Origin of the sequence: Burkholderia sp. AU33423, from assembly GCF_002223135.1 — a bacterium.
GTDB lineage: Bacteria > Pseudomonadota > Gammaproteobacteria > Burkholderiales > Burkholderiaceae > Burkholderia > Burkholderia lata_D.
Genome location: NZ_NKFH01000007.1, coordinates 284,729 through 340,190, shown reverse-complemented (window position 1 = coordinate 340,190; position 55,462 = coordinate 284,729). Strand labels below are relative to the sequence as shown.

Here is a 55,462-nt window from a genome sequence, read left to right as displayed (position 1 = left end):
TAGGTTGAAGATTGCCCGGATCAGCGCGTTCGCGATAGGCGGTCGCAAAGCCGCACCGGAATCCGGCGGGCCGCGGCTCTCCGGATACTACGCATGGCCCAGGTTCGGCTTCGATGCGCCCATTCCGGATCGGCAAGGTGACGAGGCTGCGCTGTTCCAGTATTTCCCCGGATATCCGGTCGGATTGGCCGACCGGTCGCTCCGGTCGCTACGTGCACTCTACGCAACGCGATTCGGGCGGGACTTCTGGCGCGTCGCCGGGTCGCATCGCTGGATGACATTCGAGGTTGCCCCGCATGGCCATTCAGTGCTGACGCTGCAGCAATACCTGATCGAAAAAGGAATTTACGAATGACCCAAAAGCACCATCCAATCACGGGCTTCCGATTCGCGAAGCAAATAGCAAGGCGCAGCCGCATAACGAACGAGAATCGCCCCATTCGTCTCGCGGAAATCCGGCTGCTCATTGGCGAGCTCGTCGCGAGCGTACGCCCACACGGTCAAACGCAGGCTCCGCTGACGTCTACCGTCGAATACCACGCGCAACCGGCCGGCAAGCCGGTATCACCGCCGCAAAGAAAGGTCTTCGACGTGGGGCCGATCGATCACTCGAAGAGCACATTGCAGATCATATCGATGGCCGATGCCGAAGCCCGTTGTCGCCGGGAAACACTCATGCACTTCGGACAGGATCCGGACCTGTAACCCGCAGCAATGGAAAACAACCGCACGGTTCGTGCTCGACGACGATCAATCCAGTCTTCAAGCGTAACGATCTTTGACACTGCACCCAACCGGAAGCGCCACACGACCGACGCGGACTGATCCGATTGCTTCCACAGAAAGATCAGCCGCGTCTCAGCAACGAGGCCCCCTACCCCCGCCTCCCCGCCTGCTCCCGCAACCACGCAGCGAACGCGACCACCGGCTCGACCGCGACGCTCTCCGGCTCGACATCGAGCCAGTACCCGAACGGCCCGATCGGTTGCACCGGCGACAGCCGCACGAGGCTGCCCTCGCCGATCTCCTCCTCGATCATGTTCAGGTCGACCACCGCGAGCCCCGCACCCTTGCGCGCCGCGCGGATCGCCTGTTCGAGCGTCGAAAACTCGATGCCGTCGCCGATCCGCGCCGGCGGCACGCCCGCCTGCTCGCACCAGTCGGCCCACAGCGTCAGGCGCTTGCCTTCGTGCAGCACATGCAGCGACGGCAACCGGCCCAGCAGCACCTCCAGCGCATCGCCGCGATAGCGCGGCGCGCCGACGAGCGCATGCCGCTCCATCATCAGCAGCTCCGACTGCATCCCGGCGCGCGCCGCGCGCCCGAAGCGGATGTGGCAATGGCATTCGTCATCCGGCTCCGTGCGGATCGACAGCTCGACGTCGGGCAGCGCCTCCGCGAGCGTGCCGAGCCGCGGCGAAAACCACTGCGTCGCGAACGTCGGCGGCAGCGACACCGTCAGCCGCCGTTTCGCACCCGGTCGCGTGGCGGCGATTTCGCCGACGCCCCGTTCGATCGTGTCGAACGCCTGCCCGATGAACGGCAGCAGTCGCTGGCCGGCATCGGTCAGGCGCACGCCCTTGTGATCGCGCTCGAACAGCCGCGCGCCGAGCGCTTCCTCGAGCAGCCGGATCTGCCGGCTCACCGCACCCTGCGTCACGCACAGCGAAACCGCCGCGCGGTTGAAGCTCAGGTGACGCGCGGTCTCCTCGAAAAATCGCAGTGCGATCAACGATGGCAGGCGTCGCATGATGTGTGTCCCCTTCGTTTGTATCGTTTGTATCGTTTGTATCGTTTGTATCGTTTGTGTCGTTCGTGTCGTTGCCGGCCGGCACCGCCGGCCCTCCTGCCGGCGTGCCTTGTCACGACAAGGCACGCCAGCCGCCATCCCGTCAAACCCGCGCGCCCGCCGTCGCCGCCATTCATCGTCCCCGCGCCCGCGCCACCCGCCTACAATAAGCATCCCGCACCAAACACGACACCGCCCCGTGAGACGCAAGATGCCGGCGCTGAATGCGCTGAAAGCCTTCGAGATGGCCGGCCGCACCGGCAGCTTCACGCGCGCGGCCGAGCTGCTCAACGTGACGCAGAGCGCGGTGAGCCGCCAGGTTCGCCAGCTCGAAGGCCAGCTCGGCGAAACGCTGCTCGAGCGCCGCCATCACCAGCTCGAACTGACCGCGGCCGGCCGCGTGCTGCTGCGCGCGCTGCAGCAATCGTTCGACAAGATCGAGCTGACCGTGCGCAGCCTGCAGGAAAAAACCCACCTGAACCGCCTGCGCGCGAACGTGCCGCCCACCTTCGCCGCGCGCTGGCTGATGCCGCGCCTCGGCCGGCTGCGCGACGCGCATCCCGAATTCGAGCTGAGCCTCACGACCCGCATCCACGACAGCCTCGGCGAATCGCGCGTGCTCGACTGCGCGATCCGGTTCGGCGACGGCGAATGGGACGGCTTCGACAACGCACTGCTGATGCAGGAACAGCATATCGCCGTCTGCGCGCCCGCGCTGTATGCGCGGCTGCGACAGGACGGCGCGCCGATCGACCTGAACCGCTTCACGCTGCTGCACGTGCTCGCCACCGACGACCAGCGCTACCTGACCTGGCAGCACTGGCTGAAAGCAGCCGGCATCGCCGACGTCGACACGCGAGGCGGCTACGAATTCGACCTGCTCGACCATGCGATCCGCGCGGCGATCGACGGTCTGGGCATCACGATCGCCGACCGCCACATGGTCGCGCGCGAACTCGCGACCGGGCAACTGATGCAAGTGCTCAACGTGCACGTCGACGGCCACCAGTCGTACTGGTTCGTCACGCGGCCGGAGCAGACGAACCTGCCGCACATCGTCCAGTTCCGCGACTGGCTGCAGCAGGAAGTGTGGCTCGCGAAGCGCCATCTCGAACCGTCGTCGCCGCTGCCGCAGGTGCCGCTGGCCTAGCGCGCGACCCGCCCGGCCACGCTCGACAGCCGTCGACCACCCGCCGCGGGCGACACCTTACCGCCTCCCGCGTCAGTCCGCACTCGGACCAGTCGGAAAATGCGACACGGCCACCGTCCGCGCCCCGTCCCGCCCTCACCGCAGCAGCCTTGCCGGACGGGCGTCTCCCGCCGATTCGCCGAGTAACGTGCGTTTTTCTCATGCTCTACGCGTAAATAAGTCGTTTGTCGTGCGCTAAACGCATGAACAGAATGGCCTCCATCCCGTGCCGCGCGTGTCGCCACTCGAAGCGATCCGCCTGCATTCATCGGAGGAGTCACTTCATGCGCACCGAACGCAACTACGTGAACGGCCGTTTCGTCGCCCCGGAAAGCGACACGTTCATCGTCGTCCACAACCCCGCCACCGAAGCGCCGTTCGCGCGCGTGCCGGCCGCGACGCCGGCCGACGCGCTCGCCGCCGTCGACGCCGCGGCCGCCGCGCAGAAGGCGTGGCGCAAGCTGCCGAGCGCCGAACGCGCCGCATACCTGCACCGCTTCGCCGACGCATTGACCGCACGCGCGCCCGAGATCGGCGCGGCGCTCGCGCAGGAGTCCGGCAAGAGCGGCGAGGACGCATCGAACGAAGCCGTCTACGCGGGCCAGATCACGCGCTACCACGCCGAGTGGGCGCGCCGAATCGAGGGCGAGATCATCCCGAGCGACACGCCCGACGAGAACCTGTTCCTGCAGCGCGAGCCGATCGGCGTCGTCGCCTGCCTGATCCCGTTCAACTACCCGGTCTACACGCTGCTGCGCAAGGTCGCGCCCGCGCTGATCGCCGGCAACACCGTGGTCGTGCGGCCGAGCAACCACACGCCGGTGTCCGCGTTCGAAATCGCGAAAGCCGCCGACGATGCCGGCTTCCCGCCGGGCGTCGTCAACATCCTGACGATGGACCACGCGACGGCCGAAGCGCTGTGCACGCATCCGGCAGTCGGGATGATCACGCTGACCGGCAGCGTGAACGCGGGCCGCAAGGTGCTCGACTACTGCAAGGCGAACATCGCGAAGCCGTCGCTCGAACTCGGCGGCAAGACGCCCGCGATCATCGAGCCCGACGCCGACCTCGAACGCGCCGCCGCCGCACTCGTCGCGTCGAAGACGACCCATTGCGGCCAGCTCTGCACGGCGATCGAACGCGTATACGTGCACGACAGCGTGCACGACCGCTTCGTCGGGCTGCTGAAGGAGAAGATGGCGGCCGTGCGCATCGGCGACCGTGCGGAAGACGCGTCGCGGATGGGCCCGCTGGTCAGCGCATCGGCGCGCGCGCACATCCACGGGATGGTCGAACGCGCGATCGCAGCCGGCGCGACGCTCGAAACCGGCGGTGCGATTCCCGCCGGCCCCGGCTTTTTCTATCCGGCCACGCTGCTCACCGGCGTGCGGCAGGACATGGAGATCGTGCAGGAGGAAACCTTCGGCCCGATCATGCCCGTGCTGCGCTACACGACGATCGACGAAGCGATCGGGTTCGCGAACGACCATCAGTTCGGCCTGTCGTCGGTGCTCTACACCGAGCACTACCGCACCGCGATGACCGTCGCGAACGCGATCGAAGCCGGCGAGCTGTACGTGAACCGCACGCCGGCCGATCCGTACCAGGGCTTCCACGCCGGCTGGAAACGCTCGGGCCTCGGCGGCGACGACGGCAAGCACGGGATGCTCGAATTCACGCAGACGCGCCTCGTCGTCATGAAGTACTGACGCCGTCACGCCGACGCACCGTTTCCGGCGCGCGCACTCGAACACCACGCCGCGCGCGCCGCCCCTGACCCCACCAGCACATAAAAAATCTGCAGGCGTCCGCCTAAAGGACGCCTGATGGAGGAAGACATCATGCCGACCCAACCGTCGACACCCAACGCGTCGCTCGCGTTGCACGACAAGGCGCTCGACGCTCACGCGTCGCAGCATTCGCGCGCACAACGCTACCTGCAACTGCTGCTGCTCGTGATCGCCGCGGGCGCCATCTACCCGATGCTGTATCTGCGGCAGGTCTACCAGCCGACGATGCTGCAGTTCTTCCGTATCGACGACGTGCAGCTCGGCTACCTGTATTCGTCGCTCGGCACGATCTTCCTCGTCAGCTATTTGCCGAGCGGCTGGCTGGCCGACCGCCTGTCGCCGCGCTGGCTGATCTGCTTCTCGCTGCTCGCCACCGGCGCGCTCGGGCTCGTCTATGCGACCGGGCCGTCGTTCGACATGCTGGTGCTGATCTTCGGCGGCTGGGGGCTGACCACCGGCCTCACGTTCTGGGCCGCCGTGATCAAGCGCGTGAACATGATCGCGGGCCCAGACGAACAGGGTCGCTTCTTCGGTCTGCTCGACGGCGGCCGTGGCCTCGTCGAGGCGCTGCTCGCGACGATTGCCATCACGCTGTTCGCCTATGTGACGCAGGCGCGCGGCGGCACCGATGCAGCCGGCTTCAAGCTCGTCGTCCACCTGTACGCGTTTTTCTGCATCGCGCTCGGCGTGCTGCTCGCGCTCGTGAAGGACCCGTCGAACACGGGCGACCGCGCAGTGGCCGCAAAGCGCGCCAAGGGCAACGTGCTGACCGACCTGAAGACACTCGCGGCGATCCCCGAGCTGTGGCTCGTCGCCGCGATCGTGTTCTGCGGCTATCAGGTGTTCTGGGCGACCTACAGCTTCTCCGCGTACCTGCACGAAGGCAATTTCGGACTCAGCGCAACGGCGGCCGGCTTCATCACGACGCTCAAGCTGTGGATGCGCCCCGTCGGCGGCATCGGCGGCGGCTTCCTCGGCGACCGCGTATCGAAGGTGTCCGTCCTGTTCTGGGCGCTGGTGCTTGCCGCGCTGTCGCTCGTCGGGCTGATCGCCGCACCGGCACACAGCCCGCAGGCGATGCTCGTCGTGCTCGTGCTGTTCATCGGCATCCTCACCTACGCGATCCGCGGCCTGTACTGGTCGCTGCTCGACGACTGCAAGGTGCCGACGCATTGCGCGGGCCTCGCGATCGGCCTGATCTCGGTGCTCGGCTATTCGCCCGACGTGTTCGTGCCGCTGATCAACGGCTACGTGACGCAGACCTACCCGGGCGCGCACGGCTACCAGCTCTATTTCGGCTATATCGCGGCCATCGCGCTTTGCGGCGCGGGCGCGGCCGCGTTCCTCAAAACCCGCCTCAACCGCCTCCAGGAGTCCGCATGAAGATCGTTTCGCTCGAAACCCATATCGTCGCCGTGCCGCCGCCGCATGTCGGCGGGATGTACTGGATCTTCGTGAAGCTGAAGACCGACGACGGCATCGAAGGCGTCGGCGAGATCTATTCGGCGACGTTCGGCCCGAAGGCGATGGCCCCGATCATCGACGACGTGTTCGAACGCCACCTGCTGAACCGCGATCCGCACCACGTCGAGCGGCTGTTCCGTCAGGCGTATTCGAGCGGCTTCACGCAGCGCCCCGATCTCACGATGATGGGTGTCGTCAGCGGCCTCGAGATGGCGTGCTGGGACATCATCGGCAAGGCCGCCGGCAAGCCCGTATACGAGCTGCTCGGCGGCAAGATCCACGAGCGGCTGCGCTCGTACACGTACCTGTACCCGAAGAACGCGAAGGGCGAATACGACTACGACGACCCTGACCTCGCCGCCGAATGCGCGGCCGAGAACGTGAAGCTCGGCTTCACGGCCGTCAAGTTCGACCCGGCCGGCCCGTACACGGCTTACTCGGGCCACCAGTTGTCGCTGGAAGTGCTCGACCGTTGCGAGCTGTTCTGCCGACGCGTGCGCGAAGCCGTCGGCAGCAAGGCCGACCTGCTGTTCGGCACGCACGGGCAGATGGTGCCGTCGTCGGCGATCCGGCTCGCGAAGCGGCTCGAGAAATACGACCCGCTGTGGTTCGAGGAGCCGGTTCCCCCCGGCCAGGAAGAAGCGATCGCGCAAGTCGCGCAGCACACGTCGATTCCGATCGCGACCGGCGAGCGCCTGACGACCAAGTACGAATTCCACAAGCTGTTGCAAGCAGGCGGCGCATCGATCCTGCAGTTGAACGTCGCGCGCGTGGGCGGCCTGCTCGAAGCGAAGAAGATCGCGACGCTCGCCGAAGTGCACTACGCGCAGATCGCGCCGCACCTGTACAACGGGCCGGTGGGCGCCGCCGCGAGCATCCAGCTCGCGACCTGCACGCCGAACTTCCTGATCCAGGAAAGCATCATGACGTGGGGCGGTTTCCACGCGGAAGTCGTGAAGACGCCGATCCGCTGGGAAGACGGCTACATCATCCCGTCGAACGAACCGGGCCTCGGCATCGAGCTCGACATGGACGTCGTGCGCCGCCACACGCCGTACACCGGCGAACGGCTGCACCTGCAGATGGGCGAACACCCCGTCGACGTGAAGGATCTCGCCCCCGCGAAGGGCTGAGCGCAAAGGACATACATGAGCTACGACTACATCATCGTCGGCGCGGGCTCGGCCGGCTGCATCCTCGCGAACCGCCTGAGCGAATCGGGCCGGCACTCGGTGCTGCTGCTCGAAGCGGGCGAACGCGACGCGTCGTTCTGGTTCAAGGTGCCGGTCGGCTTCACGAAGACCTACTACAACCGCCGCTACAACTGGATGTACTACAGCGAGCCCGAGGCGCAGCTCGCCGACCGCAAGCTGTACTGCCCGCGCGGCAAGGTGGTCGGCGGATCGGGGTCGATCAACGCGATGGTCTACGTGCGCGGCCAGCGCAGCGACTACGACGACTGGGCGAACGCCGGCAATCCGGGCTGGGCGTACGACGACGTGCTGCCGTACTTCCGCAAGCTCGAAACCCACGCGGCCGGCACGACCGATCCGCAGCATCATGGCTCGACCGGGCCGATCCACATCACGTCGATGAAGGCCGACGTGCACCCGATCGTCCACGAATTCCTGAAGGGCTGCGGCCAACTGAACCTGCCGCGCACCGATGATTTCAACGGCGCGCAGTTCGAAGGCGCGGGCATCTACGACCTGAACACGAAAAACGGTGAACGCTGCTCCAGCAGCTTCGCGTACCTGCGCCCCGCGCTGGGCCGCGCGAACCTCACGCTGCGCTCGGGCGTGCTCGTGCGGCGCGTGACGTTCGACGGCACGCGTGCGACCGGCGTGGTCGTCGCGGGCGAACACGGCGACGAAACGCTCGTCGCCGCGCGCGAGGTGATCCTCGCGGCCGGCGCGGTCGATACACCGAAGCTGCTGCAACTGTCGGGCGTGGGCGATCCGTCGCTGCTCGCGCGCCAGCGCGTGCCGCTCGTGCATGCGCTGCCGGCCGTCGGCCGCAACCTGCAGGACCACCTGTGCGTGAGCTTCTACTTCAAGGCGAACCGGCCGACGCTGAACGACGAGATGGGCACGCTCATCGGCAAGATGAAGATCGGCTTGCGCTACCTGCTGACGAAGCGCGGCCCGCTCGCGATGAGCGTGAACCAGGCGGGCGGCTTCTTCCGCGGTACGGACGATACGCCGGAGCCGAACCTCCAGCTCTACTTCAACCCGCTGTCGTACCGGATTCCGAAGAGCGATCGCGCGAGCATCAAGCCCGAGCCGTATTCGGGCTTCCTGATCGCGTTCAACCCGTGCCGGCCGACGAGCCGCGGCACGATCGAGATCGCGTCGAACCGCGCGGAAGATGCCGCGAAGATCCACATCAACGCGCTGACCACGCAGAAGGATCTCGACGAAGCCGTGCAGGGCAGCAAGGTGATCCGTGCGCTGATGCGCGCGCCGGCGCTGAAGTCGATGACCGTCGAGGAGATCTCGCCGGGGCCGCAGGTCGATTCCGACGAAGCCATCCTGCAGTATTTCCGCGAGCAGTCGGGTTCGATCTATCACCTGTGCGGCTCGTGCGCGATGGGGCCGGACGCGGCGACGTCGGTGGTCGATGCGTCGCTGCGCGTGCACGGGCTGCAGGCGCTGCGGATCGTCGATGCGTCGGTGTTCCCGAACATCACGTCGGGCAACATCAATGCGCCGACGATGATGGTCGCGGAGAAAGGCGCGGACCTGATTCTGGCGGACGCGCAACGCACGGAAACCGCCGGCGCGCCGACGCATACCCGCGAAGCCGTCCCGCACTGACGCGCCGCCCCCTCTGCATCGTCCGATCGGGACAACGCCCGTCGGCACACGGGAAAACACTGCCATGAACACGCCGCGCGACCCGTGTGCACAGGCTCGAAACGTGCATTCGGTTTTGACGAAAGTCCCCGAGAAACGGGTGGCTCGCGTGCGATGTGACGCGCGTTCAGCAAACGCGTAGCGTGACGCGAAGCGATCCAGGGCAACGCACGCGCCGGCCTGCCGGCGGCGTGCCCCCGGGGGGGAACCGCAGGCCCGAGGGGGAGACGCGCCGTGAAACGCATGCCATTTCGCTGCATCCGTGCCATCACCTATGCAAGCGTGCTGCTCTTTCAGGCCCAAGCGCAGGCGCAGGCGCTGGACGCCCAGTCGACCCAGGAGAACATTTCCGCGCTGCGCCACGAAGTCGATCGTCATCTGCAGGAACTGAGCGCGCTCAAGCGCAAACTGGCCGACGAGGAAGCCCATCTCTCGCGCCTGAGCCGGGCGCTGGACGACCGGGGACTCGCGGCCCGGCGCGGTGCGGGCCCCGGTGATGCCGGCGGCTCCGGCGACGCGGCGCCGCCAGCCGATACCGGCGCCCCGGGCGGCGCACCCGGCACGGCAGGCAACGTGCAATCCGCGGCCGGGTCCGCCGCGCCACCGAGCCAGCCGATCGGCCAGGCGCCGGTGGCGGAAACCGCACCGCCGCCCGTCGCGCCGATCTTCGATCAGCCCGGCGTGCTGACGCCGAAGCACAAGTTCGTCGTCGAGCCGTCGTTCCAGTTCAACTATTCGTCGTCGAACCGCGTCGCACTCGTCGGCTACACGATCATCCCCGCGCTGCTGATCGGCCTGGTCGACGTGCGGGAAGTCAAGACGACCACGCTGACCGGCGCGGTCGCGGTACGCTACGGGATCACCAACCGGATGGAAGTCGAAGTCCGCGTCCCCTACGTGTACTCGACGAACGACACGATCAGCCGCGAGATCTTCACCGGTTCCGCCCAGGACAACGCGTTCAACAGCCACGGCAAAGGCCTCGGCGACGTCGAAATGACGCTGCGCTACCAGTTCAATACCGGCGGTCCCGACAAGTTCTATTACATCGGCTGGCTGCGCTTCAAGACCGCCACCGGCAAGAGCCCGTTCGACGTCGTCACCGACTGCGTCACGCGCTGCGTCGGCAATGCCACCGGCACCGGCCTGCCGCTCGAGCAGCCGACGGGCTCGGGCTTCTACGCGGTCCAGCCGGGTCTCACCTGGCTCTTTCCGTCCGACCCGGTGGTGTTCTTCGGCAACTTGAGCTATCTGCACAGCTTCAGCCGCGACAATCTCAGCCTCACGATTCGCGACGGGCAGAAAGACTTCATCGGGAAATTGCAACCCGGCGACATCTGGGGTTTCAACATCGGCATGGGCCTCGCGCTGAACGAGAAAGCGTCGGTGAGCCTCGGCTACGACCAAAGCATCGTGCTGCCCACGAAACAGAACGGCCAGACGATTCCCAGCTCGGTACGCGTGATCCTCGGTTCACTGCTCCTCGGTTACTCGTACCGGCTGTCACCGAAGACCACGCTGAATCTGTCGATCGGCGCCGGCCTCACGCGCGACACGCCGGACGTGGTCATGACGCTGCGCGTGCCGATTGCATTCTGATCGCCGACATGCGCCGACGGCGGGCCGCGCGACGCACGCCGGCACCCGCGTGCCATGACCCGCTCATCCGCCGATCATCGACCGCTCACCGAACCTCATCGCCCCGGCAACGCGCCGAGCAGCGCATTGTTCAGCGTCGACATCACGTTCAGGTTCTTGAACGTCGCCAGTGTGTTGACGGTCGTGTTGATCGTCGTCAGCGCCTGGATATGCTGGTTGTTCAACGTGTTCTGGATCACCGCGCCGGTCAGCGCCGGCAGCGCGGCGGGCTGCGCGGCGTTGCCGGCGCCGACCTGGATCAACGCGCCCGCGTTCGCGGCCGCCAGGGCCTGCGCCTGTTGCGCGGTGATATGACTGATGTCCGGGATGTTGAAGCTGGTCGTCGTGACCAGCGTGCCGTTCACGAACGCGACACGCGACACGCCGAACGAAATCTTCAGGCCGCTCGGCATATCGAAGCCGCCGCGCATCGCATCGAGGCGCGCGTCGCTGAGCGCGATCGCACCGGTTGCCGCCCAGTTTCGTGGTTGCGCGCCGCCCGACTCCGGTTCCGGGGCCGGCGGCCCGGCCGCGCACTCCGTCATCGCGAGCGGCCCGGCACGCACGATCGGCACGCCCCCGGCCCCCGACTCTGCAGGCGCCGTATCGACGCCCGCGCTCGTGGCGGCTGCCGGCACGACGGTGCTCGTCTGCGCGACAGGCTCGACAGTCGCGGTCGGCACGCCGTCCTGCATCGCCGCCGCACTCACGGACGTCGCCCCGCCGCATACCATCGCGGCGATGCCGGCGATCCTCCTGGTCTCGGATCTCATGACGATCCTCAAAAGTCGCTCGGGCCGTGCTTCGGCATCACGACGTTGTACAGGCCGTCGCGGGCAATGCCGGTGTAGAGCGGCGCGCTGGGCGCAACGCGCCAGTCCCGCGGATCGTTGAACACCGCGCGCTCGGGCCGGTTGTGGATCACGAAAATCACATGGTCTTCCCACTTCTGCTCGAAACTCGCCAGCGACATCGGCCGCGTGCCGGTGGCCGGATCGCCGACGAGCACACGCCCGTCACGCAGCCCCTTCACGACCACGAAATGGTGATAGCCGTGCTCGGTGATCAACACGATCGCCGGCGTGTGCGTCTTGGCAAGCGTCTGCAACGGCAACTCGAAGCCGTCCGCGACGAAGCCGTTCGCTTCGAGAAAACGCCGGATGTCGAGCAGCGAGAAGCCCTGCTGGCGGATCTTCTCCTGATTGCCGTTCTCCCACATCTGGGCGAAAGCGGTCTGCTCGGTCATCGGATAGTCATACTGATAAGTCAGCAGCGTCGCGACGGCAGCCGACCCGCAGCTGAAATCGAACTGCTGCTTGATGGTGCGCTTGAATCGCGCTTCCTTGAGACTCGTGACGTGCATCGCATAACCGGCGCCCGCCGGATCGACGACCGTCATCTCGTCCGCCGATGCAACCGGGCCGGATAGCGCGTACGCGAGCGCCACGATGCACGCGGCGGCAACCTGTCTCATCGCTCAATTCCCGAAGCGCACGTTGAGCACCGTCGCGTTCTGAATCAGCACGTTCGCGCCGGTATTCTGGATGACCGTCGGCAGACCGCTCGCATTGGCGAACGAGCCGTCGGTGATCGAATTCGAGCCGGTCGACACCCGGTTCGCGACGTTATCGGCCACCGTGCCGGTCAGATAGTTCTGGCCGATCAGCGCGTCGCCACCCCGATGCTCGTCGAGCTGGTCGGGCGTCATCGCGACGCCGAAGCGGGCCGCTTGCGCGGTCGCGGCGCCAGTCGCGGAGGGTGTCGCCGTCGCCGGGGCTGCAACGGCTGCGGCCGGATCGGCCTGATCCGCGCGTGCGGCGGTTGGGGAAGGGGCAGCGCCCGGCGCAACGCCGACTGCTGACTCCACCGCGACGGTTCGCACCTCGTCAGCCATGGCATGGACCGTCAGGCCCGGCAGCAGCGCTGCGGGCAATATCACCTGCGAAAGTGCCGTTCGGATTCGCATGGCTGTCTCCTTGGTCCCTGCGCGAGCCGGCACGAACCGGGCGCACGGGGAGCGGAATCCGCGTGACCGTCGATCGACGGAAATCGGCCCGGCCTGCGCCGACGAGAGCGAGACGGCCGTTCGGCCGTCCCGCCCTTGCCGGCACGTCAGTCCATCCGCGATCGAACGCGAGCCGCAGGATCACCTGCGCCCGCGTCGATGCATCCGGCTCGCCGGGACCTACCGGCCGTTCTAACGTCCTACCGACAGGTTCGCCTGCACGGTCACAGCCTGCTGAACGAGCGACGCCATGCCGCTGTTCTGGTTGGCGACCATGATGCCCGCCGCGGTCTGGCCAACGCTCGCCATTGCGTTGGACATGTTGAATGTCCCCGCATTGACCGTATTGGCTCCGCCTGCGCCACCCGCGCCGCCGACCGCGCCGTTACCGACGCCGCCGTTGCCGGTGCCACCTGCGCCGCCCGCGCCACCCATCGCGCCCACCGCGCCGCTACCCGCGGTAGCGCTGCCGTTGCTGGCCGTCGTCGTCGCGCCACCGTTCGTCGCGCCGCCGCCCGTGCCCGCGCCGCCGGCTCCGCCGTTGCCCGCCGCGGCCGTCGCCGCGCCGCCGGTGCCACCCGCGGCCGCACCGCTGCCGCCGGTACCCGAGCCCGATCCGCCCGAAGCCGTCGACGTACCCGCCGACCCTCCGCCGCCCGTGCCGCTACCCGAACCGCTGCCGGTGCCCGTGCCCGTACCGGTGCCGCTGCCGGCCGATGCCGACGCGCTTCCGCTGCCATGATTCTTGGCCCACGCGGAACCGGCACCGGCCGCGCCGGTGCCACCGCCCCAGCCTGTGCCGGTGCCCGTGCCGGAGCCGCCTACGCCGACCGAAGCCGCGATGGCGCCGCCGCCCTTGCCGGAGCCATAGCCGCCGCTCGCCGTGGCATTGCCGCCAGTCCCGCCGCTGGCGTCAGGTGAGCCGCCGGTTCCGCCGCCACCGCCGTTGCCGGTGCCGGCCGTCGCACTGCCGTTGCTGGCGTTGCCCGCCGTGGCGCTGCCGTTATGCGCGCTGCCGCCTTTCCCGCCGGCGCCGCCCGCGCCGCCGCCGCCGCCGTTACCGCCCACGCCGCCGTAGCCGTAGCCGTTGCCGCCCTTGCCACCGCTTCCGCCGGCCGCGCTGCCCGAATTGGTCGCGTTGTTGCCAATGCCCCAGACCTGGACATTGCTCACGTACCCGTCGAGTTTGCTGATCGCGACGATCTTGGTACTGTTGTAGGAATCCTGATAGACGCTCGCGCCAGGCGAGACCTCATTTGCATTGGACCCGGTGGAGCTGGTCTGGCTTGAGCTGACCGCGTTGCTGAGCGTGTTCGATCCGTCATCCGCTTTCTGGCTGCACGTCGAACTGGCATTGCTGCTGCATGGATTCGCTATCGCGTAGCCGCTGCATCCCAAGGCGAGAAGCGCAGCGGACGCCAATAAAGTCTTACGCATGAAATCCTCCTGAAGTAACGAGGAACGGCTTGGCCGACCGCACCAATCCGGGCGACATCACGCATCGGCGATGCCAATTCTCCAAGCGGCCCGAATACAAAGAGACCGTGGGATTTTTCACGCGACATGGCCTGCCCCGCGCGACGCCGCCACGCCACTCATGTTTCAACGCTGAAACGTGCCGATCGGCACGGTACCGTGGCATCCGTGAGGCGCAGAAGCCTTTCCCGTTTGCATTCAAGGGCTTGCCGATCAGGCCGGCGCGGGAACGGCACGTGCGCCATGTTTCATTTTTGAGATTGCCGTCGGGGCGCATTCGGGTATGCCTGTCGCGCCGGATATTCGATCTCGACCGCAAACGCACGCCTAGACAAGGACGTGCGGGAATTCATTCCGCCAAGGCGTTAAAAACCCGGATAAAGCGCCATTCGGAAATGTTTCGAATGTGATAGGGCGCCTTTTCTTCGGCGCCCGTCAGCGGCGAGCGCCGGCACGCGCGGATCGGGTGATCGACAGGTAGGAGGATTTCGGCCGGCAGACGCGAAGGAATGGCAACGTACGTCCCGCTGCGGTGCACCGCACGGAACCCATGGGCCGCCGGCAGTTCACTCGTGTACGAGTGCCCGCCGGCGGCCGCTCGAAAACGCACGCGGCGCCCCGCGCTTCGTTGCGTCGTCCTCGCGACGGCTCAATTCACGCTCGCGCTTCGCCACGAACCTTCTCACATACTCGTCCGCCGGACGAGACAGGATGTCGTCGCGAAGGAGAACGCCATGACCACTCATCTTCGGCAACTCGGCCTGCCGCGGGGCCTCGTCGGACGGATTGTCGGCCGCATCATGCGCCGGCACAACCGGCCGGACAACCTGTGGACGCTGTCGCTGCTCGCGATCGGCGACGGCGAGCAGGCACTCGAAGTCGGGTTCGGCCCCGGCGACGCGATCAGGCTCGCCGCTGAAGCCGCACCATCCTGCCGCATCGCCGGCGTCGATCATTCCGCGACCATGCTGGCCGCCGCAAAGCAGCTGAATCGCGCGTTCATCGAGCAAGGCCGCGTACGGCTCTCGCTCGGCTCCGTCGACGCGCTTCCGTTCGCGGACGACGCGTTCGACAAGGTGTTCTCGATCAACTGCATCTACTTCTGGCGCAACCCGGCGCTCGGCCTGGGTGAATTGCGCCGCGTCGTCAGAAGCGGTGGCATCGCCGCGATCACCGTACGCGACATCGAGCGCGCGCCGTACGATGCGTACCGGCCCGACACGCTGGCTCGCCTCATGACCGACGCCGGCTTCGCGTCGATCACCATCCATCGCAACGGGGTACCGTCGCATCCGCTCGCTTGCGTGCTCGGCACGAAGTAGCGGCCGCACGTCGAAACCGGCGACGCTCGCCGCACACCGGCAGACATGCGGCTTCGGCGCTTGCCGGGGAGCGGCGGGCGGAACGCGGCCACGGGTCGGCAAGCCGCTTCGCGTTTCGCAGGGGGATTCCGGCTCGCAAGCGGATGGGCGAGCGCATGCGCGTCCGGCCCCATCATCGCAGGCGCGGCGCGCAGCCGCCATGCAACCGTCTTCGGATATGAAGCGTCGCGGTCGGTGAACGGCAGGTCGATCCGCCCGCCTCCCGCGTTGCCCCCCGTTTCCCGCCCGTCGTCGATTGTTGCCGGTCGAACAACATGATGTGTGCACGCCCGGTGCTTCCGCCTTTCATCCCCCTGACTACAATCCTTCTCACGCCCGGTTGAAAGGCGAGCGCAGCGAAACGCGCGAAATTCGTGGTCGTGCTCGTGAACGGCACCCTGCAATGCGACTTACCCCACTTGATAAATAGGACTATTGATGATGAGCGAAACCACCCGCAATGTTCAGCCGGTTGTCTCCAACCTCGGCAAGGCAGGTTCAGGCGAACTCGTGCCGTCCCGCTACGCCGTCCGCGTGGGTGACGTCGACGTCGTGCTGATCAGCGACGGCATCCTGCCGCTGCCGACCTCCACCATGTCCACCAACGTGAGCGAAGCGGACCGCAATGCCTGGTTCGACGGCCGCTTCCTGCAACGCGACATGTTCGACTGGGCGCTGAACATCGCACTCGTGCGCAGCGGCGAACGCCTGATCCTGATCGACTCAGGCGTGGGCGACGGCTTCGAATACTTCACGCGCGCCGGGAAGACGGTGATGCGTCTGGAATCGGCCGGCATCGACTTGTCCGCGCTCACCGATATCGTGATCACCCATATGCACATGGATCACGTCGGCGGCCTGAATGTCGACGGCGTCAAGGCCAAGCTGCGCCCGGACGTGCGCATTCACGTGTCGGCCGCGGAAGTGGCGTTCTGGAAAAATCCCGACTTCAGCAAGACGGTGATGCCGGAAACGGTGCCCCCGGCACTCCGCAAGGCGGCCGAGAAGTTCGTGGCGCTCTACAGTGAAAACATCGTCCAGTTCGATCAGACCGTGGAAGTCGCCGCAGGCGTGTCGGCGCGCGTGACGGGCGGGCACACGCCCGGGCACTGCGTCGTGGACATCGCATCGAACGGCGAGAAGCTGACGTTCGCGGGCGATGCGATCTTCGAAGTCAATTTCGATCATCCCGAGTGGCAAAACGGCTTCGAGCACGATCCTGAAGCGGCTGTCGCCGTGCGTATCGCGCTGTTCAATGAAGCCGCCGAAACCGGCGCGCTGCTGGCCGCCGCGCATGTCGCGTTTCCGTCCATCGGTCATATCGCAAAGGACGGCGACGGATTCCGGTTCGTGCCAGTTCTGTGGGATTACTGATTACCGGTCACGGATCGGCGTTCGACGATCACGACGAGACCGCCGCACGTCCACGAGACGTGCGGCGGTTTTTCGTGGACGATCGCGTGCCGTCGCCGTGGTGCCGAAAAACGGCACGCCGCCTGTCGCGGCGTGCCGTGCTTCATGCTCCCGTCCCGGCTTCCCGCCCGGACGCCCTCGTCAATTCACACTCGTGCGCTTCTCCACGAACCGCCGGACATAATCATCAGCCGGCCTGGACAGAATATCGTCCGGCGTCCCGACCTGCACGAGCGTGCCGTCACGCAAAATCGCGATCCGGTCGCCAATGCGCAGCGCTTCGTCCAGATCGTGCGTGATGAACACGATCGTCTTCGACAGCGTCGCCTGCAGCTCGAGCAACTGATCCTGCATCTCGGTACGGATTAGCGGATCGAGCGCGGAAAACGCCTCGTCCATCAGCAGCACATCGGTATCGGCCGCCAGCGCGCGCGCGAGCCCGACGCGCTGCCGCATCCCGCCCGACAGCTCGTCCGGATAGTGATCGCCATAGCCGTCGAGCCCGACCTTCGTCAGCCAGTTGCGCGCGGCCTCGGCCGCATCGTGCCGCTTCTCGCCGCGGGTGCGCAGCGCATACGCGGCGTTGTCGAGCACGGTCTGGTGCGGCAGCAGCCCGAAGTTCTGGAACACCATGCTGACCTTGAAACGACGCAGCTCGCGCAGCCCGTGCGCGTCGAGCTTGATCACGTCGCTGCCGTCGATCACGATCTCGCCGGCCGTCGGCTCGATCAGCCGGTTGAAGTGCCGCACGAGCGTCGATTTCCCCGAGCCCGACAGTCCCATGATCACGAAGATCTCGCCCGACTCGATGCCGAGGCTCACGTCGTTGAGCCCGACGTTACAGCCCGTTTCGGCCAGCACCTCGGCCTTGCGCTTGCCCGAGCGCAGCAGGTCGAGCACGCGCGCATGCGCGGCCTGCGGCCCGAACAGCTTGTACACGTGTTTGACGTCGATGGTCGCCATGTCTGCCTCCGTTCCTATGCATGCGACGACTGCGTCGCCTGATTCGAATCGACGCCCGCCGACTGCGCCTTGCGCGGCAGCCGGTACGGCACGCGCGACGCGCCCTTCTGCCGGCGCTGCTGCGCGAGCCGCCGCCGTGCGCGGCGCTCCTGGCCGAAGCCCTGGCTGATCCGGTCGATCACGATCGCGAGAATCACGATCGCGAGGCCCGCCTGCGTGCCCTTGCCGACGTCGAGCGTCTGGATGCCCGCGAGCACGTCCTCGCCGAGCCCGCGCGAGCCGATCATCGACGCGATCACGACCATCGACAGCGCCATCATCGTCGTCTGGTTGATGCCGGCCATGATGCTCGGCCGTGCGAGCGGCAACTGCACGTTGACGAGCAATTGCCAGCGCGTCGTGCCGAATGCGCGCGCGGCTTCCGTCACGTCCGGATCGACCTGGCGGATGCCGAGATCGGTCAGGCGGATCAGCGGCGGCAGCGCATAGATGATCGTCGCGAGGATCGCGGGCACCTTGCCGAGCCCGAACAGCATCAGCACCGGGATCAGGTACACGAAGCTCGGCAGCGTCTGCATCACGTCGAGCACCGGCAGCAGCATCCGGCGCAGCCACGCGCTGCGCGATGCGAGGATGCCGACCGGCACGCCGATCGCGACCGACAGCACCGTCGCGACGAGCATCAGCGCGAGCGTCTGCATCAGCTTGTCCCACAGGCCGAAGCAGCCGATCACGTAAAGCAGCAGCATGAAGAGCGCGCCGAGGCCGATGCGGCGTGTCGCATTCCACGCGATCGCGCCGACGACCAGCAGCACGAGCCACGGCGGCGCCACGCGCAGTGCGCCTTCGAGCGGCACGAGCAGGTAGCGCAGCACCAGTACGCTGAAGTGATGGAAGCCGTCGCCGTATTGCGCGACGAAAGTCTCGAGCGCGCTGTTCACCCAGTCGGCGATCGACAGGTGCAGAAAGAAGCCGTTCATTTGATTCTCCGTCGCGCCGCGAAGGCGCGTGACGGCGGCGGGCGCGGGCCCGCCGCCGTGCGCAGGTTACGCGCCCTTCAGGCTGCCGGCGATCTTCTGCGCGACGTCGGCCGGCACCCACTGCTTCCACATGTCCTGGCGGGTCTTCAGGAACTGCGTGGCCATCGCCGCGCCGTCGATCTTCTTCGTGGTCATCTCGAGGATCGTCTGGTTCAGGAAGTCCATCGGGAATCGCACCTTGCCGAATACGCCGACGAGATCGGGGTTCGCATCGGCGAACGGCTTCGACACGCCGACCGTCAGCCGCGACACCATGTACGACGACGCGCACTGGTGCGTGCTGCTCTCGTCGCGCAACGTCTTCCAGCATGCTTCGTTATAGGCCGGCATCTTCAGCGCGGTGAACTTGTATTTCGCCATCAGCGCGGCCGGGCCCCAGTAATAGAACACGATCGGCGCGCCGCGCTGGTACGCGGACGCGATCGCCGCGTCGAGCGCCGCACCGGTGCCCGGATGGAAGTTCGTGTACGACTGGTCGAGCTTCAGCACGCGCAGCAGGCGCGTGTTCACGCGCTCGCAGTCCCAGCCCGTCGGGCAGTTCAGGAAGCGGCCCTTGTCCGGTTCCTCCTCGTCGGCGAACACCTGCTTGTACTTCGGCAGATCGTCGACCGACACGAGCCCCGGCGCGACCGGCTTGATGTTGCGTGCCGGATCGCCCTTCACCACGTAGTCGGGCACGAACCAGCCTTCCGTGGTGCCGCCCGGCAGCGTGTCGCCGATCAGCTTCACGGCGCCCGACGAGACGGCCTTCGCGGTGATCTCGCTGCGGCCCGTCCACTGCTCGGCCCAGATCTGCAGGTCGTTGCGCGCGAGCGCCGTTTCGGTGGCGGCCGTACTGCCCGGCACGACGTCCGTCTTGCAGCCGTAGCCCTTCTCCATGATCTGCCGCAGCACTTCGGTCGCGAACGACCCGCTTTCCCATGTGATGCCCGCGAAATGGACCGTCTTGCCGTCGGTGCACGCGCCGCCGGCCGCGTGGGCGGCAGGCGCGGACAGGATCGCCGCGGCGGCGAGAAGGACCGTTTTCAGTCGTCGAATCTGCATGGTGGGTCGTCTCCAAATCGAATCTGTTGTTTGTGCGTCGCGGCATGCGCGGCGACCGGCGAAGCGTGAACGCATCCACGTCCGGTCAGCCTGCATGTTTCAGCCGCCAATTTGTTTAGGGAAACGAGTAATTCCGATCATTGCAATCGGCAGCGTCAATCGATCCTCGGGCGTCCTGTCAGGCCCGCCGGACGGGCCTCGCGGCCGATTTTCCGAGCCCGTTCAAGGCGCCGCGCGGGCGGCGACGCGATCTCGCGCGGCGCTTGCCCGGCCGGCCTCGAACCGTCGGGCCGCGCCCCCGTTTCGACTGTCGAAACGGCCTGTCGCGACCCCATTGGCGAACCCGATCCCATCCATCGAAATTACTCGCTTTCGATTCCTGTTCGGCTTGGGAAGAATGCGCGGTGTCATCGGAGGAGACACGACCCGACGCTGCCGGTTGCCGCGCCGCCGCGCGCGCTGCATCGGGTCGCCCCGGATGACGGGGCGCGCCTCGCCGGACGCGCTCACGACAACCGATACCAGCTGGATATCCCGGAGATCTCAATGAAAAAGACCCTGACGGCGCTCGCCGTAACTGCAACCTTCGCGGCCCCCGTGTTCGCGCAAAGCAGCGTCACGCTGTACGGCGTGATCGACGAAGGCCTGAACTACACGAACAACGTCGGCACCGGCCACGTCTACGAAATGGCGAGCGGCTACGCGCAGGGCAGCCGCTGGGGCCTGAAGGGCAGCGAGGATCTCGGCGGCGGCATGAAGGCCATCTTCCAGCTCGAAAACGGCTTCGACGTGAACAGCGGCCGGCTCAACCAGGGCGGCCGCATGTTCGGCCGCCAGGCGTACGTCGGCCTGAGCCAGACGCAGTACGGCACGCTGACGTTCGGCCGCCAGTACGACTCCGTCGTCGACTATCTCGCGCCGACCACGGCCAACGGTAACTGGGGCGGCTACCTGCTCGCGCACCCGTTCGACAACGACAACACCGACAACTCGTTCCGCCTCGACAACACGGTGAAGTACGCGAGCCCGAACTTCGGCGGCTTCCAGTTCGGCGGCGCATACAGCTTCAGCAACAGCACGAACTTCTCGGACAACCGTGCGTACAGCTTCGGCGCGCAGTACCAGAACAACGGCCTGCTGATCGGCGCCGCGTACCTGCAGGCGAACCGCCCGGGCGACGGCTCGGCCGGCGCGATCACCACGAACGACGCGAGCTACATCGCCGAGCGCATGCGCGTGTTCGGCGCGGGCATCAACTACACGTTCGGCCAGGCGACGGTCGGCTTCGCGTACACGAACTCGAACTACAAGAACCCGACCGGCAACGGCTACCTCGGCACGCCGGGCGCGATCATCGCCCCGGGCGCGACGGTCAGCGCGATCAAGTACCAGAACTTCGAGGTGAGTGGCTCGTATCAGGTCACCCCGGCGTTCATGGTCGGCGCGCAATACGTGCTGTCGCTCGAGAAGTACGACGCATCGACCGGCAACGCGAAGCCGAAGATCCATTCGGCCGGGCTGATGGCCGACTACAACCTGTCGAAGCGCACCGACGTGTACGTGCAGGCCGCGTACCAGCACATCGCCGGCGACAAGACGAACTCGATCCTCGACAACGCGTTCATCCCCGGTACCGACGCGCCGTCGTCGACGTCGAACCAGGTGGCCGTGCGCGTCGCGCTGCGCCACAAGTTCTGATGTAACCCGGTTCTCCGTTCTTCACGCGACACCCGCGCGGGTCTGCCCGAGGTGTCTTTGCCCGCCCGCAAGCGCCAGCCTGCCGGCGGGCTTTTTCGTGGTTCCTCGCCGGATTCCGGTGTGCGTGCGCGACAGCCGCTACCGCGTCGAGCCGGACCCACGCGTTCGACGGCCTCACGAAAATCCACGACAATCGTTTCCAGCCTTTCATGTCCGTCGGGGCCTGTCTCGATCCCATGCCCGCGCCGATACGTTCGCAGGGCTTGCGCTGCCCATGTGGCAGCGCATCCCGTGCCGCGTTCGGGTCGATCGCAGACGCACCGCTTGCGGGATGAAGGACGTTCGCGCTTGCGCAGTGCTCACAATAGTTAGCAATTCCGCGTCAAGCCGGCCGATATCATCTGCCTGTCACCACCGGGGCGGTAGCGGCATCGGCAATCCGACGGCCTCGCGCCGCAAAGAGCCCAAACGGCTCGACTTACACAACACATCGGGGGCTACTGCAATGGACCGTAACGAAAACCAAAAATCGCACGGTGCCGCCGGTTTCTGGCGACGAACCGCCGCCTTTTCGATCGATTCAATCCTTCTCGGATTGATCGGGCTAGCGATCGCAATCCTGTTCTTCGATGCCCTTTCGACGATTGGCGAATGGGGAAGAATGATCGGCTTCCTGATCGGTTCCATTTACTTTGGCCTGCTCGAGGGCGGGAGTCGACACCAATCGCTCGGCAAGCGGGTGATGCAGATCCGTGTTGCCGACAGCACCGCCCCTGACGGACCCGGTCCCGGGTACCTCCGCGCGTGGGCACGGTACGCGCTGATCGCCGTTCCGCTGATACTCGGCGGCATCGCCTTTATCGACCTGCCCGCGCTTCACGAGCCGGGCACGGAATGGCTCGCCACCGCAAACGGCGCGGTCATGTTCTTCTGGGGCATGGCGTTGCTGTATCTGCTCGTGTTCAACCGGCCGAGCCGCCAGACCGTACAGGATCTGCTCACCGCCAGCAGGGTCGTGCGTGTCGCGACCTCCGTCGAGGAGGCCGCTCCGGTTGGCCGGAAGCACTGGGCGATCCTGGCTGCCCTTGGCCTGCTTCTGTTCGCCGGCAGTCGTTTTGCCGCAACGCGGCTGATCGATGACGATCGCATGGCCGATATCCGGCAGATCCAGCGGGCAGCATCCACCGTTCCGGGCGTGATCCAGAGCGGCGTCTGGATCGGCAACATGCGTGTGGTCGGCCCGGCGGACCAGACGCCAAAGGCGATCGCCACCATCACCGTGCTCTCGAACACGCCGACACTGCTGAACAAGGCCGGGGCGACCGCTGTTGCACACGCAGCGCTTTCCGCATCGGCCTGGCTGCGAAAACAGGATCTCGTCAACGTGGTCAGCGTCCGCGCGGTCAATCTTGGCATTGCGACGTGGCGAAACCAGTTTTTCATGGGTCGCTCGCCCGCAGACTGGGCCGCGACCGCCGCCACCGGGTCGACGTGAGGACGCATGCGTGACCGCATCTCACTCCGTTGCGCCATGCTAGTCCGCCGGACGAAAGCGAACGGGCGCACAGCGGATGCAACGATGCCGACGCCAGCGCACGCGGCCAGCGATTCCGGCGCGTGCAGGCCCATGCGGAACGCTTATCGGGCGTCGAGTCGTCAGATCGCGGCGCCACCTGAACACGATCGAACGCCCGTCCATACAGACAATGGAGCATCCTGAATGAGTGACATCAGCATCGACCTGCCGATCTGGGTCATCCCGGTCCTTTACGGCGCCATCTACTGGCCGGTGACGCTTTTTTTCGGATCCCTCAGCCTGTATGTCGGCCTGACTCGCCTGCACGGCATCCGTCGCATTGCCTTCATCCTCATCGCGCTCCCGCTCATCGCCGTTGCGTGCCTCGGGATCTATTACGCCGTTGCCGGATATTGATCAACGGCGCATTGCCCCGTGACTGCACGACGTCCCCGGATATCCGGGTTCGATCGTGTCATCCCGTGTCATGAACCGCCTGCCGCCCCGTCAACCGTGACAGGTCGACAGCCAGCCATCCGTCGATACACTGTGTGCCACCCCATCCGAAGGAGTGTCACTTGAAGCACTGGCGCCGCGCGCTGTTCACCTTCGCCGCCGGCCTTCTGGCCGCCGCGACTTCCCATGCCCGCCCGATCTGCACCGTCGTCGCCGATGCCGCCACCGGCCAGATGCTCGTACAGCAAGGCGACTGCGCGACCCGTGTGACGCCGGCGTCGACGTTCAAGGTCGCCATCAGCCTGATGGGCTTCGATGCGGGTGTGTTGAAAGACGAGCACACACCGACGCTCGACTTCCACGCCGGCTACCCCGACTGGGGTGGCGCCCCGTGGCGCGAGCCGACCGACCCCGCGCGCTGGATGAAGCTGTCGATCTTCTGGTACTCGCAGCAGGTCACGCAGGCGCTCGGGCAGGCGCGCTTCCAGCAGTACACGACCGCATTCGGCTACGGCAACGCGGACGCAACCAGTCCGACCGGCGAACTGAACGGCGTGATGGGGGCATGGGTCAACGCGTCGCTGCGCATCTCGCCGCTCGAACAGGTCGGCTTCATGCGCAAGATCGCGAACCGGACGCTGCCCGTCAGCGCGCACGCGTACGACATGACCGAGCGCATCACGCTGATCGACACGCAGCCCGACGGCTGGATCGTGCACGGCAAGACGGGCACCGGGTCGCCGGGGCGCAAGTACGACGCGTCGCACGCATACGGCTGGTTCGTCGGCTGGGCGGCCAAGGGGCCGCGCAAGGTCGCGTTCGCGTACCTGATCCAGGACGACGAGCGGCGGACGCCGAACGCCGGCCTGCGCGCACGCGATACGTTCCTGGCGACGGTTCCTGCCCTCGCCGAACCGGGCAAGCCGCAATGAGCACCGGCCCGCGCAACGCGCGGATCGACCTGCTGCGCGGCGTATCGATCGTGCTCGTGCTGCTGCACCACTTCAACATCCCCTACTCGCTGCGCGACACGTCGCTCGCACGCGCAATCGGCTGGGACACGGTGCATGCGATCGCGCGCAACGGCAACTACGGCGTGACGATGTTCTTCGTGATCTCCGGCTACCTGATCACGTCGAATGCGCGCCGCCGCTGGGGCAGCCTCGGCGCGGTCGACGTGCGTGCGTTCTACGTGTCGCGTATCGCGCGCATCGTCCCGTGCCTGCTCCTGCTGCTCGCGCTCGTCAACGGCCTCGCGGCGGCCGGCGTGCCGATCTTCCAGAACCATGCGCCGGAGGGCATCGCCGTGTCGTTCTGGCTCGTGAATCTCGCATCGCTGACGTTCTGGATGAACGTGCTGATCGGCGCGTACGGGTGGGTCAATTACGCGCTCGGCGTGCTGTGGTCGCTGTCGGTCGAAGAGGTGTTCTACCTGTCGTTTCCGCTGCTGTGCATCGCGTTGCGCCGCGATGCGCGGCTCGTCGCGTTCTGGGTGGTCGTCGCCGCGATCGGGCCCGTGTACCGCTTCACGCATGCCGGTGATGAAGGCGGGTTCCTCTATGCGTACTTCGCGTCGTTCGACGGGATCGCGATCGGCTGCTGCACCGCGCTGCTGGCCGAGCGCGCGAACGGGCAGCGGCTGGCCGCACCACTCGTGCAGTGGCTCGTCGCGGTAGCGATGGCCACGCTCTATCTGGCCTGGCCGATCGCGGAAAGCCATGTCGCCGGCGTCACCGCGATGGCGCTCGGCACGGCCGTGCTGCTGATCGGCGCGCACGTCAACGGCGAGCGCGTGCAGGGCCGCCTGCTTGCGCCGCTGGGCCGCGCCGGCAAGCTGAGCTACGAGCTGTACCTGTTCCACCTGATCGTGCTCGGCGGGCTGCGCACGTTCTGGCCGCCGTCGGCCACGCACGGCGACGTGAAGCTGCTGTTGCTGATTGCGTATCTGGTGTTATCGGCGGCGCTGAGCGCGGCGATCGCGCGCGGCTATGCGACACCGCTCGACCGCTTCATCAAGCGGGTCGCGTCGCGGCTCTCAACGCGCGTGCCGGACGGCGCGCGCTTCTAGCGCGTCATCGGCCGGCGCTGCCGGGTCGCCGGGAGAAGAAGAAAAAAATCGGCCAGGGCCCGGCCGTATCGCTTGACGACACCGGCCGGCCTGACCGCAAGCCCCGCGTACAGACGGTCGACATCGTCGATCAGTCGAGATAATCCGCGTATTCCTTGCGCGTATAGCTGGCGAGCGCCTGCCACGGCAACGTCTCGCGCCGCGCGGCCGGCGCCGGTGTCAGCGTCAGCTTGCGCACGACGCGGCCATCGGCGCTCCGGTATTCGACCGACAGCGGCGCCTGCAGCGTCTCGCTCCACAGGATCCGGTTCACGCCGCGCGCGCCGGGCGTGTCGACCGCCTGCTCGTACCAGCGGGTGCCGGGCACGTCGCCGCGCTTCGCCACCGCGAGCCGTTTCAACTGCGACGGCGGCGTGACGTAATACGCGTTGTCCCACGAGCCGTCGAAGCCCGTGGTTTCATACTCGGCCGGCGGCACGCTGACGACCGTCCGGCTCGCCGTGTCCACGTACTCGATGCGCGCCGTCTTGCCATCGTACGTCACGTGCCGCGCCGCCGCCTGGAAGTTGAAATGCTTGTGGCCCGCATGGGCGGCATGGGCAGAGGCCGGCTGCACGCCGGCACGTTGCGGCGTCTCGCGCGAACCACCCGCGTCGTGGTCATGATCATGGTCGTGATCACTACCGTGACCGCCCGCCGCCGCGACGGGCAGCACGCGCTCGACCCACACGTGCCCGTCGCGCCGCACCATCCGTTCGCGATACATCGTCGTGCGCGTCACGCCATCGGCCGACACCGCGCGGCTCTCGTGCACCAGCACCGCGTCGAGATCGGCCGCTGCAAGGGCCGGCAGCGTAATCCACCCGCAAGCGAGCGCGCAGAGAAGCTGACGTTTCATCGGGCGCTCCCGTTCCTCATGCAGTCAACGGATTCAGAAACCGAACGCCGAGCGCACGAGACCGAACACCTTCGTATTGTCGATCGTGCCCTTGAACGCCTTCGCGTCCGCGCCGTCGGCGAACAGCATCACGTCGCCGCCGCCGTGCGTCTCCGAGCCCGCGCTGCCCATCCGCACGCCCACTTCCTGCAGATACGCCTCGTTCGTCGCGGTGGCCGAATCGACCGACGCGCGCACGTTCGGCCGGTTCGCGCCGTTGCCGAACACCAGCGTCGTGTAGGTGTTGCCGTCGGCGTCCTTGCTCGGCTGGCCGTCGCGATAGTTGCGGCTGATGTCGAGAATCGGGTTGCCGCGCTTCGAATACCCGTTGATCGTCATCGTGTGGTCGTGGTCGGCCGTCACGACGATCAGCGTGTTCGACAGGTCGACCTTCGACAGCGCGACGCGGATCGCTTCGTCGAACGCCGCCGTGTCTTCCAGCGCGCGCTTCGCGTTGGTGCCGTGCAGCGCGTGATCGATCCGGCCGCCTTCGACCATCAGGAAGTAGCCGTTCGAATTTTTCGACAGCACGTCGATCGCCTTCGACGTCATCTCGGCGAGGCTCGGCTGCGTCGGCCCTTCGCCCTTGCCCGCGACGCGGTCGAGTTCGTACTCGAGGTGGCTCGTCGAACTGAAGAGACCGACCAGCTTGCCGTTGCCGGCCTGCGCGAGCTGATCCCGGGTCGCGACGACCGTGTAGCCCTTCGCCTTCATCTCGTTGAGCAGGTTGCGCCCGTCCGCGCGGCCGCGCTTGTTGGCCACCGGATCGAACGGCGTCCAGTGGTTGCGGCCGCCGCCCATCAGCACGTCGACGCCGTCGCCGAGCGCCGCGTTGTAGCCCGCGCCGCCCGGCGCCGCCTGCGCGGCGATGTCGTACTGTGCATCGCGATGGCAGATGTGCGAATAGGTCGCGGCGGGCGTCGCGTGCGTGAGTTCGGTCGTCGTGATCGCACCCACCGCCTTGCCGCGCGCCTTCGCGAGTTCCAGCAGCGTCGCGACCGGCTGGCCGTTGCCCGGCGCGCAGTTGTTGACGGTCTTGTTGCCGTTCGCGTCATTGCCCGGCGCGACCGCGCGCGTGTCGGACGACATCGACAGCACTTCGTTGTTCATCTTCACGCCGGTCATGTACGCGGCCATCGACGGTGCGCTGTCGGTCGTCTGCGCGTCGTTCGAGAAGGTCTTGACGCGCGCGGTGCGGGCCAGCTTCTCCATCGTCAGTTGTCCCGACTCACCGACCTTGTAGATCCGGCTCGCCGTCACCGTCGTCGGCCCCATGCCGTCGCCGAGAAAGAAAATCACGTTCTTCGCCTGGCCGGCGGCCTGCGCCGCGCCGCACGCGAAACCCGCGACGGCCAGCGCCGCCGCGATGCACTTGATGGTCGACATCCTGTATTCCCCTGTACCCGTATGGTCGGCGCTCACAGCTGCACCGCGTTGCGCACCAGCTCGAAGACCTTGTTGTTCTCGATCACGCCGTGGAACGCATCCGCGCCGCGGCCGATCGCACCTAGGAACACATCGGTGCCGCCATGCGTCTCGCTGCCCTTGTCCATGCGCACGACCGCCTCCTGGCGATAGTCGTCGGCGCCCGTCACCGCGTCGGTGAGCGCCGTGCCCGCGCGGCTGCCCTGCACGCGGTTCTCGCCGTTGCCGAAGCCGATGATCGTGTACGGCGCGCCGTCCGCGTCCTTCGCGACCGAGCCGGTCTGGTAGCTGCGTAGCACGCCGAGCACGCCGGGCTTGCCCGCCTCGGTCTTGCCGGTGCGCGCCGCATAGCCGTTCAGCACCAGCGTGTGGTCGTGGTCGGCCGTCACCACGATCAGCGTGTTCTTCAGGTCGGGATCGGTCTTGCGCACCTTGTCGATCGTGGCCTTGATCGCGTTGTCGAACGCGACCGTGTCCTGCAGCGCCCGCTTCGCATTGGTGTCGTGCAGCGCGTGGTCGATCCGGCCGCCTTCGACCATCAGGAAATAGCCGTTCGGATTCTTTTGCAGCACGTCGAGCGCGCGCGTCGCCATGTCGGTGAGGCTCGGCTCCTTGGTCGCGCCGCGATCGAGGTCGTAGCTCATGTGGCTCGACGAGAACAGGCCGACCAGCTTGCCGCCCTTCGTCGCGTCGGCGGCCAGCAAGTCGTCGCGGTTCTGCGCGACCGCATAACCTTTCGCCTTCAGTTCGTTGACCAGGTTGCGGCCGTCGGTGCGCTTGCCGCCGCCGTCCTTCGGCACGAAGAATTGCGTGCCGCCGCCGAGCACGACGTCGACGCCGTCGCCCAGCGCGCCGTTGTAGCCCGCGCCGCCCGGCACGAGTTGCGCGGCGATGTCGTTCTCGGCGTCGCGATGGCACACGTGCGCGTACGTCGCCGCGGGCGTGGCATGCGTGACGCGCGTGGTCGTCACGACACCGGTAGCCAGCCCCTTCGCCTTCGCGATCTCGAGCAGCGTCGTCGCCGATTTGCCGTTGTTCGCACCGCAGTTGCCGGTGAGGCTCGCGGTCGGCTCGATCGCCTTCGTGTCCGGCGACATCGAGATCACTTCGTTGTTGGTCTTGACGCCGGTCATGTACGCCGACATCGACGGCGCGCTGTCCGTCACCTGCGCATCGTTGGAATAGGTCTTCACGAACGCGGTTTCGGGCAGCGTGTCGATCGTGAGCGCGCCGTCTTCACCGACCGCATAGATGCGCGCGGCCGTCAGCGTCGTGATCCCCATGCCGTCGCCGAGGAAAAAGATCACGTTGCGCGCGGCCGCCTGCGCGGGGCCGGGCGCCGTGCTGGTCGGGCCGTCGTCGCTGCCGCATCCGGCCAGTGCAAAGGCGCCGGCACACAGCAGCGCCGCCAGTTTGATTCGATTCATGTCGCCGGTTCCCCCCGCCATTGATGCTTTCGAAATGAAAGGCGATGGTAGGAACCTGATGTGACGGCAATGTGAAGGGTGATTGGAAGGATTCGAAGGACTTATGAAAGACGAAGGCGGGGCGCCACGGTCGGGCGCCCCGCGCGCGGCGGCGTCATTCCGCGTGTTCGACGGTGACGCTGCGTACGGTCACGATGCGCGCAGGCGGTATGTTTGCCCACACGATCCGGCTACCGCAGGCAACAAATGCCGAGTCGCCGAGCGGATGACGGCCGGGGGGCCGCAGGTCGTACGTGAACTGAATCATCACGCCGTCGGCGGACAGCACGCGATGGCACTGATCGACGATCGCCGTCACGTCCTGACGCGGCAGCGTGCGCAGCGGCAGGCACGACACGATCGCGTCGACGCGCGCATCGGGCGGCAGCAGCCGCTCGAGCTGCCGCGCGTCGCCCGACACGATCGAGATGCCCGGAAAGCGTCGCCGCAGATGCTGGACGAACGCCGGCGAACGCTCGACCACCACGAGCCGCTGCGGCACGACGCCGCGTTCGAGCAACGCCGCGGTGATCGCGCCGGTACCGCCGCCGAGCTCGACGACCAACCCGTCGCCGTCCGGCACCGCGTCGGCCATCTCGCGCGCCAGCTGCCGCGAACTCGGGCACAACGCGCCCACCGCGGCCGGACGGCCGACCCACTCGCGCACGAACAGTGCCGAGACACGCCACGCGTTCGGCCACATCATCGGCGGGCCTCCGGCGCTTGCGCGGTCAGCGGCGGCGTGCCGATGACCGCGCGGAACTGGGCTACGGCGATACGGGTAGGGTTCATGCGCATCCTCCTGGGCGAATCGGTCCGTCGCTGTACACGCGACGGTCAATCGATTCTAGGAAACGCAAACTTAAGCTGACGTGAAGATTGACCCTGATTTGCCTGACCAATTCGTGCCGGATCAGCTGGCGCGCGCCCGGTCAGCGGTCGATGCGCTGCTGGAAATGCGCCGGATAACGCTCGCCGACGATCCGGATCTGCTGCAGTGCAGTATCGATCGCGGCGAGATCGTCGGCCGTCGGCATGCCCGCTCGCTCAACGCGTCGCGCGCATCAGGATGTTCGCGAACGGCAAGCCTTCGTCATCCTCGTCGCGCCGCGAAACCTCCTCGAAGCCGAGCCGTGCATAGAACGCGCGGGCATCGCGATTGTCGGCGTACACCTCGAGATCGAGCGCGCCCTTGAGCGCGAGCGCATGCTCGACCAGCGCGCGGCCGACCCCTTGGCCATGCGACGCCGGCGCGACGAACAATCCGCCGATTGAACCATCGAGCAGACCGATGAAGCCGACCGGTTCGCCGGCCCGGCACGCGACCCAGGTTTCCGCCTGGGGTAGATACACCGCCTCGATCAGCATGCGCTGTTCGCGCAGCCGCGCCTCGCCGAGAAACGGATGCGCGAGCAGCGATGCATCGAACCAGATGGCCGACAGCGTGTTCAGGTCGGATGCCTCGTAGGCGCGAATCTCGATTGCCATTTTCTTGTGTTGTTCAATGCGTGTTGAGGACGCGAACGCACCCCGGCACGTTCGTCGATGCGTTACGCCGCGCGCGCTGCCCGAAGCATCGCGCGCGGCACCGCATTACCGCAGGTTGGTTCTCGCGAGTTCGACGATCTCGTCGCCGCGTCCGCTGAGGATCGCGCGCAGCATGAACAGGCTGAAGCCCTTCGCATGCGCGAGTTCGATCTTCGGCGGCATCGCGAGCTCGTACTTCGACGTGACGACGTCGACGACCGCCGGCCCGTCATGCGCGAACGCCATGCGCAGCGCTTCTTCGACGTTCTCCGAATGCTCGACGCGCACGCTGAAGATGCCCGCGCCCTTCGCGATCGCCGCGAAGTCGGTCGGGCTCAGGTCGACGTTCGTGTCGAGATAGCCGGCCGCCTTCAGCTCCATCGACACGAAGCCGAGCAGGCTGTTGTTGTACACGACGATCTTGATCGGCAGCTTGAGCTGTCGCGCGGTCAGCAAATCGCCGAGCAGCATCGACAGCCCGCCGTCACCGGACAGCGACACCACCTGCCGCCCCGGATGCGCGCCCTGCGCGCCGAGCGCCTGCGGCATCGCGTTCGCCATCGACCCATGATTGAACGAGCCGTGCAGCTGGCGCTTGCCGTTCATCGTCAGGTAGCGCGCGGCCCATAGCGTCGGCGTGCCGACGTCGGCCGTGAAGATCGCGTCTTCCGCCGCGACTTCGTCGACGATCTTCGTCAGGTACTGCGGATGGATCGCGCGGCCCGGCGGCTCGGCCACCGCTAGATCGTCGAGCCCCTTGCGCGCCGCCGCATAGTGCTTCAGTGCATTTTCGAGGAAGCGCCGCTGCGTCTTGCGCGTGAGGCGCGGCAGCAACGCCGCAATCGTTTCCTTCACGGTGCCGACGAGGCCGAGCGCGAGCGGCGCGCGATGGCCGAGCTGCGAGCCCTTCCAGTCGATTTGCGCGATCTGCGCGTTCGACGGATAGAACGGCCGGTACGGGAAATCCGTGCCGAGCATCAGCAGCGTGTCGCACGATTCCATCGCGTGATAGCCCGAGCTGAAGCCGATCAGCCCCGTCATCCCGACATCGAACGGGTTGTCCCATTCGACGAACTGCTTGCCGCGCAGCGCATGCACGACCGGCGCGCCGAGCGTGTCGGCCAGCGCGACCACTTCATCGTGCGCGCCTTGCGTGCCGCTGCCGCACAGCAGCGTGACCGCGTCGGACGCATTGAGCAGCGCCGCGAGCCGGTCGAGATCCGCGTCAGCCGGCAGGATTGACGGTGGCGCCGCTTCGCTCCACGCCGGCGCCTCTTCCGGGCCGTCGCCGAGCGCGATGTCGCCCGGCAGCACGATCACCGCGACGCCGCGCTCATCGATCGCGGTGCGCATCGCGCGCGCGAGCACGCGCGGGAACTGTGATGCGTTCGTCACGAGTTCCGCGAAGTGGCTGCATTCGCGGAACAGCTCCTGCGGATGGGTTTCCTGGAAGTAGCCGAGGCCGATCTCGGTCGACGGAATGTGCGCGGCGATCGCGAGCACCGGCTGGTGATTGCGGTGGCAGTCGTAGAGGCCGTTGATCAGGTGCAGGTTGCCGGGGCCGCAGCTGCCCGCGCACACCGCGAGCCGACCGGTCGACGCGGCATCCGCGCCGGCCGCGAACGCGGCGCTTTCCTCGTGCCGCGTATGCATCCAGCGGATCGAGCCGATCTGGCTCAGGCTGAACGACAGGCCGTTCAGGCTGTCGCCCGTCACGCCCCAGATGCGCTCGACGCCCGCTGCCGCCAGCGTCTTCGCCAGATATTCCGCCATCGTCTGTTTTGCCATGCTGTCCTCGCTCGTTGATGGGTCGTCACACGAATGAATCGGCTGCGATGCCCGCCTTCGCCACCGAACGGACGAGCATACGCGATCGTTTCGTGCCGTGTCGTGAAGGTGCGACGCGCTTGCGCGCGTGTCGTTCGGTCCCTTTCGACGGCGTCGGGCAACTGTCGCGCATACGATCCGGCATTCGCCTACGAAGTCGCGACGATCATCGACTCGGGCATGCGCGAGATGGACGAGCAGCAGCGTGACGTGTTCTATTACGTAACCGTCACGAATGAAAACTACGCACAGCCGTCGATGCCCGACGACGATGCGGCCGCGCGACGCGACGGCATCCCTAAGAGGTCAGTTCAAAAACCCCGTGAGGGGGCTGTTTACTTCCTCGGCGAGCTGTTAACCTTGGGCACCAGAACAACGGAAGCCCAAGGATGGAAGCGCCGATCATTGACGACGAACTGTGGATACTGATCGAACCATTGCTGCCGCCCGCGAAGCCTCGTGCGAAGAGCGATCCTGGTCGTCCGCGCGTTTGCGATCGTGCGGCGCTCAACGGCATCCTGTTCGTGTTCAAAACGGGAATCCGCTGGAACCACTTGCCGACTCGGCTGGGCTTCGGCTCGGGCGCAACTTGCTGGCGGCGATTGAACGACTGGCAAAAGGCTGGTGTATGGGACCAACTGCACGAGTTGCTGCTCGACAAGTTGCGTGCGGCCGGCCAGATCGATCTGTCATACGCTGCGGTCGATTCGTCGTCCGTGCGCGCCGTTGGGGCGGGCGAAAAACTGGCCCGAACCCCACGGATCGTGCGCGACCCGGTTCCAAGCACCACATCCTCGTAGACGCCAACGGCGTTCCCGTCGTCGCGATCCTGACCGGCGCGAACGCCAACGACGTCACGCAGTTGCTGCCGCTCGTTGATGCAATTCCGCCGATTCGCGGTGTCCGTGGCCGACCACTTCAGAAGCCCGGCGTCGTCTACGCCGATCGCGGCTACGATTCCACACGACACCGACGTGCGCTGCGTGAGCGCGGCATCAGGCCCGTGATCGCGAAGCGCCGGACCGAACACGGCAGCGGGCTCGGCAAGTATCGTTGGGTGGTCGAGCGTACGCACTCCTGGCTCCATAATTTCCGTCGTCTACGCACGCGCTTCGAGCGACGTGCCGACATTCACGAAGCATTCTTGAAACTTGGCTGCTCGCTCGTCTGCTGGAACGTCTTCAGGCGAGCTGAGCAAGGTTTTTGAACTGGCCTCTAAGGGCATATATCGACTGCCGTTCGGTTCTAACGCAACGGCGCGTGCGCAATTGCTCGGCGCGGGCGCAATCCTCGGCGAAGTGCTCGCCACGCAGCGGATGCCGAAAGACGACTGGGGTATCGATGCGGCCTTTTGGAGCGGGACGAGTTTCAGTGAATTGCAGCGCGACAGGATGGCAGCCGAGCGGCTGTCGCGGCTCGGTGCGACGACGGACGAGCCCTATGTCATGCGAATGCTCGATGCAACGCAAGGCTCAGTGATCGCCGCGACCGACTACGTGCATGCTGTGCCCGAGCTGATCCGTGCGTACGTGTCGCGCCGCTACGTGATCGACTACGTGCATGCTGTGCCCGAGCTGATCCGTGCGTACGTGTCGCGCCGCTACGTGACGCTCGACACCGACGGGATCGGGCACAGCGACACGCGCGAAGCGCTGCGCGCGTTCTTCGAGGTCGATCGCGCGAGTATCGTGCTCGCCGCGCTGAAGGCGCTGACCGATGAAGGCGAAATCAATGCAGCCATCGTCCGCACTGTCCGCGAACGGCTCGGCAAGATCATGCAGCAGCCCGGCGCGCCGTGACAGCGCTGATCGAGCGACACGAGCGCGCAACAGTTGCCGGCGATTCGTCGATCAAAAACAATACGGCAGACTAACCGAAGAGGCGAGGATCAAGCGCGAACTCTTGTTTACTGATCACTTTCACACTCGAAGTAAAATCCGCATGCATCGGGTTCAGTAACAAGTTGAAGTCGGTTGGGCAAACGACGGACGGCACCCGCATCGCCAAGTGCTCGCCTGCTTCAAGCCAGCGCTGCCCGATCCGAGTCGTCGAATCTGGATCCCGAGACAGTACCGCCCAATCGTCCGGCAGCTCCGGCTGGTACGCGTTGTCATGGATGGCATCGGGTACTTCCAGGGTCACTAGAAAAAATCCACCGGCGGGAAGCAAGCCGGACATATGGACGAGCGCCTCGAGCAATGACGTCGACGCGTGGCAACAGGTATACAGCACACGCATGCCGCGAGGATTCCAGCGCCCACCCGCGATCGACGCGCCGTTCCCGCTCAAGTCATCAGCCAGATAACGCCCCTTCCGTTCTTTCGCGAGACGATACAGCCTCACGCGGTGACCCCGAATTGGGCGCGGCTCAGAATGTCGCGCACCCGGTCATAGCCGGGCTGTACGTCAAGAACTTCAATCGGCTTCAAACCGTCGAGCTCTGCGTTCACCCGACTCATCCACGCCGCCGCGCGCTCGCTGTCTTCAAACAGATCGATAGCGAGATTCAATATATAGAGCACGCGCGCAACGCGATCAGACTCGTTTTGTGACAACCGATCGTGTTTGGCAATCTTTCGCAAAATGGTCGAGCTGGGAAGGCTCAGCGCGCTCAAGAGGGACTGAACCGGCACACCGAGTAACTCACGTGCAACGCGCTCGATGATAATCGCATCGAAACCATCCGCGATCGCACGCCGCTGCGACATTGGTGCCATTTGACGAAAGGTGTCGAAATCGCCCTTGCCAGCGCCCAAACCTTTCAAGTTGCCCGCCGACGCCGTCGCGCGGGGCGCACCAGCGCGCTTGGCCAACTGACGGGCTGCAGGTGTGCTTGCTGTCATCGCGACTCCCGAATGGGATAATTTGAACTCCCATTATATACAACCAATCGGGAATTTTCAATCGACCAAACGGCATGGGTGTGACCAACTGGAATCGACGGTACTTCTCGCTATAGCGGGAGTGCATGTGTCGACAGGATCTCCTTGAGTACCATGAACGAGCGTACCTGCCGCACGCCTGGTAGGTAAAGCAGCTGCTCGGCGTGCAGCCGGTTGAAGCTGTCGTTGTCTCGCGTGCGCACCAGCATGAAGTAGTCGAATTCGCCGGTCACGACGTGACACTCGACGCACCCCGACACTTTCTGCGCGGCCTTCTCGAACGCGGCGAAGGCTTCGGGTGTCGAGCGATCCAGCACGAAGCCGATCACGACCAGCATCCCCGCTCCGAGCGGCTTCGGGTCGAGCAACGCAACGATGCCGCGGATCAGCCCCATTTCCTTCAGCCGCTCGACGCGCCGCAGACACGCCGGCGCACTCAGCTTCACCTTCGCCGCGAGGCTCACGTTGGAGATCGACGCGTCCTGCTGCAGTTGCCGCAGGATCGCGCGGTCGATGCGATCGAGCGCCGGTGCGGCGTCGGCCGGCGATGCGCTGCCTCGATCTAATTTCATTGCGTCATCCTCCTGCTCAACGAATCAAAATTGTTTAAGGCGTTTCCGTATCGTCGATAACGTAGGCCGCTGCAATTTATTTCGCAAGCTCATTTCTCGTGCTTCTGCCTATCATTTTTCTCGTCGGAACACGGCCTGCCGGCCGCGCCCGAACGATCCGATTTCCCGCCCCGTCCACTGCCTTCCGGAGCCCGCCGATGAACCTGCAACGTTTCCCCCGTTATCCGCTCACGTTCGGCCCGACGCCGATCCAGCCGCTCAAGCGCCTGAGTGAGCACCTCGGCGGCAAGGTCGAGCTGTATGCGAAGCGAGAGGATTGCAACAGCGGCCTTGCGTTCGGCGGCAACAAGACGCGCAAGCTCGAATACCTCGTCCCCGACGCACTCGCGCAAGGCGCCGACACGCTCGTGTCGATCGGCGGCGTGCAGTCGAACCAGACGCGCCAGGTCGCGGCCGTCGCCGCGCATCTCGGGATGAAATGCGTGCTCGTGCAGGAGCATTGGGTCAACTACGAAGATCCGGTGTACGACCGCGTCGGCAACATCCAGCTGTCGCGCATGATGGCCGCGGACGTGCGGCTCGTGTCCGACGGCTTCGACATCGGCATTCGCCGCAGTTGGGAAGAAGCGATGGAGAGTGTGCGGCAGGCGGGCGGCAAGCCTTACCCGATTCCGGCCGGCTGCTCGGAGCACCCGCTCGGCGGGCTCGGCTTCGTCGGTTTCGCGGAAGAAGTGCGTGCGCAGGAGGCCCAACTCGGCTTCAAGTTCGACTACATCGTCGTATGCTCGGTCACGGGCAGCACGCAGGCGGGGATGGTCGTCGGCTTCGCGGCCGACGGGCGCGCCGACCGCGTGATCGGGATCGACGCGTCGGCCACGCCCGAGCGCACGCACGAACAGATCACGCGCATCGCACGGCACACCGCCGAACTCGTCGATCTCGGCAGGCCGATCACCGAAGCGGACGTGGTGCTCGACACGCGCTACGCCGGCCCCGAATACGGACTGCCGAACGACGGCACGCTCGAAGCGATTCGCCTGTGCGCGCGGCTCGAAGGTATGCTGACCGACCCGGTCTATGAAGGGAAGTCGATGCACGGGATGATCGACAAGGTACGGCTCGGCGAAATCGAGCCTGGGTCGAAGGTGCTATATGCGCATCTCGGCGGCGTGCCGGCGTTGAGCGCGTATAGCGAGATTTTCCGGAACGGTTGACGAAATCGAGATGAAACGCCGTCGCGCCGAGGGTCGCGTGCCGGCACCTTGATCGCAGGGATCGTCCGATTGGTGACGAACGAAAGCAAGCGGGGCGGTCACCGTCTTACCGGTGCCCACCCCGCTGCGGAAAAGACAGGAAAGCGGCCGCGCGACGCAGCCGCCTGATTCGCTCAGTTCTGCGTAAGCGGATTCAGTGTCGTGCACAGGAAACCCGTGCAGTTCTTCGGCGTGAAATAGAACGACGCCATCGCGAGCGGCGGCGTGGTGCCGAGCGCCATGTCGCTCAGATACGCACTGCCCTGCGCGCCGAACGTGTTCGACTGCTGGACGAAGCTCGCGCCGGTCGACTGGATCGCGGCCGACTGGTACGTGAAGGTCGGCGACTGCGTCTGGTCCTTCACGTAGACCCACGAGATCGCCGTGCCGAACGCCATCGCGCCCTTCGCGCGATACCCCTTCGCCCCTTCGCTGTTGGCCTGCGCGATGAAGTCGCCGACGGTCGACGTCGGTGCCAGCGCGTCGTACGTATAGGTCGCGCTCGACGCGTTGTTCTTCATGTAGATGTTCGCCTGCACCGATGCCACCGCGATCGGCCCCAGAAACCAGTAGCCCGACTGGCCCTGGCCGTTCGCCTGGGTGAGGAACGCATTCGCGTCGGCCGGCAAGCCCGTCGTCGTGTACGTGTACGTGGCCGACGAGCCGCCATCCTTGCGATAGAGATCGCCGTACGTGAGCGGCCCTTCGTAGCGGTAGCCGCTCGACCCTTGCGCGTTGGCCGTGTTGACGAAGGACGTCATGTCGGCCGGGGCGTTCTGCAGCTGGTACGTGTAGGTCTGCGCGGTGCCATCGTTCACGAAGATCGATTGCGTCCCGCCGTTGCTCGAGCTGTAGTAGTAGTCGCCCAGATAACGGTAGCCCTTCGCGCCTTCGCTGTTGACCAGCGTCAGGAAGCTCGCCTTGTCGGCCGCGACAGGCTGCGCCTCGTAGCGCCATGTCAGCGTGCCGCCACCCGAGCCGCCCGAGCCGCCGGAACCACCCGAACCGCCATTGCCGCCGCTTCCCGCCCCGCCCGAACCCGTGCCGCCGGCGCCGCCATTGTTGCTCGAACCCGATCCGCCGGACGCCGCGGGCGAGGAATCGTCGCCGCCGCAAGCGGTCAACGCCAGACAGGTCAATGCAATCAGAGCAACGGCTTTCATCGGGATCACCTCGATGCAGAAAGGATGAACGAAACCGGTACGCGCGGATCACACCGCGCGCACGGAGGGTCAGGAATCGGGAATCGGCCGGCGGCGCACCGCCGGCCCGGGAACGTCAGTTGACCTGGAGCTGGCCACCGCGGCCGAGGCCGCCCTTGACGTCCTGCGCCTTGTAGCTGCGCAGTGCGACGACCATCTTGTTCCACGCATCGATGAACGCAACGACCGTCGCCTTGCCTTCCGGCGTCGTCGAGAAACCGGCGAGCCCGCCACCTACGCCGCCGCCGAAGCCACCCAGCGCCGCGCCGTAGTTCGTCGCCGTCGAGCTGCCTTCCGACGCCGCGATCTGCACCGCCGAGCGCACGTCGAACAGCGTCAGCGTCACGACCGACGCCTTTGTCTGCAGATGGCCCGCCACCGCGGCCACCGCGCTGTTGCCGATCAGCCCGCCGATCATGCTGCCGATCCCGCCGATCGGCGAATCGTTGATGACGATCTGCGGTTCCATGTAATAGTCGGCCGCGACACGCTGGCCCTTCTGCTGCTTCGAGCCCGCTCGGTATTCGCCCGAGTTGCGCTGCAACTGCGTGATGCGCGACAGGCGCGCGTCGCTCTTCTGGTTGCCGATCGACGTGATCACGAAGCAGTTCGACTGCTGCACCGCCAGGCGCAGCAGCGGGTCGATGCTCGTCACCTTGGTCGCACTGCCGAACGGGCCCCACCAGTCGGCGTTACGCCCGTCGTCGACCGCGATCGTGCCCAGCGGCGACGCGCAGCGCTGCAGCTGCGAATCGGCGCCGGCGCTCGCGCCGCCGGCCGCCGCGCCCGTCACGCCGGCGTTCTGGCCGCCGGGCGTCACCACGCCGCCGCAGCCTGCGACGGACGCGCAAAGCGCTGCCACCAGCGCACCTTGAGTGAGACGTTGGGAAAGGATGGTCTTCATGTCGTTGTCGATCGATTAGAGTCGTTGTTCGGCTTATGTGTTCGTGCGAACTTCGATAAGCCCCCCGGCTGGCGCGCGATGGTGGTCTCCCCGCTGCTGCCCCCGTTGCTTCAGGCCCGGTCAGTAGTACCAGTACGTCTGCTGCCAGACGCCGTAGTACGGATAGCCCGAGTACCAGTAGCCGTAATAGCGGTCACGCCATTCCGTGCGCCATTTCCAGTCTTCTTCGTCTTCCTTCTTGGCCTTGCGCGCCAGGTCGAGCAGCTTCTTCGACTCCTTGTCGCCGCGCCCGGCCGCGATCGACAGCCATTTCTCCGCCTCGCGTGCGTCGGAGCCCATTTCCTCGAGGCCGAACAGGTAGAAACTGCCGAGCGCCTTCTGCGCCTGCAGGTCGCCACGCTCGGCGGACTCGCGCATCCACTTGAGTGCCTGGTAGCTGTCCTGGCGCACGCCGTCGCCGCGGAAATAACGCAGGCCGAGGTCGTAGGCGGCCTTCGGCTGGGTCTTCGCGGTCTGCTTCAACGCGGCGATGCGCGGGCTTTCCTGGTCCTCCGAATCGTCCCTTTTTTGATAGGACACCTGATCTTTAGGACGGTCGGAACAACCTGTGTCGTCGCAGATCCGCACCGTGTTGCTTGTGAGGGACGGATCCTGCGCGCACGCGGCCAGTAGCAACAGCAGCCCCGGTGCGATCAAACGGCGGTACATTGTTACTTTCCTCAGGTTTTATTGGCGCCGCAATTCTTCGAGCTATCCACCCCCGCGAGCTCGCACCCGGTGGCGTGCGGCGCAACGGATACAATCCGCCGACGCCGACACGCAGTCCAAGGCTCTCTCAGGTTCTCTCTTCGAATCGTTCCGTCACTGCTTCATTGCTGTCGCTTTTCGCCGGTCCGACTGTGGCCGTCGGTGATCTCCAAACATGACGCGACAAACAATAGTGACGTGGTGAGCAATAATAATGAAGAAAAAAGGCATGTCAAGGTCATTCGCTTTTTCAAAGCTTGCATGACACGTCAGTTTTGATATGCTCACCCTCGCCAAAACCCCTTGGAGACCCCATCGAGATGCCCAACAGCGAGCAGGCCAACGTCGATCTGATCACCGCCAACAAGGTGCGCGACCTACTGAACCGGAACGGCATTCCGCCGCGAAGTCACAACACGACGATCGCGAACGTGCTCGGCCTGAGCTTCTCGGTCGTTACGCGCAAGATGAAAGGCCTGATCCCGTGGAACCTGTCGCAATTGCAGGACATCGCGACCCACTTCGGCGTGCCGCCCGCGATCCTGCTCGACGACAAGGGCACGCAGCCGGCCGCCGCCGAGATGATCGACGCGACGCTCGTGATCGAGTCGCGGCGCTTTCGCTGCCGCGCCGCGATCTCGACCAAGGCCAGCAGCCAGAGCGAGACGGATTTCGTCGCGCTGCAGTGGCAGGGCGAGTGGCTCATCACCGAGCGTCAGCACGCGCGCGAGGGCCGCACGTATCCGGTCGACGTCATCGAGCTGCGCTCGACCCAGCCGAACGTGTATGCGGCGCGCATCGCCGTGGTCGACGATTCGCAGGACGTCGCCGAAACGGTATGTGAATATTTCATCGAAAAAGGCGTGAACGCGATCCCGTACTTCGACGGCGCGGCGTTCCGCAAGGCACTGGAAGTCGAGGATTTCGACGGCTACATCCTCGACTGGATGCTCGGCGACCAGACCGCCGCCGAACTCGTGCGCGGCATCCGTTCGAGCGAGAACAGCGGCGCGCCGATCTTCCTGCTGACCGGCAAGATCTCGACCGGCGAAGCCAGCGAGGACGAAATCGCGCACATCGTGTCGCACTACAACGCACGCTGCGAGGAAAAGCCGGTGCGCCTGCCGATCCTGTTCGCCGAAGTGGCGCGCGAACTGAAGATCACGCTGCCGGCCACGGCCGCCGCGAACTGAGACCACAGACAAATCACCATCGCACGACCGAGGGCAAGACATGCGAATCTCGACCATCTGGACCAAGCGCCTGCTGACGGCCTGCCTGCTCGGCATGGCCGCCGCGACCTGGGCCGCTTCGTCGTTTACGTTCACCGTCGACGGCAAGATCGACAAGCACAACCAGCAGGGCAAGACGGCGTACGTGTTTTCCGAGCAGGCGCTGATGGCGCTGCCGCAGCATACGATCGTCACGTCGACGAGCTGGACGCCGAAAGCGGCCTTCACCGGCCCGCGGCTGTCCGACATCCTGAAGACCGTCGGCGCGCACGGCACGCAGATCGAGTTCCGCTGCATCGACGAGTACACGTTCACGATCCCCGTGTCCGACGCCGATCGTTACGGCGTGATCCTCGCGCGGACGATGAACGGCAAGGTGCTCGGCAACGACAACTACGGCCCGCTGTGGATCATGTACCCGCGCGACCAGTATCCCGATGAACTGAAGACGCCGCTCGGCGAAGCCAAGTTCGCGTGGCAGATCATCGGCCTGACGGTGAAATGACACGCCGGCGATGGAAAAATAGAAAAATCATCCTGGTCCTCGGCTCGCTGTGGATCATGGGGTTCGCCGCGTGGGCGTTCCTGCTGTGGGACCTCCTCGCCACCTCGGTCAACGAGGGCGTGCTCGAAGGGCCGCGCGAAGGCGTGTTCTGGACGGCCGCGCAATACCGCAACGTCTATACGCGGTTCGACCGGCAGCTGATCCTCTACGCGACGCACCAGGACGACGATTTCAATCACGTGCAGATGCAGCTCGACAGCCTGTCGGTGTCGTTCGGCTTTCTGCAGCGGCCGTCGGAAGTGTCCGAATACTGGCTGCGCATCCCGCGCGCGCGCAACGAGATCAACGCGCTCGGCGAATTCATGACGCGCCTGAAGCGTGAAGTGCCGTTGCTGAGCGATTCGCCGAAAAGCGCGCAGCAGGTGATCGACGAGGTCAATGCGTACTGGCCGAAGGTCAACGGCCTCGCGAACTATTTCCGCGCGATCGAAATGGCGCAGCGCGATTTCACGTTCCATCAGCTGAAGGAAAAGCAGCGCGCGATCCTGATCCTCGGCATCGTGCTCGGCGTGATCCTGTGTGCGCTGTTCCTGCTGCTGTTCTATACGATGCGCACGCGTGACGACCTGCTCGAGCGGCAGGACGCGGCGCTCGACGCGGAACGCAAGGCGTCCGACCGCGCGTTCGAAATGATCGAGGCGAAGAACGCGTTCCTCGGGATGGTCAGCCACGAGTTGCGCACGCCGCTGCAGGCGATCTGCGGATCCGTCGAGATCCTGCTCGCGCGCCCGCAGTCGGATGCGAACCTGAAGACGATCCGGCGGCTGCAGAATTCCGCGTTGTCGCTCGAGGCGCTCGTCAAGGATCTGACGGACTACATCAAGCTGCGCTCGACGAAGCGCCTCGCCGAACGGGAAACCGTCGGCATGGCGTCGCTGCTCGCCGAGGTGCTCGATCCATTGCGCGAGAAGATCGCGGCCAAGCGGATCGCGATCGTGCAGCAGGTCGAGCCGCACGATCTCACGATCCGGTCGGATCGCAAGCTGCTGCGCCAGGTGCTGTCGAACCTGATCGAGAACTCGGTCAAGTACACGCTCGGCGGGTCGATCGACGTGTCGATCACGCTCGCCGATGCGCCGGCCGGCCCGCAATTGAAGATCGCGGTGCGCGACACGGGCGCCGGCATCGCGAAGCCGCACCTGTCGAAGATCTTCGAGCCGTTCTATCGCGCGAACGACGCGGTCGGGCTGCATGTGGACGGGATCGGCATGGGGCTCGCCGTCGTGCGCGAAATCGTGACGACGCTGCGCGGGCATGTGGACGTGCGCAGCGTCGTGGGCGAAGGCAGCGAGTTCGTCGTGACGCTGCCGGCCGAAGTACCCGGCATCGACACCGCCGGCAACGCGGCCGGCGACGCGCTCGCGCTGCCGCACGCGGCCCAGCACCGCGACCGGCGCGCGCTGGTGGTCGACGACGACGACAACGCGCGCGAAACGCTCGGCGCGATGCTGTCGGCACTCGGCATCGAAGCCGATCTGTGCGGCACCGGGCAGGCAGGCGTCGCGCGCTTCGGTACGGGCCGTTACGACATCGTCGTGATCGATCTCGAGCTGCCGGACTTGAGCGGCTTCGAAGTCGCGCGGCGCATTCGCACGGTTGCGGTACCCGACGACGATGGCCGGCATCCGTCGATCCTCGGCGTCAGCGCATATGAATCGGCTGCGCTGCGCGAGAACAAGCAGGTATTCGACGCATTCCTGCCAAAGCCCGTCCACCTGCGCGAACTCGGCGCGCTCGTCGAGAAGCTGCTCGCCTGAGCCGGTGCGCCGGCGATGCGCCGCTGGTTGCCGCTTACTCCCCGATCAGGTGCAGCACGATATCCCGGCGGTGCGCCGCGCGGCGATGCTCGAACAGATAAATCCCCTGCCACGTGCCGAGGACCATGCGCCCCTGCTCGACCGGGATCGACAATTGCACCTGCGTGAGCGCCGTGCGCAGATGCGCCGGCATGTCGTCGGTGCCTTCGGTGTCGTGCTCGTAGCGCGTGGCGTCCTCGGGCGCGAGCGTCGCGAAGTAGCGCTCGATGTCGCGCTGCACCGACGCATCGGCATTCTCCTGGATCAGCAGCGACGCCGAGGTATGGCGACAGAACACGGTGAGCAGGCCGGTACTGATGGCCTGCTGGTCGACGAACGCACGCACCTGCGACGTGAATTCGACGAGGCCGCCGCCGCGCGTGTCGATGCCGATATGCGTGATCGCCTGTTGCATCGTCGTGACCTCAGGCCAGCGCGGCGAAGCCGTCGGCTTCGATCTGCTTCGCGTCGGCGGGACGCACGACGCGCGCGACTTCGACACCATCACGCAGGAACACCAGGGTGGGCCACAGCTTCACGCCGAACGAGCGGCCGAGCGGACGGCCCGGGCCGTCCTCGATCTTCAGGTGCCGCACGGCGGGATGCGCGGAAAACGACGCCGCGATCGCCGGCTGCGCACCCGCACAGATCCCGCACCAGTTCGCGCCGAATTCGATGACGGTTGGGCCGCCCAGTGCGTCGACTTCCGCGCGCGTCGGCGCGTTGGCGGTGTAGCGTTGCTCGGTATCCATCAGGCCCTCGTGTGCGTTGGCGGAACTAGGCCGCGCGTGCCCGTGCGACGCGGCGGGCGCGGCCTGCGATCTCCTACTGTAGCGGAAAAGCGCGCGCGATGCCGGGCGGTCCTGACCGACGCAAATGGCGTTCCTGCACACCTTCCGGAATGACACGACAAGATTCGGAGCGCCGTGCCGCCGCGACGGGATCAGCATGCGGACTGATCCCTCAACGAAGGCACCGATCATGAATGCTCCGCATTGCGTCACCGAACCGAACATCCTCTATTTCGGCACGCCCGTCGTGCTGGTCAGCACGCTGAACGAAGACGGCACGGCCAATCTCGCGCCGATCTCGTCCGCGTTCTGGCTCGGCTGGCGCGGCGTGATCGGCATCGCCGCCAGTTCGCAGACCACCCGCAACCTGCTGCGCACCGGCGAGTGCGCGCTGAACCTGCCGTCATCGGCACAGGCGCACGCGGTCGACCGGATCGCACGCACGACGGGCACCTACCCGGTGCCGGACGGCAAGCGCGCGAAGGGCTACGTGTACGAACCCGACAAATTCGGCACGGCCGGGCTCACCGAGGCTGTGTCGCAAACCGTCGCGCCGCCGCGTGCGCTCGAATGCCCGGTGCATATGGAAGCGGTCGTCGCGGCCACGCACGGGATCGGTGAGGAAACGCTCGACGTGCGTGGCCACATCCGCGTGTTCGAGGTGCGCATCCAGCGCGTGCACGTGCATCCCGACCTGCTGATGGACGGGCATCCGGACCGCATCGATCCGGACAAGTGGTCGCCGCTGATCATGAGTTTTCAGAAGTTCTACGGCCTCACGCCGCATCAGGTGCACGCGTCGCGGCTCGCCGAGATTCCCGAGCGCGCGTATCGCAGCCCGGATATTGAGCGTGCGCGTGAAGCGGGCGTGTTGACCGGCACCGGCCGGTAACGAAGCGCCCAGGGGGATGCCAGGGAACCCGGCGCTTCGTCGCGCCTTCGCCGGCGGTGTCGATGCGGCTGGGCCGTCCCGGCACCGCCTCGTGCTGCCGGCCCTGTGCATCGCGGTGTCGATCGCGCGGATCAAAACCGCGATCGGCTATCTCTCGACCGAACCGATCGGCACCGCGTTCGGCGCGCGTGTCGGTGCGCTGCCATGGGTCATCGATGCGTACAGCCTCGCGTATGCGGTGCTGTTGCTCACAGGTGAACCTGGAAGTTGTGCCGCGTGGTCTGATCTGCGGGCCTATCCAGCCTCTCGGCTCGCCATGCCTTCCATCCATTCCTCGAACGCGGACACTGCGGCATCGTCGGCACGATCGGCGTTCGTCACCAGCATGTAGTCGTCGGCACGCCATACAGGCGATGCGATCGGGCACACGAGGCGCCCCTCGGCGAGATCGCGCCCGATCAGCGGCAGGGAGGCCAGGGCCACGCCGAGCCCCTCGATGGCCGCGCCGAGTTGCAGATTCACATGATCGAATTCGACATGGCGCGCGGCCCGCAGGTCGGATGCACCGGCTTCCCGCAACCAGTGCGACCAGGCAGAGCGCGTCGTGGCCGAATGCAGCAGGACATGATGACGCAGGTCGGCCACGCTCTGTATCGGATGCTGGCGCAGTAATGCGGGATTGCAGGCCGGCACGCGCAGGTCGGGCATCAACGGGCGCGATACGACGCCCGCACCTTGCTCGGGACCGGAACGCACACCGATATCGAAGGCGTCGGCGACATAGCGCAACTTGCGCGATGTCGTCGACACCCGGACGTCGATTTCGGGGTACCGCGAATGGAAATCGGCGAGCCGCGGCAGCAGCCAGCAAAGCGCAAAGCTCATCGGCACATTCACCCGCACGACGCCCGATATCCGGTGCGTGAACGTGTCGTGGCGCAGCCGCACCACCGCGGTACCGAGGCGCTCGAACGCGTGGCTGACGTCATTCAGCAACGCGGCCCCTTCGTCGGTCAGCACGACACCGCGCGGACGACGGTCGAACAATGGCAGGCCGAACCAGTCCTCCAGCAACCTGATCTGCTTGCCTACGGCCCAATGGGTGACATGCAGCTCCACCGCGGCCCTCGCGAAGCTGCCGTGCCGCGCGACCGCATCGAAAGCGCGCAGCGCGTTGAGCGGGGGCAACTCGCCCCAGTGCTTCGCAGCGTCCCGGTTTCCGCTCATGACGTGACTTTTTCTCTCCATTGACGCGATTTTAGCTCAATTGAAAATACTGCCGCCCCGACCATAAAATTGCCCTATCGAGCGCGAAAGCGACACCACCAGCGGCTTCCGCTGACCGCTCGCACGGAGCGAACGACGATGCGCCTGCCGGTTTTTTCCCCTCCCGCGATGCAGGAGACCGCGCCACCCCGACGGCGTGTGCTATGGCTATCCTGCGTTGCGCACGCCATGCACGATGGCTATACCGACATGATCTACGCGTTGCTACCGGTGTGGCAGTCGGAATTCGGGCTCGACTTTGCGGCCCTGGCGATCCTGCGCGGCATCTATGCCGGCACGATGGCGACGCTGCAGTTGTCCGCGGGGCGTCTCGCGCAACACCTGGGCAGCCGCACGACCCTCGCAATCGGCACGCTGCTCGCCGCGCTCGGCTATGCGATCGCGGGCATGTCGGGTGGCCTGTTCGGTCTGGGCGTGGCGCTGGCGATTTCGGGCGGCGGATCCAGCACGCAGCATCCGATCGCGTCGGGCGCCGTCTCCCGCACCTACGGACGCGACGCGAGAGGTCCACTGAGCGTCTACAACTTTTCCGGCGACCTGGGGAAATCCGCGCTGCCGGCCGCCATTACGCTGCTCGTGACCCTGATGCCGTGGCGTCACGCGCTATGGATCGTCGCCGGTTTGGGCTGCGTCGTGGCCGCCGTCATCGCGCTCTGGTTTCCCGCCGTGCCGCGTGGCGCCGGAAAGCCGGGGGCCAAAGAGCACGCATCCGCTCGACGCAGTGGCACCGGCGGAAGCGGATTCCCCACGCTGTTTTCCATCGGCGTGCTCGATACGGCGGTACGCATGGGACTGCTTACCTTTCTGCCTTTCCTGCTCAAGGCAAAAGGCGTCTCGCCTCAACTGCTGGGAACGGCCCTCGCGCTCGTTTTCATCGGCGGCGCGGCCGGCAAATTCATGTGTGGCTGGCTGGGCGCACGCATGGGTGTGGCCGGTACGGTGTTGCTCACGGAGGGCGGTACGGCCGCGTGCATCGTCGCGGTGATGTATCTCCCGTTGGTACTGACCATGGTGCTGCTGCCGATTCTGGGTATGATGCTCAACGGCACGTCGTCGGTGCTGTACGGAACCGTTCCGGAGATGTCCGCGCCCGAGCGCACCGAGCGCGCATTCGCGATTTTCTACACGGGGACGATCGCATCGGGCGCGCTATCGCCTGTTCTCTACGGGTTCCTGGGCGACAGGATCGGTGTGCATGGCGCCACGTATGCGACCGCGTTGACCGCCCTCGCGATTTTTCCGCTCGCCCTCGCGCTGCGCCCGCATCTGGCGGATGACTCAACAGGATGAACACCATGACGAAGTCTGACTACCCGACCGTCGGCCTTGTCGGCCCGGGCGCAATCGGAACGACCGTCGCCGCGGCCCTTCATGAAGCCGGACGCACGCCGGTGATCTGCGGCCGCTCGGCGCACGAGCAGTTGAAATTGCGCTTCGATGGCGGCGAGATCGTCGTGCCCGGGCCCGTACTGACCGACCCGCAAGCAGTCAAGGAAAAGGTCGATCTCGTATTCGTTGCAGTCAAGTCGACGCAGGTGGCGAGCGCGGCACCCTGGGTCTCCGCGCTGTGCGATGCGAATACCGTCGTCTGCGCGCTGCAAAACGGCGTCGAGCAACAAGCCGCGTTCGCGCCGTATGCGGCCGGCGCCACGGTCGTGCCATCGGTCGTCTGGTTTCCGGCGCAGCGCGAATCGGGCGCATCGGTGTGGCTGCGAGGCAAGCCTCGGCTCACTCTGCCCGATACGCCGGCGAGCAACGTGGTGGTCTCGGCTTTGCACGGCACGCGCTGCGCGCCGGAGGTTGCGGAGGATTTCATCTCCCTCGCCTGGCGAAAGCTTTTGCAGAACGCGGTGGCGGGACTCATGGTGCTGACCGGTCGCCGCGCCGGCATGTACTCGCGAAGCGACATTACCGAACTGTCGCTCGCCTACCTGCGGGAATGTCTCGAGGTCGCGCGGGCGGAGGGCGCGAAACTGGGCAATGAAGTGCCGCAGGAGATCATCGACGGATTCCATGGCTTTCCGCCCGATTTGAGTACGTCCATTCTTGCCGATCGGCAAGGCAACCAACCTCTCGAATGGGACTGCCGGAACGGCGTCGTGCAGCGATACGGACGATCTCACGGCATTCCGACGCCGATCAGCGATCTGGTCGTTCCGCTTCTCGCCGCCGCCAGCGATGGGCCAGGCTAGCAACCAGGAAACCCGAGCGGATCGAATCGCCCGCGGAGTCACCGCGCCCGGCAACCGCGGACAACACAATCATCCTCAATGACATCCGTCACTTCACAACCTGTTCGTGCTGCCGTGTGGCAAACCGGCAAGCAGGCGCCGGTGTTCCCAGGATAGTCGACGAATCGGATGGTCGGACCAAGCGCAAATCGCTCGGTTACGTCGAAAAATGCATCGTGGCCGATCGGATAACATACGGCCGGCCACCTTCCCATGATCAAACCGACGGAGTGTTTTCAGTGATTCAACCGACCCAAGTATTCAAGGACAACCTCGCGCAACTGCCGGCCATCGACGGCGTCGCGCGCATCGATCTCGTCGGCGCGAACGGCGACGTGGTCGCAACCATCGAGAACCAGCCGGGCAAGCAGGGCTCGCTCACGGTGTACAACTACCTGAAGCAGGCGTTCGGCACGCTCGACGCGAACGCCGCCGAGCACGGCCTCGCGATATTCGCCGAGCATACGGCCGACGCACGCAACCGTCCGGGCGCGCACCCGAACGTCGATCGCCTGCTGGCGATCGCCGCCGGCGGCGAAGCGCTGCGGATCGACGTCGTCGCGAAAGGCTGAGTCGTCGGCGGCACGCGCGCGGAAAGCCGCGATCGTCGCGTCCGTATTCCTCGCTCCGGAGACTGCCCGCGTGCCGCGTTTCATTGCCCTGCCGTTGGTCCGCCGTTTCGCTACTGCCGCCGCGATCGCGGCCGTTGCCTGTACCGCATTCGGCGGCACGGCATCGGCCGGTCCGCTGCGAACGGCCTCCGAGATCGCCGGCGCATCGTTGGTGCCGCGCGGCGTGCTGCCGCATTCGCCGGAGAACGGGTCGCTCGATTCGTTTTGCACGCAATATCGCGCGAAGACGACCACCGCAGCCGGCCGCGAAGTCGCGAAGCGCGACTGGATCGTGACGTCCGAGGCGCCGCTCGGGCGCTACACGGTCGTCACGTTCTCGAGCGGCTTCAGCGCCGGCACGAGCGCGATCTGCTTCGCGCGCAACGGCAACATCGGTGTGTTCGACGGCACGACGCTCGTCGCACTCGGCTATACCGCGCGCAAAGCCGGCTGGCAGCTCGGCTCGGCCGACCGGCTGGACAGCGGCGCGCTGCTGATCTGGGGCGGCGACGGCCCGGCGCCGCCGGTCGGCGAACTGCACGAAGACAACGGCGGCCTGCGGCTGACCCGTGTCGCCGCCGAAAGCACGCACTGCAACGGCCGCGCGGTCGTGCCGAACGTGTACGGCAAGCCGCTCGACGCGGCACGCACGATCCTGATCGCGCATGGCTGGCAACCGCTGCGCCCGCGCGAAAAACCGGGCGCGACGGACGGCGCGGCGACGCTCGCGAAGCACGGCATTATCGAAGCCGAAGCGTGTTCGGGCACCGGGATGGGGTATTGCGCGCTGCGCTACCGGAATGCGGCCGGCGTGCTCGGCGTGACGACGGTCGGTGGTGAGCCGGACAAACCTTCGGCGAACACCGTGATCGACTATCAGGTGGCATGTCGCAAGCAGTGAGTGGTGCGCCGATCGCGCGTGCGCAATGCATGCGTCGCGATACGATCCGCACCGTCCGGCCATCGTCCGTTCGTTCGATTGACCGGCCCCGCGCGCCCTCCTAAACTGACCTCCCTTTTACGCGGCATCCACGAAAGGGACTTCCATGATCGACCTCTCCACGCTCGCGCTGTTCTCCGGCGCGTGTCTCGCGCTGACCGCCACGCCGGGCCCCGACATGCTGCTGATCGCGTCCCGCAGCGTGAGCCACGGCCCGCATGCAGGCTTCGCGACACTCGCGGGCATCCAGGCCGGCACCTACTGCCATGCGCTGGCGGCCGCGCTCGGGCTGTCGCAGCTTTTCGTCGCGGTGCCGCTCGCCTATGACGTCGTGCGCTTCGCGGGCGCCGCCTATCTGCTGTATCTCGCGTGGAAGACGTTCCGTTCGGATGCGACCGCACTGTCGCCCGTCGCGTCGCCGCGACGCCACTCGACCGCGGCGATCTTCCGCCAGGGGCTGACGACGAACCTGCTGAACCCGAAGATGGCGCTGTTCGTGCTCGCGCTGTTTCCGCAGTTCGTGCGGCCCGGGCACGGTTCGATCGCCGTGCAGATTCTCGTGCTCGCGACGGTGCTGAACCTGATCGGCCTCGTCGTGAACGGTGCGGTCATTCTGTCCGCGAGCCGGCTGAGCCAGCGGATCGGCGCGCACCGCCGCCCGTCGAAGCTGCCGCAGTATCTGCTCGGCTCGGTGTTCGTGGGGCTGGCGGCGCGATTGGCGGTGGCGGGGCGGCAGTAGTCGTGAACCCATCGGGGAATCACGCTGGTGCAATCGAGCGCTGAATACGAACGACTGAACCGCGAGGAATTTGCAGCGCTCGACGCAATGCTTGCTGCGCGGCGAGCGGCCGGCGTAGCGTCGATCGATATCGTGGAAGGCAAGGGGTCGAGCGCGCCCACTGTGGAGTAACACCGGCTCGTGTTCGTGGCGAGCCGGCGTGCGTCATCACTCGATACGCTGCTCAAGCAGGCGTCGGCCCGTGACAAAAGGTTCATGACCTCGCTCGCTCGAGTCAAACGCTATCCGGATCGTCACCTTCGGGCACGTTTTCAACGCACTCGCGCGTATCCGCCACGATCTTCAACGCCCCGCTACCCAGCAAACTCGCCGGCGTCACCGTGCGGCGGCGCCACGGAATCCGGCCGAAGTACCAGATCCTCCAGAAGCCGAGCGGATGATCGGGATTCCGGCGCAGCAGCATGTCGAAGGTCTCGACGTCGCCGAGCACGATCCGCGTCGCGTCGCGCACGACCTCGCGCACGAACCGCGAGCAGAACTGCCGGCGCGACGCAAGATTGAAACCCGTGTCGTAGACCACGCCGATCCGGCGCATCGCAGCGTCCACGAGCCGGCGCCGCTGCGCGGCATCGAGCGGCTGCTTCAGCCGCGCGATCACGCACGCGCCGCGATCGGAGCGCGCAAGAAACCGCGACATCGTCGTGACGCGCGACAGCGGAAACGTACTCTCCGCAATCAACGGCTCGCCGCCGCGCTCGCCGACGACGATCCCGACGTGATTCGTCCACGAGCGCGTCGCGCTCGCCACTTCGAGAAACGGTCGCACGGTGACGCGGATGAAGACGATGTCGCCGATCTCCGGCTCGATCGGCAGCGGCATGTCATGCGGATCGTGAGAACCCACGGAGAAGAGACGCCGCCGGCCCGCCGCGGGTGAGCGGATCATGAGCGGCCGGCAGCCGGTATCGACAACCATACGGACCTCGCGCGAGTGGAGATGGCACGAGCATGTCAGCAGCAGCCGGGTTCCGCATCCGCTTCATGTGCGGGAGCGGATATTCGTGCCGCCCAGTGGCGGATTTCGATACCGGCGTGAAGCGGTGCGCAGGTGCCCAAGCCTTCAGCGTGTCGCGCCCAGCGCCACGCGCAGCCGCTCCATCAACTGTGTGTAGTACCGCAGCACGTCGTCCTTCGGCACGACATTCGCAGTCGCGAAACGGTCCGACCACGCCGGTTTCCATTCATACGAGCCGTGCACGCTGCGATCGCCGTCGGGCGCCTGGACCAGCGAACGGATCCGCGCATCGCGGCCCGGGCCCGTATGCACGTCGAACAGCGCGTGGATGTACGTGTGATACGCGTCGTACACGTCGTCGTCGAACAGGTAGCGGTAGATGTGGAAGGTGCGGTCGAGGTCGCGCTTCGCGCGGATCACGTCGTCCGGCGAGATGTCCTTCCAGTAGCCGATCCACGTGTAGAAGCACAGCAGCGCATTGAGCTGCGGCGCGACCGCGTCGTACAGCGCGAGCCGCTTCTCGATCAATCGCTGGTTGGTCCACTGCACGAGTTCGAGCCGCTTCAGCCGGCGCGCGACGAGCCAGCCGAGACACGCGACCGACAACGGCGTCAGCACGCCCAGCACGAGCTTGACGATTTCCAGCGAATTCCACGGAGTGTTGATTGGCTGCATGAATGACCCGACAAGAAGAAACGCATCCGCGCCGGCACATGACCCGGCGCGCAGCGCCGCCCGCCCGATCGCGGCGGCATTGACCGTTAGTTGCTTGCGCATCGAACGTCGCGTGACGACACAGACAACCGGTTCGAAGCGGTGTGATTCGTCAGTCTATCGGGCGATTGTCACCGAGCCTTGACCGTTCGTCGACCCGTCCGTCTCGTAGCAGCGCACTCGCGTCGCACTAGGTCGGTAGCGCCGACGTGAGCTTGACCTTCTGCATCGGAATGTCGGTCTTCACGCTCAGCACACCCGGAATACGCGTGAGGTATTCCATCTGGAAGCGCCGGTAATCGTCGATGTCGGCCGCGACGACACGCAGCAGGAAATCGCAGTCGCCCGCCATCAGGTGGCATTCGACGACTTCCGGCATCTGCTGGACGGCCTCGGCGAAGCGGTTCACCGATTCCGCGTCTTGCCCCTTCAGCCACACGCGCGTGAAGATCGTCAGCCCCTTGCCGACTTTCGCGGGATTCAGCACGGCCACGTATTTCTCGATCACGCCGGCTTCCTCGAGAAGGCGCACGCGCCGCAGGCACGGCGACGGCGACAGCCCGACCTCGTGCGCGAGCTCCACGTTCTGCATGCGGCCGTCGCGCTGGAGCGCGCTCAGGATCCGGCGGTCGATGGCGTCAAGTTTCATTGGCATTCGATTCCAAAAAATTCGTGTATTACGCGTTCAATGCCAAATTCTGAGAAAAATCTGGCCACAACGCAACCCGATTCGAGTCAAAAAGGCAGACAATTCCTCCCCCGAAGGAATTAAATGAACGCGTCCCACCCCGTGACCGGGTGAGCAAAAGAAGCGGATGAGGAAGATGGATCCTCGTGGGCTGCCGGCATCGATGTGCCCAAAGTGGAAAATACGGAGTTTTCCAAGGTAACCGGAGGATCCAGTGGTCAATTGTCCGGCAGTGGGCGTGGATATTGCGAAGTCGATTTTTCAGGTGCATTACGTTGATCAGGAAACCGGGGAGATCGTGAATAAGCCGATCAGGCGCGGGAAGTTTCTTGAGTTCTTTGCGAACCGGGCAGCTTGCTTGATTGGTATGGAAGCGTGTGGTGGTGCGCACCACTGGGCTCGGCAACTGACGAAGATGGGTCACCAGGTCAGGCTGATGCCTGCCGAGTTCGTGAAGGCGTTCAACATCCGTAACAAGAATGATGCGGCGGACGCTCGGGCGATCTGGTTGGCCGTACAGCAGCCGAGTAAGGCGGTCGCAGTGAAGACGGAGATGCAGCAGGCGATGCTGGCCTTGCACCGGATGCGCCAGCAACTCATTAAGTTTCGCACTATGCAGATTAATGGATTGCGCGGGCTGCTCACGGAATACGGTGAGGTGATGAGCAAGAGTCGGGCGAAGCTGGACAAGGAAATTCCGGAAGTGCTTGAGCGTATCGCGGAGCGTTTGCCAGCAGTTTTCGTCCACACATTGCGCGAACAGTGGAATGGATTGGCGAAGCTTGACGAGCAGGTAGCGCAGATCGAGCAACGCATGCGCGAGTGGAAGAAAGAAGACAAGGCGGTGAAAGCGATTAGCGAGATTCCGGGTGTCGGGCTGCTAACGGCGACGGCGGCGGTTGCAATGATGGGCGATGCGAAGGTCTTCAGATCCGGACGTGAATTCGCAGCCTGGGCTGGTCTTGTACCCAAGCAGACAGGCTCCGGAGGCAAAGTGAACCTGCACGGGATATCGAAGCGTGGCGACACGTACCTGCGTACGCTGCTGATTCACGGTGCTCGATCGGTACTGGCGCATGTGAAGGAACCCGGCGAGTGGATTGAGCAGATGCAGAAGCGTCGACCAACGAATGTCGTGGTCGTTGCATTGGCGAACAAGATGGCGCGAATGATCTGGGCGGTACTCGCCCATGGTCGTCCGTACCGAAAGGACTACGTGAGCGTGAAACCGGCGTAAGCGACGGCACGGCACATCAAGATCAATGTTTAGCACAGGGTGAACGTCGAAAGGTTGCGCAGCAATCGAGTGTGATGACAAGCCAGGTAGGACCGGGATCTACTAAACCTGAATTGCTCCAAGAGCTGCGAGCTCGCCGAAGGAATGAGGTGTAGATCAGCGGATTTCATAGGGGGCCGCAGCGGCAGTGCGAGCTGCAAGCAAGCCCGGATATAGA

General features: G+C 65.8%; 55 protein-coding genes and 2 pseudogenes (1 of these 57 only partly in view). 31 read left to right on the top strand and 26 right to left on the bottom strand.

Annotated features, from left to right (window positions below; translation table 11 throughout):
• Both CFB50_RS19985 and CFB50_RS19980 read left to right on the top strand, forming a co-directional pair.
• Positions 1-355, top strand: the 3' portion of a protein-coding gene (locus CFB50_RS19985) for a hypothetical protein (RefSeq protein WP_069250618.1). Its footprint begins 371 nt before the window's first position; the window shows 355 of its 726 coding nt (coding positions 372-726); its start codon lies off the left edge, out of view; its stop codon occupies positions 353-355.
• Positions 352-705, top strand: a complete 354-nt coding sequence (locus CFB50_RS19980) for a hypothetical protein (RefSeq protein ID WP_069250617.1) — start codon at positions 352-354, stop codon at positions 703-705. Before CFB50_RS19985 ends, CFB50_RS19980 begins: the two co-directional genes overlap by 4 nt.
• Before the next feature lie 169 nt (positions 706-874).
• On the opposite strand, the gene CFB50_RS19975 is transcribed toward CFB50_RS19980, so the two are convergent.
• Positions 875-1,750 (bottom strand): LysR substrate-binding domain-containing protein, encoded by an 876-nt coding sequence (locus tag CFB50_RS19975; RefSeq protein WP_069250616.1) that lies wholly within the window; start codon positions 1,748-1,750, stop codon positions 875-877.
• A gap of 250 nt (positions 1,751-2,000) precedes the next feature.
• On the opposite strand from CFB50_RS19975, the gene CFB50_RS19970 reads away from it, so the two are divergent.
• The 6 genes from CFB50_RS19970 (at position 2,001) to CFB50_RS19945 (ending at position 10,686) form a co-directional block, all read left to right on the top strand.
• The gene (locus CFB50_RS19970; RefSeq protein ID WP_011356424.1) at positions 2,001-2,939 is read left to right on the top strand and encodes a LysR substrate-binding domain-containing protein; all 939 of its coding nucleotides are present in this window, start codon (positions 2,001-2,003) and stop codon (positions 2,937-2,939) included.
• 323 nt (positions 2,940-3,262) lie between these two features.
• Positions 3,263-4,687 carry an aldehyde dehydrogenase gene (aldA, locus tag CFB50_RS19965; protein ID WP_089446959.1) on the top strand — a complete coding sequence of 475 codons (1,425 nt, stop codon included), beginning with the start codon at positions 3,263-3,265 and terminating at the stop codon, positions 4,685-4,687.
• Positions 4,688-4,819: 132 nt separating this feature from the next.
• The gene (locus tag CFB50_RS19960; protein WP_089448373.1) at positions 4,820-6,151 is read left to right on the top strand and encodes an MFS transporter; all 1,332 of its coding nucleotides are present in this window, start codon (positions 4,820-4,822) and stop codon (positions 6,149-6,151) included.
• Entirely contained in the window at positions 6,148-7,365 is a 1,218-nt protein-coding gene (locus CFB50_RS19955; RefSeq protein WP_069250614.1) for a mandelate racemase/muconate lactonizing enzyme family protein, read from the top strand. Before CFB50_RS19960 ends, CFB50_RS19955 begins: the two co-directional genes overlap by 4 nt.
• A gap of 15 nt (positions 7,366-7,380) precedes the next feature.
• Positions 7,381-9,048, top strand: coding sequence for a GMC family oxidoreductase (locus CFB50_RS19950; protein ID WP_069250613.1), 1,668 nt, complete (start codon positions 7,381-7,383; stop codon positions 9,046-9,048).
• Positions 9,049-9,321: 273 nt separating this feature from the next.
• Positions 9,322-10,686 carry an acetate kinase gene (locus CFB50_RS19945; protein ID WP_069250612.1) on the top strand — a complete coding sequence of 455 codons (1,365 nt, stop codon included), beginning with the start codon at positions 9,322-9,324 and terminating at the stop codon, positions 10,684-10,686.
• A gap of 95 nt (positions 10,687-10,781) precedes the next feature.
• Here the strand turns inward: CFB50_RS19945 and CFB50_RS19940 are convergent, their stop codons facing one another.
• The 4 genes from CFB50_RS19940 to CFB50_RS39555 form a co-directional block, all read right to left on the bottom strand.
• A complete protein-coding gene (locus CFB50_RS19940) occupies positions 10,782-11,498 on the bottom strand; it encodes a hypothetical protein (protein WP_231937880.1) in 717 nt (238 codons plus the stop codon).
• A gap of 8 nt (positions 11,499-11,506) precedes the next feature.
• Positions 11,507-12,199, bottom strand: a complete 693-nt coding sequence (locus CFB50_RS19935; RefSeq protein WP_069250610.1) for a C39 family peptidase — start codon at positions 12,197-12,199, stop codon at positions 11,507-11,509.
• A gap of 3 nt (positions 12,200-12,202) precedes the next feature.
• Positions 12,203-12,664, bottom strand: coding sequence for a hypothetical protein (locus CFB50_RS40085; RefSeq protein WP_231937926.1), 462 nt, complete (start codon positions 12,662-12,664; stop codon positions 12,203-12,205).
• Positions 12,665-12,922: 258 nt separating this feature from the next.
• A complete protein-coding gene (locus tag CFB50_RS39555) occupies positions 12,923-14,167 on the bottom strand; it encodes a hypothetical protein (RefSeq protein WP_069250608.1) in 1,245 nt (414 codons plus the stop codon).
• A gap of 29 nt (positions 14,168-14,196) precedes the next feature.
• Here CFB50_RS39555 and CFB50_RS38850 point away from each other — a divergent pair, with 29 nt between their 5' ends.
• The 3 genes from CFB50_RS38850 (at position 14,197) to CFB50_RS19915 (ending at position 16,941) form a co-directional block, all read left to right on the top strand.
• A complete protein-coding gene (locus CFB50_RS38850) occupies positions 14,197-14,616 on the top strand; it encodes a hypothetical protein (protein WP_143750993.1) in 420 nt (139 codons plus the stop codon).
• Positions 14,617-14,940: 324 nt separating this feature from the next.
• Positions 14,941-15,528, top strand: coding sequence for a class I SAM-dependent methyltransferase (locus CFB50_RS19920; protein WP_179254206.1), 588 nt, complete (start codon positions 14,941-14,943; stop codon positions 15,526-15,528).
• A 480-nt stretch (positions 15,529-16,008) separates the two neighbouring features.
• Positions 16,009-16,941, top strand: coding sequence for an MBL fold metallo-hydrolase (locus tag CFB50_RS19915; protein WP_069250606.1), 933 nt, complete (start codon positions 16,009-16,011; stop codon positions 16,939-16,941).
• A 180-nt stretch (positions 16,942-17,121) separates the two neighbouring features.
• Here CFB50_RS19915 and CFB50_RS19910 read toward each other — a convergent pair whose 3' ends face one another.
• The 3 genes from CFB50_RS19910 to CFB50_RS19900 form a co-directional block, all read right to left on the bottom strand.
• Complete coding sequence (locus CFB50_RS19910) at positions 17,122-17,943, bottom strand: quaternary amine ABC transporter ATP-binding protein (RefSeq protein ID WP_069250605.1); 822 nt, start codon at positions 17,941-17,943, stop codon at positions 17,122-17,124.
• 14 nt (positions 17,944-17,957) lie between these two features.
• Positions 17,958-18,923, bottom strand: coding sequence for an ABC transporter permease (locus CFB50_RS19905; RefSeq protein WP_069250604.1), 966 nt, complete (start codon positions 18,921-18,923; stop codon positions 17,958-17,960).
• Between the two features lie 66 nt (positions 18,924-18,989).
• Positions 18,990-20,027, bottom strand: coding sequence for an ABC transporter substrate-binding protein (locus CFB50_RS19900; protein WP_069250603.1), 1,038 nt, complete (start codon positions 20,025-20,027; stop codon positions 18,990-18,992).
• A gap of 546 nt (positions 20,028-20,573) precedes the next feature.
• On the opposite strand from CFB50_RS19900, the gene CFB50_RS19895 reads away from it, so the two are divergent.
• The 5 genes from CFB50_RS19895 to CFB50_RS19875 all read left to right on the top strand — a co-directional run bounded on the left by CFB50_RS19895 (position 20,574) and on the right by CFB50_RS19875 (position 25,765).
• Complete coding sequence (locus tag CFB50_RS19895) at positions 20,574-21,725, top strand: porin (RefSeq protein ID WP_069250602.1); 1,152 nt, start codon at positions 20,574-20,576, stop codon at positions 21,723-21,725.
• A 505-nt stretch (positions 21,726-22,230) separates the two neighbouring features.
• Entirely contained in the window at positions 22,231-23,220 is a 990-nt protein-coding gene (locus tag CFB50_RS19890) for an RDD family protein (RefSeq protein ID WP_179254205.1), read from the top strand.
• A 225-nt stretch (positions 23,221-23,445) separates the two neighbouring features.
• A complete protein-coding gene (locus CFB50_RS19885) occupies positions 23,446-23,658 on the top strand; it encodes a hypothetical protein (RefSeq protein WP_069250600.1) in 213 nt (70 codons plus the stop codon).
• Positions 23,659-23,819: 161 nt separating this feature from the next.
• Positions 23,820-24,629: an OXA-1043 family class D beta-lactamase gene (gene blaOXA, locus CFB50_RS19880; RefSeq protein ID WP_089446956.1), complete on the top strand. Its 810-nt coding sequence runs from the start codon at positions 23,820-23,822 to the stop codon at positions 24,627-24,629.
• Entirely contained in the window at positions 24,626-25,765 is a 1,140-nt protein-coding gene (locus CFB50_RS19875) for an acyltransferase family protein (RefSeq protein ID WP_089446955.1), read from the top strand. The genes blaOXA and CFB50_RS19875 overlap by 4 nt, the downstream gene beginning before the upstream one ends.
• Positions 25,766-25,895: 130 nt before the next feature.
• Here the strand turns inward: CFB50_RS19875 and CFB50_RS19870 are convergent, their stop codons facing one another.
• The 6 genes from CFB50_RS19870 to poxB form a co-directional block, all read right to left on the bottom strand.
• Positions 25,896-26,663 (bottom strand): hypothetical protein, encoded by a 768-nt coding sequence (locus CFB50_RS19870; RefSeq protein ID WP_069250597.1) that lies wholly within the window; start codon positions 26,661-26,663, stop codon positions 25,896-25,898.
• A 33-nt stretch (positions 26,664-26,696) separates the two neighbouring features.
• Complete coding sequence (locus CFB50_RS19865; protein WP_069250596.1) at positions 26,697-28,088, bottom strand: alkaline phosphatase; 1,392 nt, start codon at positions 28,086-28,088, stop codon at positions 26,697-26,699.
• A 32-nt stretch (positions 28,089-28,120) separates the two neighbouring features.
• The gene (locus CFB50_RS19860; RefSeq protein WP_069250595.1) at positions 28,121-29,554 is read right to left on the bottom strand and encodes an alkaline phosphatase; all 1,434 of its coding nucleotides are present in this window, start codon (positions 29,552-29,554) and stop codon (positions 28,121-28,123) included.
• A 154-nt stretch (positions 29,555-29,708) separates the two neighbouring features.
• Positions 29,709-30,299: a class I SAM-dependent methyltransferase gene (locus CFB50_RS19855; RefSeq protein ID WP_069250594.1), complete on the bottom strand. Its 591-nt coding sequence runs from the start codon at positions 30,297-30,299 to the stop codon at positions 29,709-29,711.
• Between the two features lie 341 nt (positions 30,300-30,640).
• A complete protein-coding gene (locus CFB50_RS19850) occupies positions 30,641-31,081 on the bottom strand; it encodes a GNAT family N-acetyltransferase (RefSeq protein WP_089446954.1) in 441 nt (146 codons plus the stop codon).
• A 105-nt stretch (positions 31,082-31,186) separates the two neighbouring features.
• Positions 31,187-32,908 (bottom strand): ubiquinone-dependent pyruvate dehydrogenase, encoded by a 1,722-nt coding sequence (gene poxB / locus CFB50_RS19845; protein ID WP_069250592.1) that lies wholly within the window; start codon positions 32,906-32,908, stop codon positions 31,187-31,189.
• 159 nt (positions 32,909-33,067) lie between these two features.
• On the opposite strand from poxB, the pseudogene CFB50_RS39550 reads away from it, so the two are divergent.
• From CFB50_RS39550 to CFB50_RS19830, 4 genes and pseudogenes are all read left to right on the top strand, one after another.
• Positions 33,068-33,250: pseudogene (locus CFB50_RS39550) on the top strand (hypothetical protein); the annotation flags it as partial.
• 86 nt (positions 33,251-33,336) lie between these two features.
• Entirely contained in the window at positions 33,337-33,747 is a 411-nt protein-coding gene (locus CFB50_RS40080) for a transposase (protein ID WP_256978861.1), read from the top strand.
• Entirely contained in the window at positions 33,639-34,154 is a 516-nt protein-coding gene (locus CFB50_RS40075) for an IS5 family transposase (RefSeq protein ID WP_256978984.1), read from the top strand. Before CFB50_RS40080 ends, CFB50_RS40075 begins: the two co-directional genes overlap by 109 nt.
• 10 nt (positions 34,155-34,164) lie before the next feature.
• A pseudogene (locus tag CFB50_RS19830) lies at positions 34,165-34,746 on the top strand (transketolase-like TK C-terminal-containing protein); the annotation flags it as partial.
• Positions 34,747-34,816: 70 nt separating this feature from the next.
• On the opposite strand, the gene CFB50_RS19825 reads toward CFB50_RS19830, so the two are convergent.
• The 3 genes from CFB50_RS19825 to CFB50_RS19815 form a co-directional block, all read right to left on the bottom strand.
• Entirely contained in the window at positions 34,817-35,290 is a 474-nt protein-coding gene (locus tag CFB50_RS19825) for an RES family NAD+ phosphorylase (protein WP_069250590.1), read from the bottom strand.
• Positions 35,287-35,790 (bottom strand): type II RES/Xre toxin-antitoxin system antitoxin, encoded by a 504-nt coding sequence (gene parS, locus CFB50_RS19820; protein ID WP_179254204.1) that lies wholly within the window; start codon positions 35,788-35,790, stop codon positions 35,287-35,289. Before parS ends, CFB50_RS19825 begins: the two co-directional genes overlap by 4 nt.
• Positions 35,791-35,900: 110 nt before the next feature.
• Positions 35,901-36,401, bottom strand: coding sequence for an Lrp/AsnC family transcriptional regulator (locus CFB50_RS19815; protein WP_069250588.1), 501 nt, complete (start codon positions 36,399-36,401; stop codon positions 35,901-35,903).
• A gap of 197 nt (positions 36,402-36,598) precedes the next feature.
• On the opposite strand from CFB50_RS19815, the gene CFB50_RS19810 reads away from it, so the two are divergent.
• Entirely contained in the window at positions 36,599-37,615 is a 1,017-nt protein-coding gene (locus CFB50_RS19810) for a 1-aminocyclopropane-1-carboxylate deaminase (protein WP_069250587.1), read from the top strand.
• 173 nt (positions 37,616-37,788) lie between these two features.
• On the opposite strand, the gene CFB50_RS19805 is transcribed toward CFB50_RS19810, so the two are convergent.
• The 3 genes from CFB50_RS19805 to CFB50_RS19795 all read right to left on the bottom strand — a co-directional run bounded on the left by CFB50_RS19805 (position 37,789) and on the right by CFB50_RS19795 (position 40,468).
• Entirely contained in the window at positions 37,789-38,817 is a 1,029-nt protein-coding gene (locus tag CFB50_RS19805) for a hypothetical protein (protein ID WP_069250586.1), read from the bottom strand.
• 115 nt (positions 38,818-38,932) lie between these two features.
• On the bottom strand, positions 38,933-39,760 hold the full coding sequence (locus CFB50_RS19800; protein WP_069250585.1) for a hypothetical protein: 828 nt from the start codon (positions 39,758-39,760) through the stop codon (positions 38,933-38,935).
• A 120-nt stretch (positions 39,761-39,880) separates the two neighbouring features.
• Positions 39,881-40,468 (bottom strand): tetratricopeptide repeat protein, encoded by a 588-nt coding sequence (locus tag CFB50_RS19795; protein ID WP_069250584.1) that lies wholly within the window; start codon positions 40,466-40,468, stop codon positions 39,881-39,883.
• A gap of 359 nt (positions 40,469-40,827) precedes the next feature.
• Between CFB50_RS19795 and CFB50_RS19790 the strand changes: the two genes are divergently transcribed.
• Genes CFB50_RS19790 through atsR form a run of 3 tightly spaced genes read left to right on the top strand, consistent with a single transcriptional unit; the run spans position 40,828 to position 44,061 of the window.
• Positions 40,828-41,700, top strand: a complete 873-nt coding sequence (locus CFB50_RS19790) for a response regulator (RefSeq protein ID WP_069250583.1) — start codon at positions 40,828-40,830, stop codon at positions 41,698-41,700.
• A 40-nt stretch (positions 41,701-41,740) separates the two neighbouring features.
• Entirely contained in the window at positions 41,741-42,244 is a 504-nt protein-coding gene (locus CFB50_RS19785) for a molybdopterin-dependent oxidoreductase (RefSeq protein WP_089446952.1), read from the top strand.
• Positions 42,241-44,061, top strand: coding sequence for a hybrid sensor histidine kinase/response regulator AtsR (gene atsR, locus CFB50_RS19780; protein WP_069250581.1), 1,821 nt, complete (start codon positions 42,241-42,243; stop codon positions 44,059-44,061). The genes CFB50_RS19785 and atsR overlap by 4 nt, the downstream gene beginning before the upstream one ends.
• 34 nt (positions 44,062-44,095) lie before the next feature.
• Here atsR and CFB50_RS19775 read toward each other — a convergent pair whose 3' ends face one another.
• Together CFB50_RS19775 and CFB50_RS19770 are read right to left on the bottom strand one after the other, a co-directional pair.
• The gene (locus CFB50_RS19775; RefSeq protein ID WP_069250580.1) at positions 44,096-44,515 is read right to left on the bottom strand and encodes a secondary thiamine-phosphate synthase enzyme YjbQ; all 420 of its coding nucleotides are present in this window, start codon (positions 44,513-44,515) and stop codon (positions 44,096-44,098) included.
• 10 nt (positions 44,516-44,525) lie between these two features.
• Complete coding sequence (locus CFB50_RS19770) at positions 44,526-44,852, bottom strand: thioredoxin family protein (RefSeq protein ID WP_069250579.1); 327 nt, start codon at positions 44,850-44,852, stop codon at positions 44,526-44,528.
• A gap of 229 nt (positions 44,853-45,081) precedes the next feature.
• Between CFB50_RS19770 and CFB50_RS19765 the strand changes: the two genes are divergently transcribed.
• Positions 45,082-45,783 carry a flavin reductase family protein gene (locus CFB50_RS19765; protein WP_089446951.1) on the top strand — a complete coding sequence of 234 codons (702 nt, stop codon included), beginning with the start codon at positions 45,082-45,084 and terminating at the stop codon, positions 45,781-45,783.
• Between the two features lie 294 nt (positions 45,784-46,077).
• On the opposite strand, the gene gcvA is transcribed toward CFB50_RS19765, so the two are convergent.
• Positions 46,078-47,010 (bottom strand): transcriptional regulator GcvA, encoded by a 933-nt coding sequence (gcvA, locus tag CFB50_RS19760; protein WP_174948406.1) that lies wholly within the window; start codon positions 47,008-47,010, stop codon positions 46,078-46,080.
• Between the two features lie 138 nt (positions 47,011-47,148).
• On the opposite strand from gcvA, the gene CFB50_RS19755 reads away from it, so the two are divergent.
• From CFB50_RS19755 to CFB50_RS19735, 5 genes are all read left to right on the top strand, one after another.
• Entirely contained in the window at positions 47,149-48,360 is a 1,212-nt protein-coding gene (locus CFB50_RS19755; RefSeq protein ID WP_089446950.1) for an MFS transporter, read from the top strand.
• Between the two features lie 5 nt (positions 48,361-48,365).
• Positions 48,366-49,262, top strand: coding sequence for an oxidoreductase (locus tag CFB50_RS19750; protein ID WP_069252832.1), 897 nt, complete (start codon positions 48,366-48,368; stop codon positions 49,260-49,262).
• 278 nt (positions 49,263-49,540) lie between these two features.
• On the top strand, positions 49,541-49,873 hold the full coding sequence (locus CFB50_RS19745; RefSeq protein ID WP_069250576.1) for a DUF2322 family protein: 333 nt from the start codon (positions 49,541-49,543) through the stop codon (positions 49,871-49,873).
• A 70-nt stretch (positions 49,874-49,943) separates the two neighbouring features.
• A complete protein-coding gene (locus CFB50_RS19740) occupies positions 49,944-50,813 on the top strand; it encodes a hypothetical protein (RefSeq protein ID WP_069250575.1) in 870 nt (289 codons plus the stop codon).
• A 145-nt stretch (positions 50,814-50,958) separates the two neighbouring features.
• On the top strand, positions 50,959-51,591 hold the full coding sequence (locus CFB50_RS19735; RefSeq protein ID WP_069250574.1) for a LysE family translocator: 633 nt from the start codon (positions 50,959-50,961) through the stop codon (positions 51,589-51,591).
• A gap of 274 nt (positions 51,592-51,865) precedes the next feature.
• On the opposite strand, the gene CFB50_RS19725 is transcribed toward CFB50_RS19735, so the two are convergent.
• The 3 genes from CFB50_RS19725 to CFB50_RS19715 form a co-directional block, all read right to left on the bottom strand.
• Positions 51,866-52,567, bottom strand: coding sequence for a YebB family permuted papain-like enzyme (locus CFB50_RS19725; protein WP_069250573.1), 702 nt, complete (start codon positions 52,565-52,567; stop codon positions 51,866-51,868).
• Between the two features lie 144 nt (positions 52,568-52,711).
• On the bottom strand, positions 52,712-53,281 hold the full coding sequence (locus tag CFB50_RS19720; RefSeq protein WP_069252831.1) for a hypothetical protein: 570 nt from the start codon (positions 53,279-53,281) through the stop codon (positions 52,712-52,714).
• A gap of 229 nt (positions 53,282-53,510) precedes the next feature.
• A complete protein-coding gene (locus CFB50_RS19715; RefSeq protein WP_006486309.1) occupies positions 53,511-53,969 on the bottom strand; it encodes an Lrp/AsnC family transcriptional regulator in 459 nt (152 codons plus the stop codon).
• Positions 53,970-54,222: 253 nt separating this feature from the next.
• Between CFB50_RS19715 and CFB50_RS19710 the strand changes: the two genes are divergently transcribed.
• Positions 54,223-55,245, top strand: a complete 1,023-nt coding sequence (locus tag CFB50_RS19710; protein ID WP_069250572.1) for an IS110 family transposase — start codon at positions 54,223-54,225, stop codon at positions 55,243-55,245.
• Positions 55,246-55,462 lie beyond the last annotated feature (217 nt).

Bases quoted from the DNA above. Each gene is read 5' to 3' on its own strand.
- gcvA (WP_174948406.1), bottom strand. From the start codon at position 47,010: ATGAGCGGAAACCGGGACGCTGCGAAGCACTGGGGCGAGTTGCCCCCG.
- CFB50_RS19960 (WP_089448373.1), top strand. From the start codon at position 4,820: ATGCCGACCCAACCGTCGACACCCAACGCGTCGCTCGCGTTGCACGAC.
- CFB50_RS19775 (WP_069250580.1), bottom strand. From the start codon at position 44,515: ATGCAACAGGCGATCACGCATATCGGCATCGACACGCGCGGCGGCGGC.
- CFB50_RS39555 (WP_069250608.1), bottom strand. From the start codon at position 14,167: ATGCGTAAGACTTTATTGGCGTCCGCTGCGCTTCTCGCCTTGGGATGC.
- CFB50_RS19855 (WP_069250594.1), bottom strand. From the start codon at position 30,299: ATGATGTGGCCGAACGCGTGGCGTGTCTCGGCACTGTTCGTGCGCGAG.
- CFB50_RS19915 (WP_069250606.1), top strand. From the start codon at position 16,009: ATGAGCGAAACCACCCGCAATGTTCAGCCGGTTGTCTCCAACCTCGGC.
- CFB50_RS19720 (WP_069252831.1), bottom strand. From the start codon at position 53,281: ATGCAGCCAATCAACACTCCGTGGAATTCGCTGGAAATCGTCAAGCTC.
- atsR (WP_069250581.1), top strand. From the start codon at position 42,241: ATGACACGCCGGCGATGGAAAAATAGAAAAATCATCCTGGTCCTCGGC.
- CFB50_RS19810 (WP_069250587.1), top strand. From the start codon at position 36,599: ATGAACCTGCAACGTTTCCCCCGTTATCCGCTCACGTTCGGCCCGACG.
- CFB50_RS19920 (WP_179254206.1), top strand. From the start codon at position 14,941: ATGACCACTCATCTTCGGCAACTCGGCCTGCCGCGGGGCCTCGTCGGA.
- CFB50_RS19975 (WP_069250616.1), bottom strand. From the start codon at position 1,750: ATGCGACGCCTGCCATCGTTGATCGCACTGCGATTTTTCGAGGAGACC.
- CFB50_RS19715 (WP_006486309.1), bottom strand. From the start codon at position 53,969: ATGAAACTTGACGCCATCGACCGCCGGATCCTGAGCGCGCTCCAGCGC.
- poxB (WP_069250592.1), bottom strand. From the start codon at position 32,908: ATGGCAAAACAGACGATGGCGGAATATCTGGCGAAGACGCTGGCGGCA.
- parS (WP_179254204.1), bottom strand. From the start codon at position 35,790: ATGACAGCAAGCACACCTGCAGCCCGTCAGTTGGCCAAGCGCGCTGGT.
- CFB50_RS19885 (WP_069250600.1), top strand. From the start codon at position 23,446: ATGAGTGACATCAGCATCGACCTGCCGATCTGGGTCATCCCGGTCCTT.
- CFB50_RS19805 (WP_069250586.1), bottom strand. From the start codon at position 38,817: ATGAAAGCCGTTGCTCTGATTGCATTGACCTGTCTGGCGTTGACCGCT.
- CFB50_RS40080 (WP_256978861.1), top strand. From the start codon at position 33,337: ATGGAAGCGCCGATCATTGACGACGAACTGTGGATACTGATCGAACCA.
- CFB50_RS19910 (WP_069250605.1), bottom strand. From the start codon at position 17,943: ATGGCGACCATCGACGTCAAACACGTGTACAAGCTGTTCGGGCCGCAG.
- CFB50_RS19765 (WP_089446951.1), top strand. From the start codon at position 45,082: ATGAATGCTCCGCATTGCGTCACCGAACCGAACATCCTCTATTTCGGC.
- CFB50_RS19940 (WP_231937880.1), bottom strand. From the start codon at position 11,498: ATGAGATCCGAGACCAGGAGGATCGCCGGCATCGCCGCGATGGTATGC.
- CFB50_RS19790 (WP_069250583.1), top strand. From the start codon at position 40,828: ATGCCCAACAGCGAGCAGGCCAACGTCGATCTGATCACCGCCAACAAG.
- CFB50_RS19785 (WP_089446952.1), top strand. From the start codon at position 41,741: ATGCGAATCTCGACCATCTGGACCAAGCGCCTGCTGACGGCCTGCCTG.
- CFB50_RS19770 (WP_069250579.1), bottom strand. From the start codon at position 44,852: ATGGATACCGAGCAACGCTACACCGCCAACGCGCCGACGCGCGCGGAA.
- CFB50_RS19955 (WP_069250614.1), top strand. From the start codon at position 6,148: ATGAAGATCGTTTCGCTCGAAACCCATATCGTCGCCGTGCCGCCGCCG.
- CFB50_RS19895 (WP_069250602.1), top strand. From the start codon at position 20,574: ATGAAAAAGACCCTGACGGCGCTCGCCGTAACTGCAACCTTCGCGGCC.
- CFB50_RS19905 (WP_069250604.1), bottom strand. From the start codon at position 18,923: ATGAACGGCTTCTTTCTGCACCTGTCGATCGCCGACTGGGTGAACAGC.
- CFB50_RS19860 (WP_069250595.1), bottom strand. From the start codon at position 29,554: ATGAATCGAATCAAACTGGCGGCGCTGCTGTGTGCCGGCGCCTTTGCA.
- CFB50_RS19900 (WP_069250603.1), bottom strand. From the start codon at position 20,027: ATGCAGATTCGACGACTGAAAACGGTCCTTCTCGCCGCCGCGGCGATC.
- CFB50_RS19735 (WP_069250574.1), top strand. From the start codon at position 50,959: ATGATCGACCTCTCCACGCTCGCGCTGTTCTCCGGCGCGTGTCTCGCG.
- CFB50_RS19755 (WP_089446950.1), top strand. From the start codon at position 47,149: ATGCGCCTGCCGGTTTTTTCCCCTCCCGCGATGCAGGAGACCGCGCCA.
- CFB50_RS19870 (WP_069250597.1), bottom strand. From the start codon at position 26,663: ATGAAACGTCAGCTTCTCTGCGCGCTCGCTTGCGGGTGGATTACGCTG.
- CFB50_RS19890 (WP_179254205.1), top strand. From the start codon at position 22,231: ATGGACCGTAACGAAAACCAAAAATCGCACGGTGCCGCCGGTTTCTGG.
- aldA (WP_089446959.1), top strand. From the start codon at position 3,263: ATGCGCACCGAACGCAACTACGTGAACGGCCGTTTCGTCGCCCCGGAA.
- CFB50_RS19980 (WP_069250617.1), top strand. From the start codon at position 352: ATGACCCAAAAGCACCATCCAATCACGGGCTTCCGATTCGCGAAGCAA.
- CFB50_RS19815 (WP_069250588.1), bottom strand. From the start codon at position 36,401: ATGAAATTAGATCGAGGCAGCGCATCGCCGGCCGACGCCGCACCGGCG.
- CFB50_RS19865 (WP_069250596.1), bottom strand. From the start codon at position 28,088: ATGTCGACCATCAAGTGCATCGCGGCGGCGCTGGCCGTCGCGGGTTTC.
- CFB50_RS19875 (WP_089446955.1), top strand. From the start codon at position 24,626: ATGAGCACCGGCCCGCGCAACGCGCGGATCGACCTGCTGCGCGGCGTA.
- CFB50_RS19850 (WP_089446954.1), bottom strand. From the start codon at position 31,081: ATGGCAATCGAGATTCGCGCCTACGAGGCATCCGACCTGAACACGCTG.
- CFB50_RS19800 (WP_069250585.1), bottom strand. From the start codon at position 39,760: ATGAAGACCATCCTTTCCCAACGTCTCACTCAAGGTGCGCTGGTGGCA.
- CFB50_RS19750 (WP_069252832.1), top strand. From the start codon at position 48,366: ATGACGAAGTCTGACTACCCGACCGTCGGCCTTGTCGGCCCGGGCGCA.
- CFB50_RS19795 (WP_069250584.1), bottom strand. From the start codon at position 40,468: ATGTACCGCCGTTTGATCGCACCGGGGCTGCTGTTGCTACTGGCCGCG.
- CFB50_RS19970 (WP_011356424.1), top strand. From the start codon at position 2,001: ATGCCGGCGCTGAATGCGCTGAAAGCCTTCGAGATGGCCGGCCGCACC.
- CFB50_RS19950 (WP_069250613.1), top strand. From the start codon at position 7,381: ATGAGCTACGACTACATCATCGTCGGCGCGGGCTCGGCCGGCTGCATC.
- CFB50_RS19935 (WP_069250610.1), bottom strand. From the start codon at position 12,199: ATGAGACAGGTTGCCGCCGCGTGCATCGTGGCGCTCGCGTACGCGCTA.
- CFB50_RS19725 (WP_069250573.1), bottom strand. From the start codon at position 52,567: ATGGTTGTCGATACCGGCTGCCGGCCGCTCATGATCCGCTCACCCGCG.